This window comes from Pseudarthrobacter sp. C1, from assembly GCF_034720455.1.
Lineage (GTDB): Bacteria > Actinomycetota > Actinomycetes > Actinomycetales > Micrococcaceae > Arthrobacter.
The window spans coordinates 121,655-176,715 of record NZ_JAYESK010000006.1; the positions used below are offsets into that span (position 1 = coordinate 121,655).

Genomic DNA, 55,061 nt, shown 5'->3' on the forward strand with positions numbered 1-55,061 from the left:
GGGCGGCCCTCCGGGGCCGCCCACACTACTTTAAAATCTGCGGCGCCGGGTCAGGGTTTCTTCCACCAGCTCCCGGGCCAGCCCTCGTCGATCGCCCAGAGCGCCAAGAGCAGGGCGTCCGCTGTCATGAGTCCCGCAATTAGGTATGCCCACCCTGTAAACCAACTCATAGCAATCTCCTGACCCGGTAAACCCCCAGCCACTCGATTGCTCATAAGTGTGGCACTTAAAACGCCAGTACGGAACGGCCTCCGTCCGCAGTCCTGAAAAGCGCTTCCAGCCTGTGGTGCGCTTCGGTTTCCAACTTGAGCCGGCGGGTCAGCTTCTCCACCTGCTGGGACATCTCCGCGCCTACCGGAAGCCTGTCCCCCGGCCAGCTCCAGACCTCCCTCGATTCCGCCAGGGCCTCAGCCAGCGCGCTGGCCGCTGCGCGCACCTTCCGCCTGTGAAAGTAGACGCGCAACAAAGCGCGGCCCTTATCCAGGCCCTTGTCCAGGGCCGCGCCGGCGGCCGAACCGACTCCCGCCTGGTCTGTGATCTTGACTTGTCCCATGGCTGCACCTTCTCCGAGCCGTTCAGCCTCCCCGGCGGGTCGTCTTTGACCCTCGTCCGGTGGAAGCTGCTGCCTGTCTTCGAGTGTCCCGCCCGCACCTCAACGTCCGGGCAAGCCGGTCCAAGGATTTCCGCAAGATCGGGCAACACCGCTTCTGTTGTAGTCTCTTGACACCACAGCCCGGCTGCTCTTCAATATTACGTATGCTGAAATAACAGTTCCATGATGCGGAAGCCGCGCGACAGCCAGTTGCCGGCGCCGGGAAGTCCGGCCTCCGCATAGCCGTCACCATGGATGCCAGCAGATTTACCCAAGGAACGAGCCAGCATGAAGCTTGCCGAATTCAACAGCGCGGACCCGGCCCGGGCCGCCCAAACCCTGAGGCCCTGCATCGACGTCAACCGATGGGTGGATGCAGTCACCGCGGGCCGCCCGTTCGCCAGCAAGGATGCCCTGCTGGCCTGGGCGTCGCAGGCTGCCAGCCCCTTCACCCCCGCCGAGGTGGAGTCCGCCATGGCGCACCATCCGCGCATCGGGGAACGTCCGACGGCGGCCACCACCGAAGCGTCCATGTCCCGTTCCGAGCAGGCCGGGGTGGATCCTGCGGACTCGGCCCTCGCGGAAGCCCTGGCCCGCGGCAACAGGGACTACGAGGAGAAGTTCGGGAGGGTCTTCCTGATCCGCGCCGCCGGCCGAACCGCCCCGCAAATCCTGCAGGCCCTGAACGAACGGCTCACAAACTCCCATGCTGAAGAAGACACCATCGTGGCCCAGCAGCTGCGCGAAATCGCCGTACTCCGGCTTGAAGGACTGATCACCGAATGAGCGTCTCCCACATCACTACGCACATCCTGGACACGGGTGCCGGACGCCCGGCGGCGGGAGTCGCCGTCGTCCTTTACCGGAACGACGGCGGCACCTGGCGCCACGTGGCAGATTCCATCACCGACGCCGACGGCCGCGCCAAGGACCTCGGTCCGGAGCGCCTGGAGGCCGGGCACTACAAGCTCAACTTCGCCACCGGCGACTACTACGCGGGCCTGCAGACTGCCACGTTCTTCCCTGAAGTGGACCTGGTGTTCGAGGTGACCGGCCCGGAGCACTACCACGTCCCGCTCCTCCTGAGCCCGTTCGCCTACTCCACCTACCGCGGCAGCTGAAGCCCTCGAAAAATGTAGGCTTGATGCATGCCTACTGAACAACCCCCTGCCGAGCGGCGCGAAGTTACCGTCCGCCGCGCGCCCAAGTATGTGCCGTTCCTCATCCTCGGCGCACTGGTGGGCATCGCGGCGGCAGCGGTGGCGGCGTATGCAGTTCCTGAGAACCCCAGCTTCGACGCCGGCGCCGTCTTTGGGTTCTTCATGGTGCTGTTCGCGGGCGGCGGCGCCATCCTCGGGGCCGTGCTGGCGCTGATCCTGGACCGCCGCAGTGTCAGGCGGCAGCAGCGGGCCGTGGTGGAAGCCGTGCCGGACTCCGAGCCGGACACGGATCCCCAGCCGTAGGCCCGCTGCAGCCGGCCCGGGTCACAAACGGGCGGCCGGAAAAGTCCTACCCCATGTCGTGAGATAATCGACCAGTGGCACGCGGCGATGGAAAACTTTCCCATGATCTTCTCCCTGGCGAAAAAGGCCCGCAGGACGCTTGTGGCGTCTTCGGAGTCTGGGCACCAGGTGAAGAAGTAGCAAAACTTACCTATTACGGGCTGTATGCACTGCAGCACCGCGGTCAGGAGTCGGCTGGTATTGCCACCAGCGACGGCAAGCGGATCAACGTCTACAAGGACATGGGACTCGTCTCCCAGGTCTTCGACGAGACCACGCTGAACACCCTGACCGGGCACCTGGCGGTGGGACACTGCCGCTACTCCACCACCGGCGCAAGCCACTGGGCCAACGCGCAGCCCACCCTCGGCGCCACCAGCACCGGCACCGTCGCCCTGGCACACAACGGCAACCTGACCAACACCGCCGAGCTCAACGCCATGATCCAGGAACGGAACGGCGGCCAGCTCACCGGCGAAATGAAGCAGGGCAACACCTCTGACACTGCCCTGGTCACCGCCCTGCTGGAAGGCGAGCCGGGCAAGAGCCTCGAGGAAACCGCCACTGAGCTGCTGCCCAAGATCAAGGGCGGCTTCTGTTTCGTGTTCATGGACGAAGGCACCCTCTACGCGGCGCGCGACACCTACGGCATCCGCCCGCTGGTGCTGGGCCGCCTGGAGCGCGGCTGGGTGGTGGCGTCCGAGCAGTCCGCCCTCGCCACCGTGGGCGCCAGCTTCATCCGCGAGATCGAGCCCGGCGAGTTCATCGCCATTGACGAGCAGGGCGTGCGTTCCCAGCGTTTCGCGGAGCCGACGCCGGCCGGTTGCGTTTTCGAGTACGTCTACCTGGCGCGTCCGGACGCCGCCATTGCCGGCCGCTCCGTCTATGAATCCCGCGTGGAGATGGGCCGCCAGCTGGCCCGCGAGAACACGCAGGTGGCGGACATCGTCATCCCGGTCCCCGAGTCCGGCACGCCGGCCGCCGTGGGCTACGCCGAGGAATCCGGCATTCCCTTTGCACACGGCTTCGTCAAGAACTCCTACGTGGGCCGTACGTTCATCCAGCCGTCGCAGACCCTCCGCCAGCTGGGCATCCGGCTCAAGCTCAACGCCCTCGAGTCCGTGATCCGCGGCAAGCGCGTTGTGGTGGTGGACGATTCCATCGTCCGCGGCAACACCCAGCGGGCCATCGTCCGCATGCTCCGCGAGGCCGGGGCAGCCGCGGTCCACGTCAAGATTTCCTCCCCGCCCGTGCAGTGGCCGTGCTTCTACGGCATCGACTTCGCCTCCCGGGCCGAGCTGATTGCCAACGGCGCCACCATCGACGAGATCTCGCAGGCCATCGGGGCGGACTCGCTGGCCTACATCTCCGAAGACGGGATGATCGGCGCCACCCGGCAGCCGCGGGAGCGGCTCTGCACTGCCTGCTTCACCGGCAAGTACCCCATCGAACTTCCGGGTGCGGACAAGCTGGGCAAGAACCTGCTGGAGCGGACGGACCTCGGCGGGCTCAAGCCCTCGCCGTCGGCCCTTCCGGGCGCAACAGCGGCCCTCTCTGTTGATTCCCAGGAAGATCCCGCGGAGAAGTCCGGCGCCACCGGTTGCGATCCCGGACCGGACTCCGAGTTTGAAAACCTGCTCACCGACGCCGACCTCGTGCCGGAGATTCATCACGCGGTCACCACCCCCGACGCTGACAAGAAAGAGTCCGTATGACTTCCGCTGCCCCCGCCCCTGGCAACACCCCCGCTAACGCAGCCGGCATCACCTACGCCTCCGCCGGCGTTGACGTTGAAGCCGGGGACCGCGCCGTCGAGCTGATGAAGGACGCCGTCAAGGCCACCCACAACTCCTCGGTGATCGGCGGGGTGGGCGGTTTCGCCGGACTCTACGACGTCTCCAGGCTCCTGACTTTCAAGAAGCCGCTGCTGGCCACGTCCACCGACGGCGTGGGCACCAAGGTGGCCATCGCCCAGGCCATGGACATCCACGACACCATCGGGTTCGACCTCGTCGGCATGGTGGTGGACGACATCGTCGTGGTTGGCGCTGAGCCGCTGTACATGACCGACTACATCGCCTGCGGCAAAGTGGTACCGGAGCGCATCGCCGACATTGTCCGCGGCATCGCAGCAGCCTGCTCGGTCGCTGGCACGGCACTGGTGGGCGGCGAAACCGCCGAACACCCCGGCCTGCTGGGCGAGCACGAGTACGACGTCGCAGGCGCGGCCACCGGCGTGGTTGAAGCCGACCAACTCCTGGGGCCGGACCGCGTGCGCGCCGGTGACGTGGTAATCGGCATGGCCTCCTCCGGCCTGCACTCCAACGGTTATTCCCTGGTCCGCCGCGTGATCAACCACGCCGACTGGGCACTGGACCGCCAGGTCTCCGAACTGGGCCGCACCCTTGGCGAGGAACTCCTTGAGCCCACCCGCGTCTACGCCGCGGACTGCCTGGACCTGGCCCGCGCCTTCCCCGTCACCGGCACGGCCGCCGTGCACGGCTTCAGCCACGTCACCGGCGGCGGCCTCGCCGCCAACCTGGCCCGCGTGCTCCCCCAGGGCCTCGTGGCCACCGTGGACCGCAGCACCTGGGAACTGCCCGCCATCTTCAAGCTGGTGTCCGAACTGGGCAACGTGCCGCTGGCGGACCTGGAACGCACCCTGAACCTGGGTGTGGGCATGGTGGCCATCGTGTCCCCCGAAGCCGCGGACGATGCAGTGACCCGCCTCAACGACCGCGGCCTGCCGTCCTGGGTCATGGGCACCGTCACCGAGGATTCGGACGCAATCCTCAAGTCCGGTCCGGACTACGTGCAGGGCGCCAAGGGCGTGGACGGCGGCGCGGTTCGCTTGGTCAACGCCTACGCCTAATAACCCCATCGAGTGCTCCGTACCGGCCCTTTTGACCCGTCAAAACGGCAGGTACGGAGCACTCGATTGCTTTAACCAGCGCCGGGAAAGGCCGCAGGAACCGGAAATCTGAAGTAAAACACTCACTTCCCTTGACTGCTAAGCATACTTAGCTTTAGGCTTGTAAGTGGAAGTGCAGCACAGAAAGGTCAACGCGGGGTTTTCCGAGAGCGTCATGCCCGCCCCGCACGAGTCCGGCGACAATTGTCCGCTCGGTTTGACCGCCTTCCCCCGCCGATCCGGCGGATACCAAAAGAAGCAACCACAAAGACGTCCGGTACCTGCGCCGTGCAGCAGCACGGCATCAGGCAGTCCACACGCCCAATTGCGGACTGCCCGACAGGGGCACCAGGGCAGTTATCAAGGGAGCGAAAATCATGTCAGTTCTGAAAAAAGCCACCGCCGCAGCCGCTGGAAGCCTGTTTTTGCTGGGCGCCGTTGCCGGACCTTCGCAGGCAGCGGACAACAACACGTTGAATGACGGCCTTGTAAACGTCACGGTCGGTGACATCACCGTAGAAGATGCCGTTGACATCAACGTGGCAGCCAGTGTCGCAGCAAACCTTTGCGACGTCGCCGATATCGGATCGGTAGCAGTTCTTGGCGAAGCAGTAGACGCCACCGGCACCGAGCAGACGGTCTGCGATAGCGCCACCGGACCGGTCCGCATCGTCAATAACTAACAGCGCAGCGATGACTAGCAGCGCAGCGACCGGATAAGAGGGCAAGCCTCAGCGCCTTCAGCGCACCGTCCTCTTCCGGGTTTTCACTCGAGGAGCCCCAGCCATCGGCTGGGGCTCCTTTTGTGTGCCCAGCCAGTCCCCGAACTACTCACATGACGTTAAATGCGAATGATTCTTGATAGCATGTGGCTTAACCCTTTGAAAGTCCTGCCATGAAATGACCATACATGCCTGCACCAGCCCTGTCCGTGACAGATCTTGCCCTCTCGCTCGGCACGCGGAGATTGGTGCATCCCCTGACCTTTTCAGTAGAGACCGGTGAATGCGTCGCCCTGCTGGGAGCCTCGGGATCGGGCAAGTCCCTCACGGCATCGGCGCTGGCCGGCTTGCTTCCGGACGGGATCACCGCCACCGGGACGATCACTTTTGCGCCGGGGACGCCAGGGCCAACCAGGGCAGCCTTCATCAGCCAGGACCCGGCGACGGCCCTCAACCCCCTCGTTCCGGTCGGCAGGCAGCTCGCCATTCCGCTGCTCGCCGCAGGGTCCAGCCGGGCAGAAGCAAGGACGGAAGCGGCCCGCCTGTTGTCACAGGCAGGCATAGGGGAACCCGCCCGGATCCTTCCGTGCTATACCGGCCAGCTCTCCGGCGGACAACTGCAGCGCGTCTGCATCGCCCTCGCCCTGGCCTGCGGCAGTCCCGTCCTGGTGGCGGACGAACCCACCACCGCCCTCGACGCCGTCACGCAACTGAAAGTACTTGAAACCCTTCGCGGCTGGGGAGCCGACGGCCGCAGCCTGCTCTTCATTACCCACGACCTCACCGCGGCCGCCGCGCTCTGCACGCGCGCCATCGTGATGGAAGCCGGCCGCATCGTGGAGCAGGCACCCATGTCCGAGTTGCTCCAAGACCCGCAACACCCCTACACGCGCCGCCTGGTAACGGCGGCCGCAGCATGATGGGGCCGCTCACTGCCGACAACATTTCCTTCACCTACCCCAGGCCCGGCTTCCGCAAGAAAAGGCCGGCAGGGACACTCCACAACATCAGCCTGCACCTTTCACCGGGCACCAGCACGGCCCTGGTGGGGAGCTCCGGTTCCGGGAAATCCACCCTGGTGCGGATCCTGCTGGCCCTGGCAAAGCCCGACGCCGGCACGGTCACCCTCGGTGCCCGTGCGGTAAGGCCCGGACCTGTCCGGTCCCTGCGCTGGTACCGGCAGACGGTGCAGTACATCCCGCAGAACCCGGCCGGTAGCCTCGACCCCCGGATGTCTGTTGCGCAGCTGCTGCGGGAACCACTAAGGCAGCTAAGGGTGGAAGGGAACCACCGGAGCCTCGTGGCCGACGCACTGGAACGGGTCGAGCTGCCTGCCGGCCTGATGGAGAGCCGCCCCGGCGAGTTGTCCGGCGGCCAGAACCAGAGGGTGGCCATTGCCCGGGCCATGGCAGTGCGGCCGGCCTACCTGCTGGCCGATGAACCCGTCAGCGGCCTGGATCTCCCCCTGCGGGATAACGTCCTGTCGCTGTTGGGCCGGCTGGTCCGCGAGGAAGGCCTGGGCCTGCTCCTGGTCACCCATGACCTCGGCACTGCTGCCAGGTTGTGCGCCACCACCGCCGTCCTTTCGCAGGGCCGCATCGTGGAGCACGCTCCCACGCACCAGGTGCTGGAAAACCCAGGCAGCCCCGAAGCCGCTGCACTGGTGCGCGCTTCATCAGCCCTGCAGTTCCCCTGCCATGCCCCGGCCGGTGTCCTGTGACGGCACTTGGGACTGCGGTGCCGACGGACACAGCGCCTCGCCCGTCCCCCGGCCTGCTCCTGGCAAGCCAGCTTGTTTTCAATATCGGCTTCTACGCCGTGGTGCCGTTCCTGGCCCTGGTTTTGACCCGGGACTTCGGCATGACCGCCACGGCCGTGGGAGTGGTCCTCGGCGCCAGGGTCTTCTGCCAGCAGGGGCTTTTCCTGGTGGGCGGAATGGTCATGGACAGGTGGGGCCCGCGGCGGGCCATGGTGGCGGGCTGCCTCGTGCGCATTTCCGGCTACCTCACCCTGGCCATGGCCGGCAGCTTTGCGCTGTTCCTCCTGGGGGCAGTCCTCACCGGGATGGGCGGCGCGCTGTTCTCGCCGGCGCTGGAGTCCCTGCTGGGGAAGGCGGAAGAACGACGACGGAACACCGGCGGGAAGGCGGCGGGACTTTTTGCGCTCCTCGCCATCTGCGGAGAAATCGGAGCGGTGGCCGGGCCCCTGCTGGGGGCCCTGCTGCTGGGCATTTCCTTCAGCTGGGCAGCGCTGGCGGGGGCGGCGGTGTTTGCCGTAATGACCATGGTCCTGTGGCGCAGCATGCCCGCTGAAGATTCACGACCGGCGCCGGACATGCTCAGGGCCGCGGTCCCCCTGCGGGAAGCCGTCCCGCGCGCAGATGGAATCACCGGGATGCTGCGGGAGAGGCGCTTTGTGGCTTTCGCGGCCCTGTACAGCGTCAGCCTCCTGGCCTACAACCAGCTGTATTTCGGCCTCCCCGTCGAACTGGCCAGGACCGGGGCGGGAGCCGGCGCGCTGGCCGGCCTGTTCGCCGCCGCCTCGGTCCTGACCATTGCGCTGCAGCTGCCCATCTCCCGGTTGAGCGTCCGGATGGGTCCGGGACGCGCGCTCACCACCGGCTTCACCCTCAAGGGCCTGGCCTTCGCCGGAATGGCCCTGCTGGCCCAGTCCCCTGCCGCCGGCACACTGCAGCTCCTGCCGGCACTGCTGCTGGTGGCGGGGCTCTGCCTTGGGCACATGTGCGCCGGTCCGGTGGCCATGCCGCTGGTCCTCGACTTCGCCCGCGGCCGCCGCTCCGGCATCTATTACGGATTCCTGGCGAGCATGGGCGGGTGCGCTGTCCTGCTGGGCAACCTCGTCCTGGGGCCGCTCTACTCAGCGGCCACCCACCCGGGCGCCGCCGCCTTGCCATGGGCGGTAATGGCGGCACTCATGGTGATTCCCGCCGTCGGACTTCCCGGGCTCCTGCCACCCACACGCTCAACCCCTGGCACCTAACACGGGCCCAGCCCCGGCCAGTTCCCTCCACCACTCATCGAAACAGGTATCAACGTGCCCATAATGCGACTGGAAACCCACCTCATGACGCTTACCGCCGTCCTCCTCACGGTCAGCCTCACCGGATGCTTCGCCGGCGGCGGGCATGCAGCAGGCAGCGGAAACGGCGAGCGCCGCATCAAACTGGCGATGCTCCAGCCGCCGCGTTCGGGACTGTCGCCCCTCAGCGATGACGCCTTCAAGCTTTCACGCTGGAAGACAGCGGAGACCCTGGTGGAACTGGACAGGCTGGGCGAGGCGCAACCTGCCCTGGCAACGGAGTGGCTGCAGGCGGACCGGACCTCCTGGCGTTTTGTCCTGCGGGACAGCGTGGAGTTCCACGATGGAACCGCCATGACCCCGGTGGAAGTCGCTGCCTCGCTGACTGCCGCGGCGCAGGGCAGCCCCAAGCCCAGGATCCTGGACGGCGTGGAACTCACCGCCCGGGCGGAGGGCTCAAACGCGGTCATCATTACGACGGCAGCACCGGATCCGCTCCTGCCCCAGCGGCTCTCAAGCCCGCAACTGGCCATCCTCGCGGCCTCGGCATATAAGGACGGCGGTGTGGTCAGTCCCGTGAACGCGGGCACCGGGCCCTACCGGCTGGTTTCGGTGGAGGGCACATCCTCGGCCCGGCTGGACCGCTTCGACGCGTACTGGGGCGCGCAGGCGGAGGCCGACGGCGTGGACGTCCAGTTCGTCCCGGACGGCACCGCCCGGGCAGCAGCCCTCCGGACCGGCGACGCGGATGTTGTGGAAGCCATCCCTGTGGGCCAGGTGGCCCGGATCGAACCCGGGCTGGTGCACGAGGTGCCCATGCCGCGGACCAACACGCTGTACCTCAACACGGCGTCGGGCCCCTTCGCGGACCCGGCCGTCCGCGCCGCAGCCCGCGCCGCAATTGACGCCGGCACCATCGTGGACCGGGTCTATGAAGGGCGGGCAGACAAAGCCGCCGGGTTGCTGGGCCCGGCACTCCCGTGGGCAGCCGGGCAGCGGGAAAGCGATGAGTACGCAGCAGCCCTGGCCACCCGGGCGGCCGCCACCGCGGTCAGGGGGACCGCCATCCGGCTCGGCACCTTCACGGACCGCGCCGAGCTGCCCGAGGTCGCCGTCCAGCTTGAGCAGCAGCTGGAGGCCGCAGGATTTTCCGTGGAGCAGGATGTCCGGGAGTACCAGCACATCGAGGCTGACGCGCTGGCAGGGAAGTTCGATGCCTTCATCCTCTCGCGTGCCACAGTGCTGGATTCGGGCGACCCGGTTGCCTACCTTTACAGCGATTTCTCCTGCACCGGATCCTTCAACATCTCCCAGTTCTGCGACCCCCGGGTAGACGCAGCCCTGGCCACGGCCGCGGGCATGCCTGCCGGTCCGGACCGCCGCGCCGCCATTGCCGCCGCCGAAAGCCTCATCCTTGCCCGGGACGCCGCCATCCCGCTGCTCCACGAACGCGTCATCCAGGGTGAATCGGCACGGGTGGCCGGGGTGGAGCGGGATCCGCGGGAGCGGGCCCTGATTACCAGCCGGACCGGGATCACGGGCGGCGCGCAGTGAGGTCCGGGATGTCCGCTGCAGTCAAAGTCACCGTGTCCCGGGTCCTCGCCCTGCTTGCCCTGGTGGTGCTGATCGGGATGATGCCCTGGCTCTCGGGCCGCGGCGCCGAATACACCGTCCTGCGGGCCAGGTACGCGGACCGGGAGCCCACGCCCGAGGCACTCGCCGCAATCCGCGCCGAGCTCGGCCTGGAGCAGGGCCCGGCGGCCATGCTCCTGTCCTGGGTACAGGGGATCTTCGCCGGCGACCTGGGCACGTCCTGGATCAGCAGCACACCCGTGGGACCCGGCATCGCGGCGGCGCTGGGCGTCTCGGTGACCCTGATGGCGTTCGCCATCGCGTCCGCGGCACTCGTGGCGCTGCTGGCCTGCACGCCGGCGGTAGTGGACGGGCTGCGGGGGCGGCGCAGGCCGGCGTCGGGTGCCCTGTCCGCTGCGCTGACATCCCTGCCCGAGTTCCTGCTGGCCGCCGTGCTGCTGGTGGCGGGTGCCATCTGGCTGCGGTGGTTTCCGCCCTTCGGCTGGCAGGGCCCGGAGCATGCGGTCCTGCCCGCCCTTTCGCTCGGAATCCCGGCCGGCGGTCTGATCGGGCTGCTGGTCTCCGACGCCGTACGGGCAGCGTTTGCCGAACAGTGGGTGGCCACGTGGCGGATGGCCGGGGGCGGGCCTGCGCTGCTGGCCGCAGCGGTGCTCCGCCGGGCGCTTCCCGCCGTGCTCCCGCAGGCCGGCCTGGTCCTGGTGGGGCTGACCGGCGGTGCAGTGGCAGTGGAAAAGGTATTCGCCATTCCAGGGCTCGGCCGGGCGCTGCTGGGCGCGGCCAGCGCGCAGGACGTCCCCACCCTGCAGGCCGGCATGCTGGCACTGATGGGGTTCGCCCTGCTGGTGGGAACGCTGACGACGGCGGTGCGGCACCTGCTGATCGGGCCCGCGGTCCGCTTCGGAACGCTTCCGCTTCCCGAGCCCCCGCGGTCAGCGAACCGCCGGCATCTGGCCGCGCCGGCAGTGGCCGGCCTGGCCCTGCTCCTGGTTGCCGGGGCCGGGCTGCTGCGCGACCCCCTCGCCTCGGGGCACGCCAGGCTGGCGCCGCCCGCCTGGACACTCCCGTTCGGCGCCGACGCCAGCGGCCGGGACCTGTTGGCGCGGGTGGGGCACGGGGCCGTGGGAACGCTGGGGACAGCGCTGGCAGTGGTGCTGGCCTGCCTGGCCGTGGGAATCGCCGTCGGACTCTTTCCTCTTGCCGCCACGGGACCCCTGGAGGTAACGAACGCGGCCCCGCCCATCCTGGCCGGCCTTGTTGTTGCTGCGCTCACCGGCCCTTCGGCACACGGCGCGGCCCTCGCCGTGGCCGCCGTGAGCTGGGCGCCCCTGGCGGCGCACACTGCGGCTTTGGCCCAGGAAGCAAGGGCGCAGCCGTATGTGCGCATCCTTCCCGTCCTCGGGGTGGGCAAGGCACGCATCATGCTCCGCTACATCCTCCCGGCGGTGGCCGCCCCGCTCCTGCGCCATGCGATGCTCCGGCTGCCCGGAACGGCACTCGCGCTGGCGGCTCTCGGGTTCCTGGGGCTGGGCCCGCAGCAGCCCTCGCCGGAGTGGGGACTCATCCTGGCCGAGGGCATGGGCTATGTTGAGCGTGCCCCGTGGGCAGTCCTGGCACCCGCCTCCGCACTGGTCCTGGCGTCCGTAGTGGCAGTGGGACTGGCTGGCGGAGGGCGGCAGAAAGCCCGCCGCCTGCACCATTGAGGTGCGGGCAGCGGGCCCAATAACTGAAGTCGGCACCTTGGGACAGCAGGTTCCAAAGGGCCGAAAAAGAAGCGCCGCACTGGTCCTGGGACCAGGATCCATAGCTGATCCGTTAGTGCTGCGGCGTCACAGGGCTGCCGGTAACGGCAACAGCACCTTGCGACAACTAGCCGATCCGACGGGTGTCTACCTCGTCGTCGTCTTCTTCCAAATCATCCGCGTACTTATCCACATAAGCCGAATAGTCCGGTTCAACCGGCTCATTCGCGTAATGGCTCGTGGCACGACTGCTTGGGCCCGTCAGCTCACGCTGAAGTGCCGAGTAGTCAGTGTTCGGGGAGTAGTACTTGATATCCCGAGCCTGCTTGGTAGCTTTTGCCTTTTGACGGCCGCGCCCCATGGCGTGACCCCCTTTTGTACTTGGACCGGAGGTGGTCACCTTGGCTATCGGTGAGGCCCCGGAATGTTTGGTCAATTTGTCGTACACCTAGATTACATGCTTTCGACTGCCCCCGCTTGCCACGAACGGCCCCCGCAGGTGGTTTGCGTTACCATTCACGGCCCCGAGCCGCAGGTTTCCGGCTTTTTTCTTCGGTAGAGTCACTTGGACAACTGCTGATACAGGCCGCAGACCGGCTGCCCGCCGCGGAGAGAACGCAGGAGGATCCATCCCCGTGAACCACCAGGACGTCCCGCCGAAGCCCTCCTCGCCGCCCACGGCCGGGCTGCCCCGCGTGCCTGCCCCTGCTGCACGGCCGGTCCTGCACCCGCACATGCAACCGGAGGACGGTGCGGCGCCGAGGTCCAGGCGGGTGAGGCCGCGGACCCTATGGATAGCGTTCTTTGTGGCCGTCCTGCTGGCCGTCATCGGCTCACTGGTGTGGCTTGCCCTGTGGCTGAACTCCAACCCGGACAGCAGCACTTCCCGGGGCCAGGTTCCCGGGGTGCTGGAAACCACGGTCACGCCACCCGCAACGCCGCCGCCTCTGCCCCGCGAGGGGGTCCAGCCGGCCGACTATGCGCTGGGCGACTGCTTCAAGGACTTCGACCCCGAGTCGCTGTCCTCCACCGTGGTGCCCTGCGATGCCGGGCACTCAGCCCAGCTCGTGGCATTGTTCCGCTACCCGGAGCGCGGCTCCTATCCCGGCGCCGAGGCACTGAAGGCCAAGGCCCTGGAAGCGTGCCAGGCAGCAAGGCTGGGCCCGGCCGCCAACGACTACGACCTGAACTTCGAGCGCAGCTTCCCCAGCACCACCAGCTGGGAATCCGGCGACCGCAGGGTCGACTGCTATGTGACTGCCCCGGGCGGCAATGTGATCAACGCAAGCGTGCTGCCCTAGCGGCCAAACCGCCCTGGCAGCACGCCTGCGTTTTGCCCCCGCGGGCCTCAGTCCTTGCGGCGGACGGACAGGCCGCTGCCGCCCAACGGCGCGGACGGGAGGCCCGTTCCGGCCGCAGTGAGTTCCTCAAGGTCCGCCGCCGTGTCCACCAGCACCGTATCGCCGTCGCTGATCTCACCGGCGAGGATGGCTTTCGCCAGCCTGTCGCCGATTTCCCGCTGCACCAGGCGGCGGAGCGGCCGGGCGCCGTAGGCGGGGTCGAACCCGGAGATGGCGAGCCAGGCCCGGGCACCATCAGTGACTTCGAGGGTCAGGCGGCGCTCATGGAGCCGGCGTCCGAGTTCGTCCACATGCAGCTCAACGATGCGCGCCAGCTCCTCCACGGTCAGTGCATCGAACAGCACAACCTCGTCCAGCCGGTTCAGGAACTCGGGCTTGAAGGATGCGTTGACGGTGGCCATGACGGCGTTCCGCTTGGCTTCGGCGTCCAGGGACTGGTCCACCAGGAACTGGCTGCCCAGGTTGGAGGTCAGCACCAGGATCACATTGCGAAAGTCCACCGTGCGGCCCTGCCCGTCGGTGAGGCGGCCGTCGTCGAGCACCTGCAGGAGGATGTCGAACACCTCCGGGTGCGCCTTCTCCACTTCGTCCAGCAGCACCACTGAGTAGGGACGACGGCGGACGGCCTCGGTCAGCTGCCCGCCTTCCTCGTAGCCCACGTATCCCGGAGGCGCCCCCACCAGGCGGGCCACGGAATGCTTCTCGCCGTACTCGGACATGTCGATCCGCACCATGGCGCGTTCGTCGTCGAACAGGAAATCAGCCAGCGCCTTGGCCAGCTCGGTCTTGCCCACGCCGGTGGGTCCCAGGAAAAGGAACGAACCCGTGGGGCGGTTGGGATCGCTGATCCCGGCACGCGCGCGCCGGACGGCGTCGGAGACCGCCGCGACGGCCTTCGACTGGCCGATGAGCCGCTTCCCGAGCTCCGCCTCCATGTGCAGCAGCTTCTGGCTCTCGCCCTGCAGCATGCGGCCGGCGGGAATGCCGGTCCAGGCGGAGATGACCTCCGCGATGTCCTCAGCTGTCACTTCCTCGGCCACCATCTGGGCGGGTTTGTCCACCACGGCGGCTTCCGCTTCCGCAGCAGCGTTCAGCTCGCGTTCGAGCGCCGGGATTTCCCCATAGAGAATCCGTGAAGCAGTCTCCAGGTCACCCTCGCGCTGGGCCTTGTCCGCGGCCGAGCGCAGTTCGTCGAGCTTGGCTTTAAGGTCGCCCACCCGGTTGAGTCCCGCCTTCTCGGCCTCCCACCGGGCGTTGAGCGCGGAGAGTTCCTCTTCCTTGTCAGCCTTGTCGGCGCGGAGCGCCGCCAGCCGCTCCACCGAGGCCGGGTCCGATTCCCCGATCAGGGCGAGCTCCTCCATGGTGAGCCGGTCCACCTGGCGCCGCAGCTGGTCTATTTCCTCAGGCGCCGAGTCGATCTCCATCCGGAGGCGGGACGCGGCCTCGTCCACCAGGTCGATGGCTTTGTCCGGCAGCTGGCGCCCCGAAATGTAGCGGTTCGACAGCGTGGCTGCCGCCACGAGGGCGGAGTCGGCGATGGACACCTTGTGGTGGGCCTCGTAGCGCTCCTTGAGGCCGCGGAGGATGCCGATGGTGTCCTCCACGCTGGGTTCGCCGACGTACACCTGCTGGAAGCGGCGCTCAAGGGCGGCGTCCTTCTCGATGTTTTCGCGGTACTCGTCCAGGGTGGTCGCGCCGATCAGCCGCAGCTCGCCGCGGGCCAGCATGGGCTTGAGCATGTTGCCGGCATCCATCGAGGAATCACCAGTGGCCCCCGCCCCCACGACCGTGTGGATTTCATCGATGAAGGTCACGACCTGGCCCTCGGAGCCCTTGATCTCTTCAAGGACCGCCTTCAGCCGCTCCTCGAACTCCCCGCGGTACTTGGCGCCCGCCACCATGGAGCCCAGGTCCAGGGAGATGAGGGTCTTGCCGCGCAGGCTTTCGGGCACGTCGCCCGCCACCATCCGCTGCGCCAGCCCTTCCACCACGGCGGTCTTGCCCACTCCCGGTTCGCCGATGAGCACCGGATTGTTCTTGGTCCGCCGGGACAGGACCTGGATGACCCGCCGAATTTCGGAATCCCGGCCAATCACAGGGTCCAGCTTGCCGGCCCGGGCCATTCCGGTAAGGTCCGTGCCGTACTTCTCAAGCGCCTGGAAGGTGTTTTCCGGGTCCGGGCTGTCCACCTTGCGGTCGCCGCGGACACCCGGCAGGGCGGCGAGCAGCGCCTCATGGGAGGCGCCGGCGTCGCGCAGCAGGCGGGCCGCGGCATCATTGCCCGCGGAGAGCCCGAGCAGGAGCACCTCGGTGGAGACGAACGTATCGCCCAGCCGGTCGGCTTCGTTCTTGGCGTTCTGGATGGCCTGCAGGGCGGGCCGGGAGAGCTGGGCCTGCTGGCTGGAGCCGCCGGAGGTGGCCGGCAGGGCCTTGATGGCGCTGCTTGCCTGGACGCTGACCGAGTCCGGATCGGCGCCGGTGGCGCGCAGCAGCGCCACGGCGACTCCTTCGCGCTGGTCCATCAGGGCCTTGAGCAGGTGCGCGGGCTCCACCTGGGGGTTTCCGGCCGTGGAGGCGTTCATGGCCGCAGCCGACAGAGCCTCCTGGCTCTTGGTGGTGAATTTGACGTCCAAAGAGAGCTCCTTCCGGGGGCAGTTTTCCTAAGTTGAGTGTACTACGCTCAACTTTCCTTTGGGGATTCTTTTCCGGGACTGTTTGCCTACAGCGAAACAGCTCAAGGGCCGCGGCGGAAGGGGCAATCGACCCTATCTGCCTCCATCGCTGCTGTTCACATCCGCCGCCGCGCACTCTACTATCGGCCTGTGGCCGGGGGCAGCGTGCCGCCGGGGCAGTCAAGAGGGGACAATCCGTGAAAAAGTACGTGGTTCTTTACGTCGCACAGCAGTCAGCCCAGGCCCAGATGGCGGAAAGCTCGCCGGAAGCCGCGCAGGAGGGCATGAAAGCCTGGATGGAATGGGCCGGCCGCGCCGGTGACGGCATCGTGGACATGGGGAGTCCGCTGGGTGCCGGAACGGAAATCACCGCAACAGGGGCCGCTGAAGCCCCTGCGGGGGTGGCAGGCTACGGGATCATCCAGGCCGACGATCTTGCCGGTGCCAAGGCGCTGCTGAACGGCCATCCGCACCTGATGATGCCCGGGGCCAGCATCCAGGTCTACGAAACCCTGGACCTGCCCGGCATGTAAGGGCGGCGCACAGTTTCCTCCTACAACGGGTAGACCGAAACCGCTGTCGCCTTCACCACGAAGTGCACCGGCAAGCCGGGAACCAGGCCGAGGTCCGCCGAGGCCGCGGGAGTGATGTCCGCCGCGAGGCTTCCCGCCCTGACCCGGATGAAGTCGCCATGCGGTTCAAGATCGGTGATGGCCACCTCGAAGGAATTCCGCGGGCTTCCGTGGGCATCGGTGAGGAACACCGAAACGGACGACGGCGGGAACACGGCCACAGCTGCCTGTCCCGGGGGGATGGGGTCCTCGCAGTGTCCGGCTATGTGCCGGCCCCGGCTGGTCAGGATGCCGTCACCGGCGAGCGTCCCGGGAACAAAGTTGAGCCCTGCCAGCCCGGCCGCGAAGGCGCTGCGGGGCCGTTGCAGCACCTGCCGCGTGGGGCCCTCCTCTGCGATGCCCCCGTTTTCAAGGATCACCACCCGGTCCGCCAGCATCAGCGCGTCCAGGACATCGTGGGTGATGATGAGGGCCGGCCGGTCCGCGAGGACATGTTTGAGCAGCCGCCGCAGCAGCGGGGCCGAGTGGATGTCCAGCGCGGCCATCGGTTCATCGAGGAGGAGGAGGCCGGGATCCGCGGCGAGCGCCCGGGCCACGGCAACGCGCTGGGCCTGCCCGCCCGAAAGCTCCCCGGGACGGCGTGCCGCAAGGCCTTCAGCCTCCACCTGTGCCAGCCACTGCAACGCCCTGGCCCTGGCCACGGGCCTGGGCGCGCCCGCGCTGCGCGGACCGAAGGCCACGTTGTCCGCGGCGTTGAGATGCGGGAAAAGCAGCGGTTCCTGCGCCAGCAGCGCCGTCCCCCGGCGGTGGGGCGGGGTCCACTGGTTCCGTCCGTCCCCCACATGGAACAGGGTCCGGCCGTTCAGCTCGGCCCGTCCGCTGTCCGGCCGCAGCAGCCCCGCAATGACGGAGAACAGCGTCGACTTGCCGGCACCGTTAGGTCCCATCACCGCCACGGTTTCAGCGGACCCCACGGAGAAGGCGACGTCGAAACCGCGCTCCGCCACGGCTGCCTGGAACGAGAACGTCACGGAACATCCCCGCCCGCCGCGGGAGCCGGCGTCGTCCGCTCTCCGGACAACCGGAGGGCTGGCGGCCTGCCCGTGGGGCGCCGGTAGGCAAGTGCCACCACGGCGACTGCCACGGCCACCAGCACCAGGGAAAGCGCGACGGCGGCGTCGGGGTCCGTCTCCCGCTGCAGGTAGATCTCCAGCGGCAGCGTCCGGGTAACCCCCTGGAGGCTGCCGGCGAACGTGAGGGTGGCACCGAATTCGCCCAGGCTCCTGGCGAAGGCAAGGACCGCGCCGGAGGCCAGGCCGGGCAGGACCAGCGGCAGCGTGACGCGGCGGAAAACGGTCCCGGGCGATGCACCGAGCGTCGCTGCCACCGCCTCGTACCTGTGTCCGCCGGTGCGCAGCGCGCCTTCCAGGCTGACCACCAGGAACGGCAAGGCCACGAAGGTCTGGGCCAGGACCACGGCCGTGGTGGAAAACGCGATCTGCAGCCCCAGCACCTCAATCGCGCCGCCCAGGAGGCCCTGCCGGCCGAAGGTGTACAGGAGGGCGATGCCGCCCACCACGGGCGGCAGGACCAGCGGGAGCAGCACCAGCGCGCGCAGGAGCCCCAGCAGCGGGAGCGCGCCGCGGGCAAGGACCACCGCCAGCGGCACGCCGAGCACGACGCACAGGGCAGTGCTGGCCGCCGAGGTCCGCAGGCTCAGGCCCAGCGCCGCAAGGGCGGACTCGGAGGTGACCAGCGGAAGGAAGTTGGCCCAGTTGACGCGCGCCACGATGGCCGCCAGCGGCAGGACCACCACCGTGGCTGCCAGGACTGCCAGCGCGTACAGCCAGCGGGGGATGCCCGTATACGCCTGATGCCCGCCTCCCCTTTGCCGCCGGTTGGCCTGCTGCCGGCCGGACGGCTGCCGGCTGGACTGCCTGCCGGTCACGTGCTGCCCATCATCTGCTGCCCGCTGCCGGCCCAAACCCGGCGGCTGCGAGGACTTTCCTGCCTTCGGGGCCTGCCACAAGCCCCAGGAACTTTGCGGCAGCGGTCTTGTTGCGGCTGCCGGCAAGCGTTGCGATGGGGTAGGTGTTCACCGCTGCGGCCGACTCGGGAAAGGGAACGCTGTCCACTTTGCCGCCGGCCGCCCGGACGTCGGTGACATAGACGAGTCCGGCGTCAGCCTCTCCCGAGCTGACTTTGCCCAGGACATCGGCCACGGAGTTTTCCTCGCTGACCGGGCTGAGGTCCGTCCCCGTCTGCTGTTCGACGGCGGCCGCGGCGGCCCCGCAGGGCACCTGGCGGGCGCACATCACAAGCTTCGTTCCGCTCCTGGCCAGGTCGGCGAAGGATCCGATTCCTGCCGGGTTCCCTGCCGGGACGGCGATGGCCAGGGTATTGGTGGCAAAGTCCCGCGGTTGGCCGTCCACCAGGCCGGCGTCCTTCAGCCTGGCCATGTTGCCGGTGTCCGCCGAGGCGAACACGTCCGCGGGAGCGCCCTGGCTGATCTGGGTGGACAGGTCCGACGAACCGGCAAAGCTGAGGGTGACGCCGGTTCCGGGGTTCTCCTTTTCGAACCGTGCCGCGAGCTCGGTAAAACTGGCTTTAAGGGAAGCAGCGGCGAAAACGGTCAGTGTTTCCCGGCTGGTTCCCTGGGCGGCGTTGCCGCCGTCGCCGGCAGCGCCGGTGCCGGCACAACCGGCGAGCAGGGCCGCCAGCAGGATTGCCGCCAGCAGGGCTCCGGCCCGCCGAACCGGCGTCACGCGGCTCCCTTTCCCTGCGGGGTTTCGATGATGACCGTGGTGGCTTTGACCACGGCGGTGGCCACGGAGCCAAGTTCCAGTCCCAGTTCCTTGACGGCCTCGCTGCTCATCAGGGACACCACGCGGAAGGGCCCGCACTGCAGCTCCACCTGGGCCATCACACTGTCCGCCTTGATGCCGGTGACGAGGCCCACGAAGCGGTTGCGGGCCGAACTGCCCGTGCGGTGCGGATCGGCCGGAAGCTGCGCCAGCTTCTGTGCGTGCCGCGCCAGTTCCAGGCCGTCCACGGCGAGCCGGCCCGCGTCGTCCTTCCGCGGCGTCAGGCTCCCGTTCTCGGTCCATCGCCGGACGGTATCGTCACTGACGCCCAGGAAACGGGCGGCCTCCGAAACGCGGATAGTAGGCATAGCGCCACTCTAATACGCATTTGCGGATTCGAGAGCCCGTGGGGGCCGCATTTCAGGATTTCGTCCTCCTGGAAGGAGCAACCGGCTCGCGCAGCTGCGCAGCACTAGACTTCCCCCATGGTCCTCTACATCGATCCGCCCCTCTGGCCTGCGCACGGAACGCACTTTTCGCACCTCATTTCCGACGAATCTTTGGCGGAACTGCACGCGTTTGCGGCTGCGGCGGGTGTCCCCGAACGGGCCTTTGACGGGGACCACTACGACGTTCCGGAGCGCCGCTTCGATGACCTCGTGGCGGCCGGCGCCGTTCCCGTGGAAGGGCGGATCCTGGTCCGCAGGCTCATTGCCAGCGGCCTGCGCATTCCTGCCCGGCAACGGAACAAGTCGCTCAAGGTGCCGCTGCTGAACCGCTGGAACTCGATCATGCCCGGCCATGACGCCCTCTTCCTGGACCTCCTGGACCGGTGGAGCGAGGACCACCGCCACTATCACGGCTGCACGCACCTGCTGGCGGTACTCGAAGCCCTCGACCTTCTCACCGATCCCGACGACCCGCCGCGGACAGTCCTGCTGGCGGCCTGGTTCCACGACGCCGTCTACCGCGGCATAGCCGGCCAGGATGAAGAGGAGTCCGCGCGCCTCGCCGAGGAGCGCCTGCACGGTGCCGGCCTTCCGGAAGCGGAGGCTGCCGAGGTGGCACGGCTTGTCCGGCTGACATCCGACCACTGCCCGGAAGAGGGAGACGGCGACGGCGCCCTCCTGTGCGATGCCGACCTGTCCGTCCTGGGCGGGGACCCGGAGGAATACGCCAGGTACGTTGCTGCCGTCCGCAAGGATTACGCGCACATCGGCGACGCCGACTTCGCGGCCGGGCGCGCCGCCGTCGTGCGCCATCTGCTGGAACTGGAGCCGCTGTTCCACAGCGGCAGGGCAAGGGAGCTGTGGCTGGCTGCCGCGCACCGCAATTTGAAGGGCGAACTGGCGTGAACGCACCCACCTCGAATTCCCGCCACACGTTCACTGCAAGTGCCGCGCACCGGCAACTGCCCTACGCGGTCCGGGTGGAGTGGGGGCTCGACGGCGGGAGCACCGTAACGTCCGGCGCGGACCTTGCCGTGGTGGTTGACGTCCTCTCCTTCAGCACCTGCGTAAGCGTCGCCCTGGACCGGGGCGCCGCGGTCCTTCCTTTTCCCTGGAAGGACACCGGCGCGGAGGATTTCGCTGCCCGCCACCGAGCCCTGCTGGCCGGGCCCAGGGACGGGGGCGGGCTCAGCCTCTCCCCCGCAAGCCTTAGGGCTGCCGGTTCCCTGGAGCGGGTGGTCCTGCCGTCCCCCAACGGTTCCGCGCTCTGCCACGAACTGGCGCGCACAGTTCCGTTGCTGGCCACCGTGTGCCTCCGGAATGCCGCAGCCACCGCGGACTGGGTGGCAGCCAACCTCCCGGAAGATGCAGTGATCGCAGTGGTTGCGGCCGGCGAACGCTGGCCGGACGGCACCCTCCGGCCGGCCGTGGAGGACCAGATTGGGGCGGGGGCATTCATCGCGGGCCTGGTGGCCGCCGGCAAGGGCGGCTACGAGGCCGAAGACGGCAGGCACGGATACTCGCCGGAGGCTGTGGCTGCGATGGCCGTCTTTGAAGCCGCCGAGCCCCGGCTCCGGGAGATGCTGCGTGGCTGCTCGAGCGGCCGTGAGCTGACCGGGGCGGGCTACGGTGCCGACGTCGATATCGCCGCGGAACTGGACGACAGCGACGCCGTGGCCATCATGGCGGACGGGGCGTTCAGCCCCCGCTGACGTTGCCTGTGTTCCGCGCCGTTCCGCCCTGGCGTCCTAGCGGTAGGAGGACACGAAGGGCTGGGTGGTGGGCACAATCTGCTTGCCCAGCGGCATCAGGGACACCGGGATGAGCTTCAGGTTTGCGATGGCCAGCGGGATGCCAATGATGGTCACTGCCATCGCAAAGGCCGTGACCACGTGTCCAATGGCGATCCAGATGCCTGCCACCAGCAGCCAGATGACGTTGCCCAGCAGCGAGAACACGCCCGCACCGCCGGGTTTGTCCACCACCGTCCGGCCGAAGGGCCAGAGCGTGTACGCAGCGATCCGGAACGACGCGATGCCCCAGGGAATGGTGATGACCAGCAGGCAGCAGATGACCCCCGCGAAGAAATAACCCAGCGCGAGCCAGAAACCGCCGAAAACCAGCCAGATGATGTTGAGCAGTGCCTTCATCCCTCCATTGTGCCCCGGGGGCCGGGGCAGCGGGATGGGGGCCTGCCCTGACCGGCCCCTGAATCCGCGGCTAGACCGAAGCAGCAGCTCCCTTGGCCGCCTGCACGAAGGCGCTGACCTTGGCCAGGTCCTTGACGCCGCGGGACGACTCAACACCGGAGGAAACATCGACGCCCCAAGCGTGCGCCGCGGCGGCGGCCTGCGCAACATTGGCGGCGTCCAGCCCGCCTGCCAGCAGCCATTTACGTTCCTGCAGCACGGGGATTTCGGCCACGGACGCATAGTCCCAGGCCTCGCCGGAGCCGGGGACGGCGGCGTCGATCAGGAGCAGGTCTTCCCCCCAGTCCTCCAGCTCCTCGGCTGCGGCACCCATGGTGACGGCCCTGACCAGCTTCATGCCGGCGTCGTGCACTGTGGCCACGTCCCCGCGCGAGCGCCGGCCGTGCAGCTGGATCCACTCCAGCCCGGCTGCACGGGCGATGGCGACGGCGTCGGCAACCGGCTCGTCACGGAACACGCCGATGGGCGTAACCCCGGCCGGCACTTCGGCCAGCAGCGCGGAGGCCTGGGAGGGCGAGACCACGCGGGGACTGGCCGTGAGGACGAAACCCACCGCGTCGGCCCCTGCCTCCGCGGCAGCGCGGATGGATTCCGGCGTGCTGAGGCCACACACTTTGACGAACATTCCCGGCTCCTTAGGCTGTTTTCGTGTTGTCCCCCCGCAGGAGAGTAGCAGGGATGGATGGGAGCTGCCGATACCGGCAGGCAGGCCAACTAGGCTGGGCTGATGGAGATCATCCGCTTCGCAGACCGCAAGCCCCAGCCCTGGCGCAACGGCGGCGGGGTCACGCGCCAGATCGCCGGCCATCCCGACGCCGCCTCCCTCCAGGACGCCGGGTGGGACTGGCGGGTCAGCATCGCCGAGGTCACCAAAGCCGGGGACTTCTCGCCGTTCCCTGGCATGGAGCGGGTACTGACGGTGGTCGAGGGCGAACTCCTGCTCCTGACCGTGGACGGCGCTGAGCATCCCCTGGAGAAGTACCGTCCGTTCCGTTTTCCCGGCGGGGCCGCCACCTCCTGCGCCCTTCCCACTGGAGATGTCAGGAACCTCAACGTCATTACCCGGGCCGGCAGCTTCAAGGGTTTCACGTCCATCATTGAGATTTCGAAGAAACGCGCCCACCCGCTGTTTGCCGGCCAGTTGGGGATCCTGTTGCAGGGCCAGGCCACAGCCTCGGACGCAAGCCATGAACCCGAGGCCCTGGGCCGCTACGACGCCGTGGTGGGCTCGGACAGCGCGTCCCCGGAGATCCTGGGCCGCGGCTTCCTTGCCGTCGTGTCCATCGACCAGGTCACTGGCTCAGACTGAACGAGCCCACCTGCACAACAGTGCTGCTCCGGCGGGCCTCCTCTGCGGCGAAAACGGCTGCATGGCTGACCAGGGACTCCTCCAGTCCAGACACCACCGCCGACCAGTCACCGGTGGCCAGCGCAGCCACCCAGGCCTGCACCAGGCCGCGGTCGCCGCCCTCGTGCTTTTCCCCCTGGACCCGCGGCGCGGCAGCGGGGACCGGGTGGACAGTGGTTGTCCCGGTCAGGAAATCGAAGACTGAGATGGCTTCGGCTTCCACGTCGATCTCCCCGTGGCTGCCGAAGATCCGGGTGCGCCGCGGGCCGACGGCGGTGAAGGCCGTGGCCGTGAAGGCGGCAGTTGTGCCGTTTTCGTATTCAATGTTCACCACCTGGTGGTCCACAACGTCGTTGTCCGAAAAATAGACGCAGCGGCCATAGGGGCCGGTTGCCAGGGCGTGCAGCAGCGACTCTGGCGTGCCGCCCGGATCCACCACGTCCGCGAAGTATGCCCTCGCGGGGTCAGCCTTAGCCCCGTTCAAGGGGCGGCCCGCGCCATAGATTTTCAGCGCGGAATAGGGGCAGCGGGGCTCGGCGGGGCAGTCGATGCAGCGGCGGGCCGCACCCTCCGGCGCCCCTTCGGGGCGGAAATGGGCCAGCGTTCCGAAGGACGACACCTTCAGTGGCCTGCTCCCGATGATGAAGGACAGCCAGTCGACGTCGTGCGTGCACTTGGCAAGGAGGAACGGGCTCGAGTCTTCCTCCCGGCGCCAGTTTCCGCGGACGTACGAATGCGCGAAATGCCAGAAGCCCACGGGCTCCAGGTGTTGGACGGAGATGATCCGGCCCACCGCCCCTCCCAACAGCAACTGCCTGAGGAGAGCTGTCAGCGGGGTGTAGCGCAACACGTGGCAGACAGTCGCGGTGGCGCCGCTTTCACGGCCCAGGCGTTCCAGTTCTGCGCAACCGGCGGGGTCGACGGCGACGGGCTTCTCCAGGAGGATGGGGTAGCCGTGGGCTGCGGCCGCCGCGAACGGACCCCCGTGCTCCCGGTCAGGCGTGGCGATGATGATGCCGTCGGCCGGCAGGCGGTTCTTGAGCATTGCCTGCCAGTCCTCGAATACGCCTTCCGCCGGCACTTTCAATTCGGCCGCCAGGCGGTTGCGCAGCAGCGGGCGCGGCTCGGCCAGGCCCGCAATGACGGCCTGTCCCGTGGCAACGGCGAGCCGGGCATAGGCTGCGCCCCTCGCGCCTGCACCTGCGATGAGGAGCCGCACCGGGTGCCCTTGCGCCGGCACGGCGCCCACTGATCAACCGTTCCCGGGATCGGCAAGCCATTCCAGCGCCACGGCGGCTGTCCACGACTGGTCCATGCTGCCCAGCGGTTCGCCGGTGAAGGGTTCGTAGTACTCACCGAAGTGGCCCTCCATCAGCTGGGCGAGGGAGGCCTCCCGCAGCTGGCGGTAGCGCTTCTCGTCGCCGCGCCTCCGCAGGCAGTGGGCCAGGTACCAGTTCATCACGGGCCATACGGGTCCGCGCCAGTACTGGCGGGGCTTCAGCCCTTCGTAGGTGGTGGACGTGGAAGCCGGCAGCGGGAAGGCCAGGCGGGGGTCGCCCGTCCAGTCCGGCCCTTCGAAGACTTCCAGTTGCCGGTCGAGGAGGGCCTGGCCATTGGTGGAAATAAGGGGCGCGAATCCGGCCATGGTGGGAGGTCCGATCCACTCCCCGGTCAGCACGTCCCGGTCGCGGGCGAGTCCGGTCCTGCCATCCACCGTCGCGTCGACGCCGTCGCGGAATTCCCGGGCCCATTCCCGCAACCGGGGCGCCTCCTCCGGCAGTCCGAACTGTTCCGCCAGCACGGCCAGGTCCTCGTTGGCCGCGGCGTAGATCGCGGACATAAAAACGTCCTTGACCTGGAAGGCCATTACCCGGGGCAACTGCGCGTCGTCGAACCGCACGTCTGCCATCTGTTGCACCAGCCAAAGGTAGCGGCTGTACTCCTCGTCGCTGGGGCGCTGGCTATGGTCCTTGACCTTCTGCGTGTCCGTGCGGACGAACGGCTCCATCTCCCCCGGTTTGACCCTGGAATACGGGCCGTCGAAACGGGGGGAGTTGTCCATCCCGGACTCCCAGCCGTGGTAAATGGTCAGCAGGCCCGAGCCGTCCCCGCCGCGGGCGCTCCGCAGCCAGGCGTGCCAGTCGATCCATCCCGGCAGCGTCCGCCGGGTGAATTCATCGGCGAGCCTGGCATCCTCGCCGCCCGCCGCCGTCGCCCTTTCCACGATACGGCGCAGCATGGTGGCATGCACCGGCGGCTGGCAGATGCCGCTGGACTGCACACCCTCCGGCGAGGCCCCGCGGGTCCCCCACCGCTCGACGTCGGGGAAGTAGCCGGGGACGTCCGAGAAGACGATGTGCGGGATCATCCCGCTCTTCCACTGGGCGGCCAGCAGGTAGTCGAGCTCCCGGAGGGCCCGTTCGACGCTCACGGTCGAAAGTCCGGCGGCGACGAACGCGGCGTCCCAGCTCCACATGTGCGGATACAGGTTCGGTGCAGCCGTCACCATGGTGCCGAGGTCGTTGGCTGCCAGGACGTCCCTGGCACGGCGCCCGAGCTCCTCGAGGTCCCTGATCGGATACGTGTCCGGGCTCATGCCGTGAGCCCGAGCTGGGTTTCCGTGTCGAAGAACCGGATAGTTGCCTGGTCGAACCTCAGGCCAACCTTCTCCCCCGGGGAAACCCGTACGGTGGAGGCAACCTGGACCTTGATGGTCTGTCCGCCCAGGTCCACGGTCAGCAGCGTTGCGTGGCCAAGCGGTTCCACCACTTCCACGGTCGCGCCAAGGGTCCCCGGGGCTCCCCGCTGCTCAATGTAGATGTTTTCCGCGCGGATCCCGACCATCACGGGAAGGCCGCCGGACCGGGCCGCAGAGCGGGCCAGGAATTCAGGCGCCTCGGTGCTTTGGCCGGCGACTTCCAGGGCGCCCTGCTGCGTCACGCGGCCCTCGAGGAAGTTCATCGGCGGCGAGCCGATGAATCCCCCGACGAAGCGGTCAGCCGGCTCCTCGTAGACGGTGATGGGATGCCCCAGCTGGGCTATCTGCCCTTTCTTCATCACGGCCACCCGGTCTGAAAGGCTCATCGCTTCCACCTGGTCGTGGGTCACGTAAAGCGTGGTGGAACCCAACTGCTGGACGATCTTTTTCAGTTCCGCCCGGAAGTCGAGCCGCAGGAGGGCGTCCAGGTTGGACAGGGGCTCGTCCATGAGCAGCACGTCCGCGTCCATGACGATGGCCCTGGCGACGGCGACGCGCTGGCGCTGCCCGCCCGAGAGCTGGGCAGGGTAGCGGTCCAGGTAGGGGGTGAGCTGGAGCAGGTCGGCCGCCCAGGCGACCTTCTTCTCGAGTTCATCCCTGGGCACCTTCTTCATCACCAGGCCGAACCCGATGTTGGTGCGGACCTTGCGGTGCGGGAACACGGCGTAGGACTGGAACACCATGGAGAGGTTCCTGTCCTGCGGGGGCAGGTACGTTACATCCCGGCCGCCGATGGAGATGCTCCCCTCATCCGGGAAGTCCAGCCCCGCCACCATGCGCAGCAGGGTGGTCTTCCCGCAGCCGGAGGGCCCGAGAAGCACCATGAACTCACCCTCCGCAACCTCAAGGGACACGTTGTTCGTGGCCAGCTCGGTGCTGCCGGGGTAGGTCTTGTGGAGACCCTTGATGGAGATGTCAGCCATGGGACAGCCTCTCTGGAGAGCACTAGCGGATCGTGGAGCCCCACATGTTTGTGAGGTAGCGGCGCATGAAGAAGATGAAGATCAGTGCCGGAATCACCAGCAGGAAGCCGCCGGCGAACCGGTAGGCCAGCGGCGACTCGGCGAGGGAACTGAGGACCTGGGCCGGCAAGGTGCGCTGGTTCAGGGTGAGGATCGACGCGCCGAGGACTTCGTTCCAGGACATGACGAAGGTAAAGATGGACGCCGCCGCGATGCCGGGGATGGCCATGGGCATGACCACCTTGAGGAAGGCCTGCACGGGGCTGCAGCCGAAGATGCGGGCAGCTTCCTCGACGTCGCGCGGCACGCCCAGGAATACCGAGGACGTGATCAGGATGGTGGTGGGCAGCGCCAGTGCGGTGTGGAGCAGGACGACGGCGAGGGCGCTGTCGTACAGGCCCGTCTGGAGGAACAACTGGGCCAGCGGCACGGACAGCACCACGATGGGCAACGCACGGGTGAAGAGCAGGAAGAGCTGGTAGGGGTCCCGGCCGGGGAAGGCGAAACGTGCCACCGCGTACCCGGCGGGGACTCCGATGATCAGGGAGAGCAGGAGGGTGAAGATGCCCACCTGGACGGAGTTGATGAGCCCGGGCAGGATGCCCGTGGACTGCAGGAACGTCTGCATGGTCTCGAGGGAGAAGTTGTTCGGAATAAAGCTCAGGGGGAACGTCTGCAGGGCCGCCCTGCTGGAGGTGGCGGACAGCGCGATGAGGTAGAGGGGGAGCGCCATGAAGAGCGTGATGACGATGCAGCCCACCTGGAGCAGTACCCGGTTCCTGCGCCGCCGTGCCAGCGGCCTGCGGTCCACTTCCGGCTGCGGCCGCGAGTCCGGAGCCGTTGTCTTGTTGGTGGTGGCGTGGCTCATCGGGCGGCCTCCGATTGGTCTCTCAGGAGCTTGAGGTAACCGACGGCGGTCACCATGGATACCGCCATGACCACCAGGGCCAGGGCCGAGGCCACGTTGGCGTCCTGCAGGCCGGTGTACCACCGGTAGGTTTCACCGACCACCAGCGGAAAGTTCTGGCCGGTGAGGGCAAGCGCCACGGCGAAGGTCTGGAACGCGAGGATGGTCCTCAGGATCAGGGCCGTCTGGAGGCTGGGACGCAGCAGCGGTAGGGTCACGTGCCAGAGCCGGTCCCAGAACCCCGCGCCGAAGACGCCGGCTGCCTCCTCGTAGTCCTTGGGGATGGACTGCAGCCCTGCCACCACGATCACGAACACGAGGGACGTGGCCCGCCAGACCTCGGCGATCAGCACGGCCATGAACATCGAGGCGTAGTTGTCGTAGGCGAGCCAGGAGACCGGTTCAAGGCCTACGGAAGCCAGCACGGAATTGAGGTATCCCCGGTCCGTGAAGACGGTCAACCACACCAGGCCGGCGGCAAGGTCGCTGACGGCCAGGGGTATGGCCCAGATGTAGAAGTACACCGACGAGCCCCGCGGGTTTGCCCGGATCAGCAGGGCCATGGAAAGCGCCAGGACGAACTGGATCGGAATCATCACCACGATAAGGAGCAGCGTGTTGCCCACGGAGGACCAGAAGTAGGGGTCCTGCGCCATCCGGCTGAAGTTCGCGGTCGTAAGCCCTTCGGGGCCGCCGAACGCCTGAAGGATGCCGCTGACCATCGGCCAGCCGAAGAGCAGCGTCATGAAGATGATGGACGGGGCAATCAGCAGCATTGCTGCCGACGTTCCGCTCCTGCGCGGCCGGCCCCGCGGCGCTGCAGGCCGGGGCTTGGCGGCCGCCGGAGCGTCGGGGGCTGCCATCACGCGACCTTACATGGGGTCTGTTTGGGATCGGGCGCCCAGCAGGGGACGTTGAGGCTGTCCATGATCTTCGCGAGTTCCGCACCCTGCCGGTCCAGCGTCGCCTTCACGTCGGCGTTGTTCAGGCAGATTTCCTGGAAGCAGTTCTTGAAGAGCTGGGAAACCTGCGGGTCTTTTTCTCCGAGGCCTACCGGCGGCAGTGCGAGCAGCGCATCGGAGGCCTCCTGCTGGGCCTTGACTGCCTTTGCCTCAAGGGCCACGCCGCCGGGAAGGTCGCCACCGACGTCCGTCTTGACAACGGGGAAGAAGGAATTGGATTTCAGTGTCTCAATCTGCGCCTCGGGCTTGGACAGGGCCTTGATGAGTTCGAAGGCCTTGTCCTTCTCGGGTGAACCTTGGGGCACTGCCATGCCGCCGACGATCAGCAGGTAGCCCTTGCCCTTCGGACCGGACGGCGCCGGCACCATCAGCCACTCGTCGGGCTTGTCCTTGACCGCGGTGATAAGGCGGGCCACATGGTCCCAGGCCACCAGGACCTCGCCGTTGCCGAGCGGTTCCTGCATGAAGTCGTAATTCGCGGAGGCCGGGTTCATGTTGGCCCAAAGCTCCCGCATATAGGTCCAGGCCGTGACGGCATCCGGGTTGCGGAAGGTGGTGATTTGTCCGCCAGTGAAGCTGGGGAGGAGGAAACCCTGGTAGAAGCGGTGGTGGAGGCCCTTGGGCCCGGCCGGAATGCCGAAAACCGGCCGGCCGTTGGCCGCCTTGGCGCCCTGCGCCCATGCCAGGTATTGATCGTAGGTGAGTTTGTTGACGTCGGCTCCCGACGGCAGCCACTCAAGCGCCTTCTTGTTGATCGCCAGCACATATGTCGCCTGGATCCACGGAATGTACCGGGGAACGTCCGTGCCCAGCTTGGACAGCTCCTTCAGGTCGTCTGAGTATCCTGCCGAGGACAGGTCCTTCATCAGGGAACTCAGGTCCTCCAGCTGTGAGGCGAAGGGAACGAGGTCGCCGTGCAGGCCTCCTGCGATTCCGACCTCCACCTTCCCTGCGGCAAGCTGGGACTTCAGGGTGGTGTTGAAGATGCCGGTGTCAACGGGGTTGTAGGCCACCTTGATATCCCCGGCGAACTTCTTGAGCGTGGCTTCGTACTTCTGGCGCTCCTCCACCGGGGAGAACTGGGTGGAGAGGAAGTTGACCGAGCCAGCCCCTCCGCTTCCGCTGGTATTCACGCCGCAGGCCGCGAGCAGGGGGCCTGTGGCCAGGGCCAGCAGGCCTCCTTTCAACAAGGTCCGCCGGCTGACGTCGAAGTGAGCGAGATCGGACATGGGAGCCTCCTGCTTAAAGGGCAGATAGTATTTTTGTCTGATGATCGATCATAATTGTGTGATCCAGACCACGTCAACGCCCCGGCTGCAGGACAGCCTGGTCCACTTCAGAGGGAGCGAGCAGCATGACCCAGCAGAGGACGCTCGTCGGGGGCTCTGGCCAGCCTCCGGTGGGGCTGGCCACCAGCGCCGGCCATGTTCTCCAGCTGCTGCGCTCGAACGCGGCAGGTTACAGCCGCGCGGAACTCCTGGACATCACGGGCATGGCGCGGTCCACCCTCTATGAACGGCTCGACGCGCTTTTCGCCGCGGGCCTGGTTTACGAATCCACCCCAATCCATGCGCAGCGCGGCAGGCCGCCGCGCGCCCTTCGCTTCGATGACCGCAACAAGCTGGTCCTCGGCATCGAGATCGGCCACACCCATGCGGGGATCCACCTCCTGTCCCTGAGCCGCGAAATCGTGGGCTCCGCCCGGCTGCCCATCGACATCACGCGGTCCCAGGAGGACGTGGCCGGCCAGGTCATCAAGGAATCCCTCCGGCTGCTCGACGGGCGGCAGCCCGTGGGGGCGGGAGTGGGACTGCCCGCTCCCGTGGACCCGCTCCACCGGCTGGGGCTGGAGCGGACTGTCCTTGCCCACTGGGACCTCCTGCGCCTGCAGGAGGTGATGGAGTCAAGGCTGGACTGCCCGGTCCTGCTGGAAAATGACGCCCGCTCGATGGCCGTCGGGGAGGTCCGGGAGCCGCTGGAATCCCTCGTGGCTGTCAAAGTCAGCACCGGCGTCGGCTCCGGCATCATCGTCGGCGGCGCCCTGGTGCGTGGCGCCCACGGCGCCGCCGGGGACATCGGGCACGTCCGCGTTCCCGAGGCCGCGGGCCGGCGCTGCCGCTGCGGCAGGGACGGCTGCCTCGCCGCGGTGGCCTCGGGGCGGGCGCTGCTCGCCGATCCGAAGCTCTCCAGCTATGGGACGCTGCGGCAGCTTGTGGACGCCTGTGACAGCAATCCCGCCGTTCGCTCCGCCGTCGCGGAAGCCGGAAGGGTGCTGGGACGTGCGCTCGCCGCGACCGTGGGCACGCTGAACCCGGGGCGCATCGCCATTGGCGGGCTCGTCGGAGTGCTCCCGGACTTCCTGGGCGCCTGCCGCCGGCAGATCCTGGACGACGCCTTCGAACCCTCCTTGGTGGACCTGGAGATTGTGCCGGCGGACAGCAGGACCGCCACGGCCATTGGACTGTGCAGATTGGTGGAGGAGAGCCTCTACGCGCCGGAGCGTGTTGAACAGTTGCTGGTGCAGCGGGCCGGCTGAGAAGTGAAGCCTTCCCACACTGGCCACGCCCCTCGGCCGTCCCTAGACTCGGGCTATGACCACTTCAAACTTCAATGCCCTCCTGTCCACCCAGATCGGCAATGAGTTCACTGCCTCGCAGCAGTACATTGCCGTGGCCACCTGGTTCGCCAACCAGGACCTCCCCCAACTGGCCAGGTACTTCTACCGCCAGTCCGTGGAGGAGCGGAACCACGCCATGATGATGGTCCAGTACATGCTGGACCGGGACATCACCTTCACCATCCCCGGCGTTCCGGCCGTCCGCAACGACTTCGCCTCCGTCACCGAGCCGCTGGCCCTGGCCCTGCAGCAGGAGAAGGAAGTGACCAAGAACATCGAGGACCTGTTCCGGGCGGCCCGTGGCGAAAATGACGCTTTGGGCGAGCAGTTCATGCTCTGGTTCCTCAAGGAACAGGTGGAGGAAGTCTCCTCGATGACCACGCTCCTGAACATCGCCGAGCGCGCGGACAACCTGTTCGACATCGAGAACTTCATCGCCCGGGAGACCATCGGCGACGGCGGCCGCGATGCTTCCGCTCCCGAAGCGGCGGGCGGCGCGCTCTAACCCCCGCCCGGCCCAACTAAGTAGCGCTAAGTGTCGTTTTGGAGGCTCATAACGACACTTAGCGCTACCTAGTTGGGGTGGGGGGGGAGTCGGTGGTGAGGTTCGGCACCACCGGTGGCCCGCCGCCGTCGTGCGTTGCTACGCTGGAAACCAAGGCTCTGCACCCGAGCCTCCGGACGACGGTTCAGTACCCGGCACACGACAAGACTGGCCAAAGGATCCCGTATGTCGTGGCTGATACTCATTCTTTCCGGCGCCCTTGAAGCCGTCTGGGCGGCAGCCTTGCACCGCGCCTTCCAGGCATCCGGACGCCGCCGCGTCGCTCCGGCTGCACTCTTCCTGGTGTCCGCCGCGGCAAGCACCGGCGGCCTGGCCCTGGCCATGCAGTCCATCCCCACCGGCACGGCCTACGCCGTGTGGGTAGGCGTGGGCGTGGTGCTGACTTCCGCCTACGCGATCGCCACCAGGGTGGAGCGCCCGACGGCGGCGCGCCTCCTCCTGCTGTCCGGCATCGCCGTGTGCGTGGCGGGCTTGAAGGTGGTGGCGTGATGCTGCAAGGCAGGGTTCCCTGGGTGGTCCTGCTGGCCTCGGCGGCCCTGGAAGCCGTGTGGGCCACGGCCCTTGGCCTGTCCTACGGCTTCAGCAAGCCGCTCCCCACCATAGTTTTCGCCGTTACGGCAACGTTCAGCATGCTGGGACTGGGCTGGGCCATCCGGCACATCCCCCTGGGCACCGCCTACGCCGTGTGGGTGGGGGTTGGCGCCGCCCTGACCGTCGGCTGGGCAATGGCCACCGGCGCGGAAGCCTTCAGCGTGCTCAAAGTGGTCTTTATTGCGGGGATCGTTGGCTGCGTTGCCGGCCTGAAGGCTTTGCCGCAGGACCGGTAGAACCGCGCAGCACCAGGTCGGATGCCAGGACCACCGGCGAGTGCGTGGACTGTTCACCGGCAAGCTCGGCAGCGAGGGCATGGACCGCAGCGTGGGCAATCGCGGCGGCAGGCTGCCGGAGCGTTGTCAGCGGCGGATCGGTGAGGGCCATCAACGTCGAGTCGTCGAAACCGACGATGGATACGTCTTCGGGCACGCGCAGGCCCCTTGCCCGGGCAGCACGGATGGCTCCAAGGGCCATGACATCGGAAGCACACACAATCGCCGTATGGCCAGAGTCGAGGAGTTCGTTGGCCGCGCTCTGGCCGCCTTCCACGGTGAACATGCTCGTGGCCGTGTGGGCCTCGGGGTTGTCCACGCCCAGGAATTCGGCGAGCGCCGAGCGGAAGCCGGCGAGTTTCTGCCGGCTGGGGATGAAGCGGTGGGGACCAATGGCCAATCCCACTTTGCGGTGTCCCAGGCTGGCAAGGTGCTGGACAGCGGTGCTGATCGCGGCTGCATCGTCATTGGACACCGAAGCCGCTCCGAGTTCCGGGCGGGGGCCGTTGACCAGCACGAAGGGGATTCCCCGGCCGCGAAGGCGGTGGTAGCGCTCGAGGCTCGCCTGCCCGTCAGCGTGGGCACTGCAGATGAAGATGATGCCGGCGGCACCCTGCGCCACGAGCATCTCGATGTATTCGTCCTCGGAACGCCCTCCGCCGGGCAGGGCGCAAATGACGGGAAGGAAGTCCTCCTGGGAGAGCAGGGAGACCACGGCCTGGGCTATGGCGGGAAAGATCGGGTTGGCCAGGTCCGGGACGATGATGCCCACCTGGCCCTTTACGTCACTGCGGGCCCGGTCGGGACGTTCATAGCCGAGGTCGTCCATGGCGGCCAGCACTGCCTGCCGGACTTCCCGTGAAACGCCCTTGCGCCCGTTGACCACCCGGGACACCGTGGCGATGCTGACGCCGACCTTCCGCGCCAGGTCTTCCAATTTTGGACGTTCGGTTGCGGCGGGTGCCGCCCCGCCCCCGGTCATGCTCATGTGGCTCCTTCACCGGAACAGGAGTCCGGACGTCATGGTGCTTTCAAGTGTACGGACAATTGGCTGCCCGGATCATGAAAACGAGACGTGAAATTTTCAGCAAAAACATTGACGCTATGTGAAAGGAAACTTAGGCTCGTGGATACCCCCGCTCCTCACCGCTGACGGCCGGGGCGTCTTCAAGGAAGGTCTTCCATGACTCATCACTCCACAAAATCCGGGCCGCCCGCTGCCCTCAACAGGAAACTCACCGCAGCCCTGGCCGCGGCCTGTGCCACGCCTCTGGCCCTGGGGAGCTTCGCCCTCCCGGCATCCGCGGACCACACGGCCGCACCCCAGGCGGTGGCACTCGTTGGCTCGCTGCAATCGGAAATCGGCTGCCCCGGGGACTGGCAGCCGGACTGCGCGGCCAGCCGGCTCCAGCCCGTTGAGGGCTCGGCAACGCTCTACCGCGCCACCTTCGATATCCCCGCCGGCACCTACGGCATGAAGGTTGCCCTCAACAATTCGTGGGACGAAAACTACGGTGCAGGCGGAGCAGCCGGCGGCGGCGACCTTGTCCTCAACGCCCCCGGCGGCCCTGTCACATTCACCTACGACCACGCCAGCCACACCATAAGCGACGACGTCCCCGAGGCACTCGGCGCCGAAGCCGGCGCGCACTGGCTGTCAGCGGACACCATCGCCTGGCAGGCCCCCGCAGCCGAGGGGACAACCTACCGCCTCTACAGCGCGCCCGACGGCGGCCTGGCGGTGGCGGACGGGCAGGTCACCGGCGGCAGCTACACAGCACTGGAAAAAACGGCCGGCGCACTGGAGGCAGGGCTGGCGGCCAGGTACCCCCACTTGGCCGGCTTTGCCTCGCTGCGGATGGCGGAAGGTGACGCGCCCCGCGCCGGCGAACTGCTCAAGGGCCAGCTGCTCGTCGCTGCCGTCGGTGCCGACGGGAAGGTCACGGCAGCCACCGGAGTCCAGGTTCCCGGCATTCTGGACACCCTGTACCGCGGCGCGGCGGAACGGGAACTCGGGCTGGCGTGGAAGGGCAACCGCCCGGAGCTGTCACTGTGGGCGCCGACTGCCCGCAGCGTCACCGTCCACACCTACGCCTCGGGCTCCGGCGGCGGGCCCGTCTCCAGCCGCCCCATGGAACCGTCCCGGGACGGTGTCTGGTCCGTGACCGGAGACAAGGACTGGAAGGGCGCCTACTACCTGTACGAGGTGGAGGTCTTTGTGCCGGAAACCGGCAAGGTTGAGCGGAACCTGGTTACCGATCCCTACAGCGTGGGCCTCTCAGCCAACTCTGAGCGCAGCCTCTTTGTTGACGTGGAGGACAGGTCCCTTGCCCCTGACGGCTGGAAGAAGCTGCAGAAGCCGGCACTCAACAAGCCGGAGGACCTCTCCCTCTACGAGCTGCACGTCCGCGACTTCTCGATCACGGATTCCTCCGTCCCGGAAACACACCGCGGAACATACAAGGCCTTCGCAGACCCGGACAGCGACGGCATGCGGCGCATCCGGGAGCTGACCGCTGCCGGCATGAACGCCGTCCACCTGTTGCCCGTCAACGACATCGGCACCATCGAGGAGCAGCGCAGCGAACAGCTCGAACCAGGATGCGACCTCGCGGCCCTCCCCGCGGATTCGGAGGAACAGCAGGCATGCATCGCGGAAACGGCGGCCAGGGACGGGTTCAACTGGGGCTACGATCCCCTGCACTACACAACCCCTGAAGGCTCCTACGCCACCAGCCCGGACGGAACCGCCCGGATCACCGAGTTCCGCGAAATGGTGGCCGGCCTCAACGCTGCCGGTGCGCGCGTCATCCAGGATGTGGTCTACAACCACACCTCGAGCGCCGGCCAGTCCGGCTCCAACAACCTGGACCGGATTGTCCCCGGCTACTACCACCGCCTGAACGCCGCCACCGGATCCCTTGAGACCTCCACCTGCTGCGCCAACACGGCCACCGAAAACACGATGATGGGCAAGCTCATGATCGATTCCCTGGTGACGCTTGCCAAAACCTACAAACTGGACGGCTTCCGCTTCGACCTCATGGGCCACCATTCGAAGCAGAACATGCTGGACGTCCGGGCAGCGCTGGATGAGCTGACCCTCGCCAAGGACGGCGTGGACGGCAAGAACGTCACCCTCTACGGCGAAGGCTGGAACTTCGGCGAGGTGGCCAACAACGCCAGGTTCGTCCAGGCCACCCAGGAGAACATGGCCGGAACGGGCATCGGCACCTTCAACGACCGGCTGCGTGACGCCGTCCGCGGCGGCGGGCCCTTTGATCCCGACCCCCGGGTCCAGGGCTTCGCGTCCGGCCTGTTCACCGACCCCAACAGCTCCCCGGCCAACGGCACGCCGGAGCAGCAGAAGGCAAGGCTCCTCCTTGCCCAGGACCTGATCAAGGTGGGACTGACCGGCAACCTGAAGGACTACTCCTTCGTTGACCGCACCGGAGCCACCGTCAGGGGCTCCGATGTGCCCTACAACGGGGCACCGGCGGGCTACACCAGCGATCCGCAGGAGGCGGTCACCTATGTGGAGGCGCACGACAACGAGACACTGTTCGATGCCCTCGCCCTGAAGCTGCCGCAGGACACTCCCATGGCGGAACGGACACGGATGCAGACCCTTGCACTCAGCACCACGGCGTTCAGCCAGGGGATCTCCTTCTGGCACGCGGGCGGGGAATCCCTCCGCAGCAAGTCCCTGGACCGCAACAGCTACGACTCGGGCGACTGGTTCAACATCCTTGACCACACGGACGGCACCAACGGCTTCGGCCGCGGGCTCCCGCCCAAGGCCGACAACGAGGACAAGTACCAGTACCTGCGCCCGCCGCTGGCGGACCCGGCACTGAAGCCTGCATCCGCCGCGATCTCTGAAGCGCGCGGCCGGGCGGCTGAGCTGCTGCAGATCCGCAAGAGCACGCCCCTGTTCCACCTGGGTGATGCCGGCCTGGTGCAGCAGAAGGTCTCCTTCCCTGCCGCAGGGCCGGACCAGGCTCCAGGCGTCGTGGTCATGCACATCAACGATTCCGTGGGTCCGGACGTGGACAAGGACCTGAGCGGGCTGGTGGTGGTGTTCAACGCCGCCGATGAGGCTGTGACCCAGGCAGTTGCCGGAACAACCGGTACCGCCTACAGCCTGCACCCGGTCCAGGCATCGGGCATCGATCCGGTGGTCAGGACGGCCACCCACAATCCGGCCACCGGGACCTTCACCGTCCCGGCCCGCACCGTAGCGGTGTTCCAGGCCGGCTAGCCCACCCCAAGCAAGCCCGGCTGAAGAGCCCGCTGCTGAGCCTCCCCGCCTTCAAGGACGGACGACGGCGTGTCCCGGCGAAACGCCGTCGAACGTTGCCGTCCCCGAAGCCCAAGGCGGGGAGGCTCAGCGCTTGTCCGGGCCCCGGGCAGTCTAGGCTTTTGGCATGGACTCCCCCGAGATCGCCCAGGCCATGGACGCCCTCCGGCGCCGGCTGGTTCCCGGGACGCGCGTCATCCTGGGCATCGCCGGAGCGCCCGGCTCGGGCAAGTCCACCTTCGCGGCATGGATCCGGCAGCAGTTCGGGCCCGGGCAGGCCGTGGTGGTCCCCATGGACGGCTTCCACCTGGGCAACGCCATCATTGACGGCACGCCGCTCCGGCAGCGCAAGGGGGCCATGGACACGTTCGACGCCGGCGGGTACCTTTCGCTGCTGGACCGCCTGGCCCGCCGCGACGAGCCGGTGGTTTACGCGCCGGAGTTCCGGCGCACCCTGGATGAACCCGTGGCAGCCTCCATTGCGGTGCCGGCGGAGGTGCCGCTGGTCATCACGGAGGGCAACTACCTGCTGATGGAGCAGGGACCCTGGAAAGACATCCGCGCCCGGCTGGACGAGGTGTGGTTCGTGGACACGCCGCCGGCGCTGCGGCTGGGCCGGCTCGTGGAAAGGCATGTCTCGTTCGGGATGGACCGGCAGGCGGCGGAAGCGTGGGCAGCCGGTCCCGACGAAGCCAATGCCGTGCTGATCCAGGCCACCCGGCAGGCGGCGGACCGGGTGATCCCCTGGGATTAGGCCGTGCCGCGATTGTGAATATTTGAACCTGAACAAGAGCAAACGAACAGGAGAACCCATGGCTTCCACAGTTGGACTGGGCGACGGCCTCAACGTCAGCCCCCTCGGCTTCGGCGGAATGGCGCTCACGCCGGTCTACGGGGAGGTGGACCCGGAGGATGCGCTCCGGACGCTGCATCACGCCGTCGACTCCGGTGTCAGCTTCATTGACACCGCGGACATCTATGGCGGGGGCAGCAACGAGGAACTGATCGCCCGGCTGCTGAAGGAGCGGCGGGACGAGGTCCAGCTGGCCACCAAATTCGGGTTGGTGGGTACGCCGGCGGACGGCTACACGGACATCCGCGGCGACGCCGGCTACATCCGCCAGGCCGTAGACCGCAGCCTGCAACGGCTGGGAACCGACCGGATTGACCTCTACTACATGCACCGCCGTGACCTCCGCGTTCCGATTGTGGAAACCGTGGAGGCCATGGCGGAGCTTGTGCAGCAGGGCAAGGTCAAGCACCTGGGGCTGTCTGAAGTGACGGCCCAGGAGTTGGAGGACGCCTCCGCCGTCCACCCCATTGCGGCGGTCCAGAGTGAATGGTCCATCTGGAGCCGCGACGTGGAACGCAACGTTGTTCCTGCCGCGGCCGCCCTGGGAGTGGGTTTTGTACCGTATTCGCCGCTGGGCCGGGGATTCCTCACCGGCACCGTGGACGCCTCGAGCCTGGGCGAGAAGGACTTCCGACGCCGGATCCCCCGTTTCGCCCTGGATGCTGCAAGTGCCAACCAGGCAGTGGTGGACACCGTCCGGTCCGTGGCAGGCCAGCTGGGCGCAACGCCCGCGCAGGTGGCACTCGCCTGGCTGTTCGCCCAAGGCAGGCGGCTGGGCCTGCCGGTGGTCCCCATCCCCGGCACCCGCAAGCGGCACCGGATCGACGAAAACCTGGGCGCCCTGGCCCTGGACCTCGCCCCGGCCCAACTGGACGCTTTGGACCAGGCCTCGGCCGCCGTCGTCGGTTCCCGCTCAGCGGACCCCAACTGGGTGTCCGAGGGCCGTGAATAGACTCAGGCCCATGGACTCACTTCTGTATGACCTGCCCGCCCTGACCATCCGCCGCATTTCAGTCAGCGAAATGGACAACAACGTGTACCTGCTGACAGCCAAAGGCAGCGGGCAGGTGCTGATCGACGCCGCGGACGACCTTCCCGCCATCCAGCAGCTGCTGCAGGACGGCGCCGCTGACACGTCCGCACCAGCCCGGCTGGCCGTAGTCGCCACCACGCACCAGCACTGGGACCATGTCCGGGCGCTGAAGGAGCTGGTGGCCGCCACCGGGGCTTCGACCGTTGCGGGAACGGACGACGCCGGTGCGTTGCCTGTCGCAGTGGACCGGCCCCTTGGGCACGGGGACACCGTTGCCGTGGACGGCTTTTCGCTCACGGCCGTCCACCTGCGCGGGCACACGCCGGGCTCGACTGCCTTTGTGTATGAAGACCCCGAGGGGCCAACGCACATCTTCTCCGGCGACTCGCTGTTCCCCGGCGGCGTAGGCAACACCCAGAAGGATCCGGAGCGCTTCAGCCAGCTGCTGTCCGACGTCACCGAGCGGCTGTTCGGCGCCTACCCGGACTCCGCCGTCGTCCACCCGGGCCACGGCAAGCCGACGACCCTGGGCGCCGAGCGGCCGCACCTCGAGGCGTGGCGCGCCCGCGGCTGGTGAGAACCCCGCCGCTTTCCGCTACCGAATCGGACGGCCGCTCCCGGGATCCCGGGAGCGGCCGTCCGATTCGGTAGCGGAAAGCGGCGGGGTTCTCACCAGCCGCGGGCGCGCCACGCCNCCCGAAACGGACGGCCGCTCCCGGGATCCCGGGAGCGGCCGTCCGTTTCGGGCGCGAAAGTCCGAAAGGTTAGCGGCTGCGGCGCTCGTTCGACGCCGGAGCCGACGCGCGGCGGGGACCGCTGCGGGCGGGACGGCCGGAGCCGCCGCCGTTGCTTGAGCCGTAGGACCCGCCGGAGGTGCCGCCGGTGTTGGAGGACCAGACGGCTTTGTTGCCGCCGGTGGCCGCACCTGCACCAGCGGAGCGTGAACCGCCACCGCGGGTACCTGCACCGGCACCTGCTGCGGCCCGCTGGCCGGTTGCCGGGCGACCACTGCGCTGGCCACCCGAGGTAGCCGGGCGCCCGGTGCCGCCGCGCGGGGCGTCGCTGCGGGTGACGCGTGATTCTGCACGGCCGTCCGAACCGCGGCCGGCCGATGCACGGCCACCTGCTGCGGGGACGTCGTTGCGGTGCGTGGAAGCGGTGACGCGGCCACGATTGTTGCGCCGTGCCGCTGCCGCCGCAATGGCGCGGTCCTCGTTCTGCTCAGCCACCCGGTCGAATGCCGCGCGGGCTTCGGTGCGGCCCTCGAAGGCCACGGCCCGGCGCTCGGCGCGGGGAACATCGGTGCGGACGGGCTCGGCCGAAACCTTGCCCCGTCCGCCGCGTCCGCCACGGCCGCCCGTGGTGGGTGCGGCCTGCCGGCGGGCGCGCTTGCGCTCGGCGTTGGCACCGGTGGAGGTGCCGCCGCCCTGCTGCGCGGCTTTCTTGGCCAGCAGTGCTGCGCGGGTGCGCGGATCAATCTTGTCGGCCATCTCGCCCACGAGTTCTGCAACCAGCGGTGAGTTGGCGGTGACGCGCTCGAAGTTGACCTCGACGCCGGCGGCCTTCATCAGCTTCTTCACGTCGGACTGCTGCTCCGGGAGGGTCAGCGTGACCACGGTGCCGTCGGAGCCGGCACGGGCGGTGCGGCCGGAACGGTGCAGGTATGCCTTGTGCTCGGTGGGCGGATCAACGTGGATGACCAGTTCGACGTCGTCCACGTGAACACCGCGGGCGGCGACGTCGGTGGCCACCAGGACGCGGACGTCACCGTTGGAGAACTCGGCGAGGTTACGGTCACGGGCGTTCTGCGACAGGTTGCCGTGCAGGTCGACGGCGGGGATGCCGGCGTCGGTCAAGGTCTTGGCCAGCTTGCGGGCGTGGTGCTTGGTCCGCATGAAGAGGACGCGCCGGCCGGCGCCGGAGGCAAGCTCCACGATCAGCTGCTTCTTGACGGTCTGGTCGTTGACCACCAGGACGTGGTGCTCCATGGTGGTCACCGCGGCCTGCGGGTCATCCACGGAATGGGTCAGCGGGTTGGACAGGTAGCGCTGGACGATCTTGTCCACACCGTTGTCCAGCGTGGCGGAGAAGAGCAGGCGCTGGCCCTGGCTGGGGGTCATGTCCATGAGCTTCTTCACCACGGGCAGGAAGCCGAGGTCGGCCATGTGGTCAGCCTCGTCCAGCACGGTGATTTCCACGGCCTCAAGGGTGAGGATGCGCTGGCGGATCAGGTCCTCCAGGCGGCCGGGGCAGGCGATGACAATGTCGACGCCGGCACGCAGGGCCTTTTCCTGCCTGGCCTGGGAGATGCCGCCGTAGATCACGGTGGTGTTCAGGCCGGCGGCCTTGGCCAGCGGCTCGATGGTGGCGTTGATCTGGGTGGCCAGTTCGCGGGTGGGTGCAAGGACCAGGCCCATGGGGCGGCCGGGCTTGCGGAAGTACGGGGCTTCGCGCTCGGCGAGCCGGGCCACCAGCGGGATGGCGAAAGCGATGGTCTTGCCGGAGCCGGTACGGCCGCGGCCCAGGACGTCGCGTCCTGCAAGGGTGTCAGGGAGGGTCTTCACCTGGATGGGGAACGGGGTTTCGATTCCCTGGGCGGTGAGGGTGTCAGCAAGGGCTTTGGGCGTGCCGAGGGCAGCAAATGTAGTCAAAGTCAAAGGTCTTTCAGGCGGTATCCGTGCGGATATCGGCCCCCGATGCCGGTTGGCTCAAGGGTTCGCCGAAGAAAATTCAGGTGATCAACCAGCCTGCTGCCGCTTATGCAAAGCGGCGGCCGGGACCAAATGGAACGCGTTCATCGACGCAGGATGTGCCTCTCACATGAAAAAAGCCCAGTCCATGGATGAAGGAGGACCTTCACACCGGAAAACCTGGGCATCACTGCACATCAAGTTCCACCAGTCTAGCATCCCGGGACCGCTCCCCGTTTCCGCCCCTCCCAACTAGGTAGCGCCAAGTGTCGTTTTGACCCCTGAAAACGACACTTAGCGCTACCTAGTTGGGCGTTGCCTTGGGCCCGGGGCCGGGGCAGGCTTGAGGCATGAGTGAACACGCGGCCCACCGGAATGAAGCGCAGCATCCTGCACCGCAGCAGAAGATGCACGACGCCGGCCCCTCCGGCGGCACGTTCGCCGAGGGCGTGGCAGTACACACCGGAGCCGATGCCGCGGCCATCTGGGACGACCGCTACCGCAGCAAACCCCGGCTGTGGAGCGGCAAGCCCAACCCCCAGCTGGTGCGGGAAGCCGGCGGCCTCCGTCCCGGGAAAGCGCTGGACCTCGGCTGCGGCGAAGGAGCTGATGCCATCTGGCTTGCCCGGCAGGGGTGGACAGTCACCGCCGTCGACGTCTCCGCGGTGGCCCTGGACCGGGCACGTTCCCATGAAAAGGCCGAGCTGGCCCGCGAAAGCGTCCATGCCGCGGAGGGCGCCATCGGAAGCCGGATCACCTGGCAGCAGGCTGACCTTGACCAGTGGGATCCCGGGGACTCCTTCGACCTGGTGACATCGCAGTTCCTGCACTCGCAGGAGCTCACCTGGCAGGGCCCGCTCCGCACCGCCGCGGCGGCAGTCAAGCGCGGCGGCACGCTGCTGGTGGTGGGCCACCACCCGGACAGGCTGCCGCCGTGGGGCGGCGGGCACGACCACAGGGGGATGTTCTACACCGGTGACGAGCTCGTCCGGGAGCTGGGACTGGACAGCCCCGAATGGCAGCTGGAGGTCCAGACCAGCCGGGAGCGGCCGGTAACGGGGCCTGACGGCCAGCACGCAACGATCGCCGACGTCGTCCTGCGGGCCACCCGGTTGCCCTGACCCCGCGCCAGGAATCAGGCCAGCCACAGGAATCAGGCCTGCCCGGGAGCTCCGTCGGGCGCGCTACGTGCGCGGGCGGCCGGTAACCCGGGGCGCGACGGCGGCCGCGGCTACGGCGAGCACGGCGGCAAGGCCAAAGACCCCGGCGAAGGATTCCGTCGTCGTCGTAAACGCTGCGAAGACGATGCCCGTCGCAGCGAGGGCCAGCGCCCCGCCCAGCGAGTCCGCGATGGACATGGCGGAGCTGTTGAAGCCCTCGTTCTCCTTGCTGGACAGGGCCAGGGTCATGACACTGAGCCGCGGATACAGCAGCCCCATGCCGCCGCCGGCGAAAATCCAGCCGGCAATCGCGACGGCGGCAGGCCAGTGGAGCGCGGTGGTGGCCAGGGCGAGGATCACCGCCCCGAGGACCATCAGCGCGCCGATGCCCGCCGCACGGCGATGGGACAGCCTGGTTCCCAGGCGGCCCTGCACTGCCGCCGCTCCTGCCCAGGCCAGCGCCCCGCCGGTAAGCGTAAGGCCGGCGAAGGTGGGCGAAAAGGCGTACTGCTCGATCAGCAGGTACGGCAGGTAAACCTCGGCCCCAAAGAACGCGGCCGAGGCGAGCCCGCGCACCAGGATCACGCTGGGCAAGCCGCGGCGGGCGGTGAGCGTGCCCCGCGGCACCAGCGGGCGGACGGCCAGCAGGGCAATCACGACGGCGGCGGCCGCCAGGAGTGCCGGAACGCCGGGGATCCGGATCTCCCGTGACAGGTTGAGCCCCAGCACGGCGAGCGCCGCCAGGGTTGCCCAGGCCAACCGGCCCAGCGCCCAGGGTGGCGGCGGATGCGACTCCCCGGCCTGTCCGGGAGGGGGTTCCAGTCCCCGGAGCACAGGCGCGATCATCAGCAGGGCGGGGATGACCAGCCCCACGACGCCCAGGAAAACCCAGTGCCAGCTGAAAACCTGCGCAACGATCCCGGCCGCAAAGGGCCCCACCAGGGACGGGACCACCCACGCCGCGGAGAACGCGGCAAAGATCTTGGGGTGCAGGGCCCCGGGATAGATGCGCGCCACCAGCACATACAGCGCCACTGTCAGGGCTCCCCCGCCCAGGCCCTGCACCAGGCGGCCTGCAACCAGCACGGGCATGGACACCGCGGTTCCGGCAATCAGCAGGCCCAGCACAAACAAGGCCGCGGAGGCGTAGAGCGGGGCTGTGGGGCCGCGCCGGTCGGACCAGTTTCCGGCGGCAACCATGCCGATCACCCCTGTTGCCAGCGGGCCGGCAAACGCGAGCGCGTAGAGTCCTGCGCCGTCGAGTTCGCGGCTGACCAGGGGCATGATGGTGGTGACGGCCAGGGATTCGAACGCCGCCAGGAACACCAGGGCGCACGTGCCCACGGTCACCCAGAGGTACGGCCCCCGGAGGATGCCCGCGGCGGGACGGGTGGCTGGAACAACGGAATCCTGCACGGCAGCCTGGCCCCTTAACTGACGAACCGGTTGCGGCCGGCGCGGTATCCGAAGATCCCCGCCAGCAGGCCCACCACCAGGAACAGGACACCCGCGGCGTTGAAGGACCCTGTGGCCTGGTGCAGCTGGCCCACCATCAGCGTGCCGGTGGAGCCCAGCCCGTAGCCCACGCCCTGCATCATTCCGGACAGGTGTGCGGCGGTGTGCCCGTCGCGGGTCCGCAGCATGATCATGGTCAGCGCCACGGCGGTCAGGCTCCCCTGGCCCAGCCCCAGCAGGCCCGCCCACACCCAGACCAGGTCCAGGGGGCCGAAGATGCTGAGCGCGAAACCTGCCCCGGTCAGGAGGGCCACGGCGGTGTTGATGGCACGCTGGTCCTTCAACCTGGCGGCAAGTGCGGGCGCGAACAACGAGCCGAGCATCTGCAGCACGATGGACATCGAGACGATCAGCCCCGCCGTTGCCCCGTCCACACCCCGTTCCCGGAGGATCGGCGCCAGCCAGGCGAAGACGCTGAAGGACATCATGGCCTGCAGCACCATAAAGATGGTCACCTGCCATGCCACCGGGGAGCGCCACACGTTCACGCCGTCCCGGACGGCCTGGTGCCGGATGCGCGGCTGGCGGAGGGCCACCGGGAGGAACAACAGAAGGACGACGGCGGCAGGCACCGCCCAGGACCACAGCGCCAGGGTCCACTCGCCCGTTGCCGTGTAGACCGGGTAGGTGAAGCCGGCCCCCAACGCCGCCGAGGCGCAGATGGCCGTGGTGTAGAGCCCGCCCATCAGGCCCAGCCGGTGCGGGAAGTCGCGCTTGACCAGCCCGGGCAGCAGCACGTTGCACAGGGCGATGGCCGCCCCGCAGGCCGCTGTCCCGGCCAGGAGCGCGGGCAGGTGGCCGGCGGCCTGCCCGGTTCCCGGCAGGCCGAGTTCAGCGGGACGCAGCAACAGCCCTGCCGTAAGCACCGCCATGGCGCCGAGGAGCACGCGCTCGGCACCAAACCGCCTGGCCAGTACGGGGGCCAGGGGTGCGAACACGCCCAGCAGCGTGACGGGCACGGTGGTCAGCACCACCACGGCCCAGCCGGGCAGGGCTGCCTGGGCCGTTACCTCGGGGAAGACTGCGGAGAAGCTGGAAAAGACTGTCCGCAGGTTCAGTCCAATCAGGACCAGGCACAGCCCCAGGTATACGAGCTGCCGGCGGCTGCCAACCTGGGTGGGCCCGGGCGCGGGCGTCTCGTCAACCTCTGCGTCCACCAGCGTCCCTGACTGCCCCTTCACCGCAGGGTCATTTGCCCGGCGGTTCCTTGCCTCGGCGTTGGTCGCTTCCCTCATCCGCCCATTCTTGCAGGATGGGTCGGCTGCCTGGTTATCCACATATGGACCCCGGCACCTTCCGGCGGTTCCGCCCCGGCGCCTACGTTGGAACCCGCAGCAGCAGTCCGCGGCAGCCGCAGGTTGCACAGTGATCACGCAAACGACAGGAGGGTGATGGGCATTCAGCCACCGAATGAGCCACGTGGGCACGGGATGTCGCAGGCTGGGGGAACCCCGGCGGAGAGTAGGGCACCCCAAGTCCACGGCAACGTCCGCAAAGCAAACGCCAGCCTGATATTGGCCGGCCTTGCCCTTGCCAGCATGACGATTACTGCGCCGCTGGCCATGTTTGCCATGCTTGCCACGTATCCGTCCAACGGCCCCTCAGAGACGCCCTGGCTGGTGCCTTTAGTGTTCTTCAGCCTGCCCCTCCTCTTTTCGCTGCCGTCCCTGGCACTGTCCGTCCCCATCGTGTACGGCCAACCGCAGTCATCGCCCGGGCGGCGGCGGGCTGCTGGTGCACTGTGCATCGGCGGCTTAGTGGTTGCCCTGGCCGCGGGGCCTGCGCTGGACCAGTTGGGGAAACTGTGAGCAGCGCATTGGCCGTGCGCCGCTATTCTGGAAGTGATGAGCGAATCCCCAGAAAACCCCCAGCAGCCGCATGTCCCGAGGCCCGTCACGCCGGGGACGCAGGCTTCCTTCGGCACGTACGGCGGCCGGCCGGTCAGCTTCGTCCGCCGCGGCACGCGCCTGCAGGGCCGCCGGCAGGCAGCCTGGGAGGAGCATGCGGAACGGTGGGCAGTGGACGTCCCCCGCCACATTGCGAACACCTCGGTCCACCCCGACTACACGTTCGACGCCGAAGCCGAGTTCGGCCGCAAGGCTCCCCTCATAGTGGAGATCGGCTCGGGCCTGGGCGACGCCGTGTGCCACGCCGCCGAGCAGAACCCGGACACCGACTTCCTGGCAGTCGAGGTCTACACCCCGGGCCTGGCCAACACCATCATCAAGATCAACAGCCGCGGCCTCAGCAATGTCCGGGTGGTGGAGGCTAACGCCCCCGAGGTCCTGGCCACGATGCTCCCGACGGGCTCCGTCAGCGAACTCTGGGTCTTTTTTCCCGATCCGTGGCACAAGTCCCGGCACCACAAGCGCCGCCTCATCCAGCCGGAGTTTGCGGACCTCGCGGCCCGTGCCCTGAAGCCGGGCGGCCTGTGGCGGATCGCCACCGACTGGTCCAACTACGCCGTCCACGTCCGGGATGTCCTGGCAGGTTCCAAGGACTTTGAAAACCTGCACACCGGCGAGCGCCGCGGGCCCGAAAGCCCCCTCACGCAGGTGTGGCAGTCGGGCGTCGAGTCCGTCGTTGGCGGAGCACCGGTCCGGGAGGGCCGCGCCCCCGTCAGCACCGAGCACACCGGACCCAACGAAGGAATCGACGAAACCGGAGGCTGGGCGCCCCGGTTCGAAGGAAGGATCCGGACCAGCTTCGAGGCCAAGGCCCACGAGGCCGGGCGTCTGATCTTCGATCTCTGCTACCGCCGGCTGTAGGACCTTCCTGCAGGGCCGCAGCCGGCGTCAGGCCACGCTGCTGCCGCCACTCCCGCCGGCCGCCGGGGCCCGGCCACTGTTCCGCACCGCCTTCGCGTGGCACGATTGCCCTGTGTGCAGGGGGCGCACGCCAGCTCAGCGGATGCACAAAGGAACAGCCATCAAAAAGGAAATGAAGCAGGCCGTCGACGCGGCGGAGAACGTGACCAACTCCCGGACGCTGGAACTGCTGGCGAGGGCAGGGTTCGCGGCGAGCGGCATCCTGCACCTGCTGGTCGGCGCAATCGCCATCCGGTTGGCGTTTGGAGGTACGGGGAACGCTGATTTCAGCGGCGCGGTGGCCGAGCTCGCCACCCAGCCCGCGGGACCATTCCTCCTGTGGGCAAGCTTCGCGGCCTGCGCGGGGCTGGCACTGTGGCAAACCAGCGATGCGATCTTTGACTACAACCGCCTGCCCACCAAGGAAAAAGCCGGAAAGAAGGCCAAGGCGGGCGCCCAGGCGCTCGTCTTCACCGGACTCGCGTTGACGCTCATGTCCTTCGCCCTGGGAACAGGGTCCGGCGCGGACAACCAAAAGTCCGCCACCGACCTCACCCTCACCCTGATGAAGGCTCCCGGCGGTGTGGCCCTGCTGGTCCTGCTGGGCGCCGCCATCGCCGTCACCGGAGTCATCTACGGCATCCGCGGCCTCAGGAAATCCTTCGAAAAGCACCTGGTCATGCCGGCTGCCCCGCCAGCCCGGACTGCCGTTACAGTGCTTGGCGTCGCGGGGTACGTGGCCAAGGGCACGGTGCTGCTGCTGACGGGACTGCTGATCATGGTCGCCACCCTCCAGGCCCATCCGGAGGACTCCACGGGGCTCGACGGCGGGCTCCGCGCCCTCCGTGACCAGCCCTTCGGCGTCTACCTCCTGGCCGCGGTGGGGGCAGGCCTGATCTGTTACGGCGTATTCATGATGGTGCGCGCCAAGCTGGGCAAATTGAACCACTAGCCTGTTTTGGCGGTTCCACGGGGCTGGCGCTACCCCAAGGGTGGCGCTTCCCCACGGGGCGGCACCTCAGGGCACGGTGATCACGGCCACGGCGCGTTCGGTGGCATCGCGCAGTTCAACGCTTGAGATGCTCCCCAACTGAAGCGGCGTGGCCCCGGTGACCTTGACCCTGCCGCTGGGAGTCGCCGTCCAGGCGCACGCCCGGTCCTCACCGCCATCACGGTCCCGTACCCACAGCGACAGCGTCCCCTCGGCCGGGAGGCTGCTGCCGTTCACGGCAAGCTCCGTTCCCCAGGTCTTCCGGGCGAGGTCGACCCTGAACTGGAGGCCGCCGCCGGACTGTACCGAGTAGGTGGCGTCCGGCTGCGGGGGCCGGGCCAGGAGGGGACCGCCCGCCAGGCCCAGGGCAAGGCAGGCGGCGGCTGCGGCGGCTGCCAGCGCCGTCCACCGCCGTCGTAATGTCCGACGGCGGTGCGCCAGTTTGCGCAGCAGCGGCGCCGGATCGGGGGACGGCACCGGATCCGGCAGCCTCCCGGGCACAGCCGTGAGCGCCACTGCGTCCGGCACGGGGAGGGCGTCGAGCAGCACGGGAATCTTCTCCAGGCCGGCAAGTTCGTCGCGGCACTTCCCGCACTCCTGCAGGTGGGCCTCGAACGTTTCGAGGTCCTTGGCGTCGAGGCCGCCCAGGAGGTAAGCGCCCAGCAGCTGGTGCGGTTCCGCGGTGTTCACCGTTCCACGCCCATCTCGTCCAGGATGGTGCGCAGCGCCCGCACGGCGTAATAGGCGCGGGACTTGACCGTTCCGCTGGGGATGTTGAGCTGGACGGCGGCCTCGTTCACGGTGAAGCGCCGGTAGTGCAGGGCCACCAGGACGTCCCGGTGTTCCTTGCTCAGCCGGACCAGGGCCTCCTCGACCAGCACGCGGTTGAGGAGCTCGTCCACTCTTTCCATGACGACGGCGGGCTCGGTAACGTCGCCTTCCAGCATCTCGGCGGGGCGGCGCTGCGCCCTGCGGTAGTTGTCGATAATGATGTTCCGGGCCGTCCGGTACAGGTAGCTGCGGAGGCTCCCGGTGATTTCAGGCGTTTGCTGCCAGACGCGCAACACGGTTTCCTGGACCACGTCCTCCGCGAGCTGCGGGTCGCGGGAAATGCCCAGCACAAAGCGGCGCAGGGCAGCGCCGTGGTCGCGGTAGATGGACTTCACCACGTCCTCGTCAAGCGGCATGCCGTCCCTCCTGCCGGGTTCTTCGCACAGTTCTTTATACGCCCGTAAAGACGCCATGGGACGGCGGAAGGTTCAATGCGCAGGCGGGGTGAACCAAAGCCCGTCCCGGTGCGTCGTAGGGGTTAGCGTCCGGTGATCCGACGCCGGGCCCAGCCAAGGAGCAAACCATGAAACACACCTTAGCCGCAGGCCTCGCCGCGCTGGCCCTTTCCGCGGCGCTGGCTGCCTGCGGCGGCAGCACCGGCACAGCACCGGCCACCACCAGTCCGGCGGCCAGTCCCGCGGCCACTGCGGGATCACCCGCAGCCACTGCAACCGCCAGCACCGCCGCCGACCTCAAGACGGCCTCTTCAACCGCCGGGACCATCGTTGTGGACGCCAAGGGCATGAGCGTCTACTTCTTCACGAAGGATTCAAAGGATTCCGGCACCAGCGCCTGCACGGACGCCTGCCTTGCAGCGTGGCCGCCGGTCACCACTACCTCGGAACGGCCGTCCGCGGACGGCGTCAGCGGGACGCTGGGCACCATCGCGACGCCGGACGGGAAGAAGCAGGTAACCCTGGAGGGACTGCCGCTGTACTACTTCGCCAAGGACGCCAAGCCCGGCGACATCCTGGGCCAGGGCGTCAACAATGTCTGGTATCTGGCCAGCCCGTCAGGCGCCATGATCAAGGCAGGTGGTGCAGCGTATTGAGAGCCGTGCTTTAGGGCACCGGGACGGTGGGCAGTGTCCGGGGCAGCGGGATGTCCGACGGCCCGGGGACGGGGACCGGCGGGCGGCTGAGGCCGTCCGCGAGGTCCTCCGGAACGGCGGTGGGCAGCGTGCCGGCTGCCGGTACGTCGGCGGGCTTGCCCGGCACGGCCTGGCCGGGAGCGGTTGCCGGGGCTGTGGGCTCTTCGGAAGGCACAGCCGGGACTCCGCCGGCCGGCACGGAATCCGGGGCGGGGGCTGGTACGGCCGGGGCTGTTGCCGGGCCGGCTGGAGTCGCCGGGAGGGGCGCAGCGGGTTCCTCGGCCCGGTTGCCGGCAGGTGCTCCCCCGGAACCGGTCACGAATGACGTGATGCTGTGGCCCAAGTGGGTAAAAGACTCGCGGATCCCCTGGTCCGACGCCGCGGCAACAGCGCCGCCGGCACTCAGCGAAACTGCCACGGACAGCGCGGTGAGCGCGAGGCGCCGCTTGGCCCTGCGGCGCGCCGCCAGCTCATCCGCACGAGGGACATCCTCCACGGTTGCGGTCTGGTGAAGGGCCGCTGCCCCGGCCGGCGCCATCAGCGCAGCGACCGCGGCGGAGGGCTCGGGCGCGGCGTCAGCGAGCTCACGGAGCTCCAGCAGCGCGGGGCGGAGCCGGGCGTCGTCGTCCATGCCTGCCTCCAGGAGCAGCTGGTTTACGAACGCGTCGCTGCGGGATGCTGCGGTGTCACTCATGATTCGCCTGGTTTCTTTGAAGCGTCTGTGCCTTGAGGTTGTGCAGGGCCCTGCGCTGGAGCTGTTTGACGGCTCCGGTGCTTTTGCCCATGATGTCCGCTACCTGTTCTATGGACAGGTCGGCCACTACGCGGAGGGCCAGTACTTCCTGGTGTTCCTCGCTGAGTCCGTCCAGCATTGCAGCGGCGCCGCCTTGAAGTTCAACGGCGTGTTCTTCTGCCGACGGCGTGGTCCTGGCGTCCTGCGCGGGATCGTAGGGGCTCAGCTGGGGCCTGCGCTCCAGCCGGCGGTAATAATCAACCATCCGCGCGTGTGCAATGGAAAAGAGCAGAGACTTGGCGCCTTGGAGCCCGCCGGTGAGAGCGCCGATTTTCGGGTAGAAGGCAAGGAACACGTCCTGCGTCACCGCCTCCGGATCATCCACCCCGCGCGCCCGGAGGTACCCCTGGACGGGGCCGGCGAAGGACCTGTAGGCAGCACCGAACAGCACCGCCGGATCTGTTCCGGCCGTACTCTCGAGTATGTCGGTCTCTTCTTGGGCCAAAGTGCTTAGCACCAGCGGCTCCTCCATCCCGGGGCGCGGCTCACGCCTGTCCCGGTCTCCGGTTCGGACTGCCAGTCTCCATGGTGTTGCGTGCCGTCATTCGGCATCTGGTCCGGGGCACGTTGCGGCACGTGCGGCTGGCGTTCGTGCAGTCCCGGACTGCCGTACTGCGGGAACGGAGCCACTGCCGTTCCCGCAGTACAGACTACCGACTGGCGGCTAGCGGACCGAAACGGCGGGGGTGTCCACTACGCTGCCGGCCTCGGCGGGGACAGCCGGAACGGCGGGAACGGCAGGTTCGCCGTCGACACCGGGAACGGCGGGAACTGCCGGAACAGCAGGCGCCTCGGGAAGTTCAACATCAACAGCTGCAGACCCTGTGGCGGCGGCGCCGGCTTCAGCGGCGGCGTCAGCCTCGGCAACGACGTCGGCGCAGAAGCTTTCGATGTTTGCCTCGCCTTCAGCGGCGATCACCAGCGAGGAGAAGCCCTCGGAGGAAGCGTTCAGGCCGCCGTTGGTGAAGGCGGTGCACAGGCCGAAGGCTGCGGCACCGGCTGCATCAACGGCCGTGTTGGCACCAGCGGAGGCAGAGGCCTTGGCGGAGACGTTTTCGTCGGTGACGGTGGCGCCGCCTTCGGCCGCAGCGTCGGCGTCTGCATCTGCGGAAGCGTCGGCGTCAGCAGCAGCGTCAGCGGCCGCCTCGGCAGTTGCCTGCGCGTCGCCTGCTGCTTCTGCTGCCAGCTTCGGGGCCGGGGCGCCGAAAAGGTCGTGGGCGGTCTGCTGCGCCTCGGCGGGGAGGACACCGGAAACGGCGGCGGCGCCGGTTCCGCCGACGGCAATGGTGCCTGCTGCCAGGACTCCGGCGGCTACTTTGCTGGTGGCAAGAACGGTGAACAACGACATAAGAGACTCCAGAAACTAGACAACACGTTTGGTTCGGGCCCGGCGGGCGGACCCATCACCTCCTACATCGCAGGGGAAGGCGGAAAGGTTACGGAGGGCCAAAAGTTTTTTTCACGCCCTGCTGCAGGGAGGCCGCACCGGCTGCCGGACGGCCGGGACCGGCGGCGCTACGATCGACCCATGCCTACGGATCCGGAACCCACAAAGAAGGCCAGCACCTGGCAAACAATGGTGGACAACAATAAGGCGCTGCTTCTGCGGAAGACAGGCAAAGACACCGCGCACTGGGCAGGTCAGGCCCGCGCGGCCGGCATCAAGGACGACGACGGGCTCCGCACCTGGATGCGGGACGGCTTCGGGGTGACGGGTTACGCCCGGTATGCGGTGTCATGGGAAATGTTCGGCTACCCGGAGTTCATGCTCCGGGACGCCGATGAGCTGCTCGACGACCAGTACGCCGGCCACCCCCGGCTGCGGCCCATCGCGGACGCCATCCTGGGCTGGGCGTCCGCCACCGAAGGCGTGCAGATCCAGATGCGGAAGGGCTACGTTTCACTGCACAGCCCGCGGCGCAAGTTTGCCCAGGTTACCCGCACCACCAATACGGCAGTGGATGTGACCCTCCGGCTCGACGGCCCTGCTGAAGGCAGGATCGAGGCAGCCAGGACCCGGGCGGACGACCCCTTCACCCGGAAGGTGCGCCTGACATCCGTGGACCAGGTGGATGAGGATCTGCTGGACATCCTCGTGACCGCCCTGCAGCAGAACCGCTGACAGGCCAAGGGCACGGGACCCGGGCGCGCCTGGAGTACGGCGGCCCGGGCCGTCAATGCCCGGCCGCTAACGCTCCTAGGCGTTGGCCATCTCGGTGTCGGCCTCTTCGAACTCCACCGCGGCCACGATCTCCCGGGTTTCCGGGTTGATCATGTAGGCCTCGTCCTCTTCCTCGACCATGAGGAAGTCGCCGTGATCGGTGGAGAAGTGCCACGCCAGGACGCGCTCGCCGTCGTGGACGTAGTTGGGGTCGCCCATGGTGATCTTGAGGAGCTCATACCCCGCAACGCTGCAGAGCTCGCGGATGATGAGCTCAAAGTCGGGAGCCTCCTCCAGCGCTTCGGCTTCGGCCTGGGCCTTGCGCTCGGGCAGGTCGGTGATCATTGACGCCAGGCGCTCAATGTACGCGCCGACCTCTTCGTCGTCGAGCACCAGCAGTTCCGCCTGGCCGCGCAGCCAGGCAGCGTTAAGCGCGGTGATGTTTTCGCTCTCCAGCAGCTCCTCGAACTCGCCGTCGAGCTCCTCCATCCGGAGGACGCCCTCGGGAGTGTCCTGTGTGTCATCCAGGCCGCCGTCGAGGTAGTTCTCCTCGTCTTCTTCGGAAAGGTCGTCGAACGCCTCAACTGCCCTGTTGAAGAGGTCAAGGTGGGCGGCGGCGCCCATGCCCGCCATGCCTTCGCGGATCAGCGTGTCAGTTTCGGACCTGTCGACGGCGGTGAACACGTACTGCGCGAAACCGCCCTCCAGCGCCTGGGTGAGGTAGAAGTCCACGTAGTAGCTGCGGACGGCCACGGGTGACATCTCTTCGGTCCGGAGCAGGGCGGTGTGCATGGCATCCACGATGCTCACGTTGGCCTCTACGACGTCCTCGTCGCTTGAGTCGATGCTGCTGCTGGTCAGGACGACGGGCTGCTGGCTGGTGATCATGGAAATCCTCACTGCTGTTGACGGGTGGTGCAGGGTACGTTTTCACGCTACGTCGGGCGGGCCGACGTGTTGCTGAGGAAGAAATGAACGTCGGGCGAAGTTTCCGGGTCGGCGAAGTTTCCGGCGCCGGGACAGCCGGCGAAGGGCGGGAGCCGCGGGAACGGCGGCACGCCACGCCCGGCCGGCGAACTAAGATGGATCAGATAACCACCCACCGGCCGCGGCCCGCCGCGGCCTGCTGAAAGTAGCGCGCACCATTCCATCCCAACCGGACGAAAGTACGGCACTGGCAATACAAACCCCCGCCATCAACGACCGTTCCCTGGCGGCCGGGCTGGCGTATGCCATGGGCAGCCGCGTCTCGGGCATTTCGTTCGATGCCGCCACCGGGCTCATGCTGGGCAAGGTCCGCGGCGGGGCGGACGTGCCCTACTCCACCACTGCCAAGCTGGTCCGCAAGGCAGGCGGCTGGAGCTGCACCGTGGGCGTGTGCAGCTGCCCGGTCCGCAAGGACTGCAAGCACGTGGCCGCGCTGCTCTTCGCCGCCGAGGACAACCCCGCCATCCGCGTGCAGCTGCTGGCGCCGTCAACGTCCACACAGCTGTCCCGCAGCCCGTCCGCTCCCGCCCTGTCCGACTGGGAGCAGGCGCTCAGCCCGCTGATCTCGCAGGGAACCGCACCTCCCAGCACGGGTGTTCCGCTGGCGCTGCAATTCGAGATCGAAGAACCCGCCCCGCACTTCTCCTACACAGGCCGGCGGGACCCGCTCCGCAGCGTGCGCCAGCTCAAGGCCCGGCC

Annotated in this window: 56 protein-coding genes and 1 riboswitch (1 of these 57 cut by a window edge); of the genes, 31 read left to right on the forward strand and 25 right to left on the reverse strand. The window is 68.0% G+C overall.

Annotated elements, in window-relative coordinates; all coding sequences use genetic code 11:
- Positions 1 to 226: 226 nt before the first annotated feature.
- Positions 227 to 553, reverse strand: a complete 327-nt coding sequence (locus U7114_RS12105) for a hypothetical protein (RefSeq protein ID WP_231754849.1) — start codon at positions 551 to 553, stop codon at positions 227 to 229.
- 327 nt (positions 554 to 880) lie between these two features.
- On the opposite strand from U7114_RS12105, the gene uraD reads away from it, so the two are divergent.
- From uraD to U7114_RS12160, 11 genes are all read left to right on the forward strand, one after another.
- Entirely contained in the window at positions 881 to 1,378 is a 498-nt protein-coding gene (gene uraD, locus U7114_RS12110; RefSeq protein WP_323057492.1) for a 2-oxo-4-hydroxy-4-carboxy-5-ureidoimidazoline decarboxylase, read from the forward strand.
- The gene (uraH, locus tag U7114_RS12115) at positions 1,375 to 1,713 is read left to right on the forward strand and encodes a hydroxyisourate hydrolase (RefSeq protein WP_321214594.1); all 339 of its coding nucleotides are present in this window, start codon (positions 1,375 to 1,377) and stop codon (positions 1,711 to 1,713) included. Before uraD ends, uraH begins: the two co-directional genes overlap by 4 nt.
- Before the next feature lie 27 nt (positions 1,714 to 1,740).
- Positions 1,741 to 2,055, forward strand: a complete 315-nt coding sequence (locus tag U7114_RS12120) for a hypothetical protein (protein ID WP_157240655.1) — start codon at positions 1,741 to 1,743, stop codon at positions 2,053 to 2,055.
- Between the two features lie 74 nt (positions 2,056 to 2,129).
- Positions 2,130 to 3,809, forward strand: a complete 1,680-nt coding sequence (gene purF, locus U7114_RS12125) for an amidophosphoribosyltransferase (protein WP_321214596.1) — start codon at positions 2,130 to 2,132, stop codon at positions 3,807 to 3,809.
- Entirely contained in the window at positions 3,806 to 4,966 is a 1,161-nt protein-coding gene (gene purM, locus U7114_RS12130; RefSeq protein ID WP_323057493.1) for a phosphoribosylformylglycinamidine cyclo-ligase, read from the forward strand. The genes purF and purM overlap by 4 nt, the downstream gene beginning before the upstream one ends.
- Positions 4,967 to 5,382: 416 nt before the next feature.
- Positions 5,383 to 5,688, forward strand: coding sequence for a hypothetical protein (locus tag U7114_RS12135; protein WP_321214598.1), 306 nt, complete (start codon positions 5,383 to 5,385; stop codon positions 5,686 to 5,688).
- A 227-nt stretch (positions 5,689 to 5,915) separates the two neighbouring features.
- Positions 5,916 to 6,647 carry an ABC transporter ATP-binding protein gene (locus tag U7114_RS12140; RefSeq protein ID WP_321214599.1) on the forward strand — a complete coding sequence of 244 codons (732 nt, stop codon included), beginning with the start codon at positions 5,916 to 5,918 and terminating at the stop codon, positions 6,645 to 6,647.
- Entirely contained in the window at positions 6,644 to 7,447 is an 804-nt protein-coding gene (locus tag U7114_RS12145) for a dipeptide/oligopeptide/nickel ABC transporter ATP-binding protein (protein WP_321214600.1), read from the forward strand. The genes U7114_RS12140 and U7114_RS12145 overlap by 4 nt, the downstream gene beginning before the upstream one ends.
- 17 nt (positions 7,448 to 7,464) lie before the next feature.
- Positions 7,465 to 8,727: an MFS transporter gene (locus U7114_RS12150; RefSeq protein ID WP_321214601.1), complete on the forward strand. Its 1,263-nt coding sequence runs from the start codon at positions 7,465 to 7,467 to the stop codon at positions 8,725 to 8,727.
- A 63-nt stretch (positions 8,728 to 8,790) separates the two neighbouring features.
- Complete coding sequence (locus U7114_RS12155; RefSeq protein WP_157240644.1) at positions 8,791 to 10,320, forward strand: ABC transporter substrate-binding protein; 1,530 nt, start codon at positions 8,791 to 8,793, stop codon at positions 10,318 to 10,320.
- Between the two features lie 8 nt (positions 10,321 to 10,328).
- A complete protein-coding gene (locus U7114_RS12160) occupies positions 10,329 to 12,059 on the forward strand; it encodes an ABC transporter permease subunit (RefSeq protein WP_321214602.1) in 1,731 nt (576 codons plus the stop codon).
- A gap of 166 nt (positions 12,060 to 12,225) precedes the next feature.
- On the opposite strand, the gene U7114_RS12165 is transcribed toward U7114_RS12160, so the two are convergent.
- Complete coding sequence (locus tag U7114_RS12165) at positions 12,226 to 12,459, reverse strand: DUF3073 domain-containing protein (RefSeq protein ID WP_009359485.1); 234 nt, start codon at positions 12,457 to 12,459, stop codon at positions 12,226 to 12,228.
- Positions 12,460 to 12,733: 274 nt separating this feature from the next.
- Here U7114_RS12165 and U7114_RS12170 point away from each other — a divergent pair, with 274 nt between their 5' ends.
- Positions 12,734 to 13,399: a septum formation family protein gene (locus U7114_RS12170; protein WP_321214603.1), complete on the forward strand. Its 666-nt coding sequence runs from the start codon at positions 12,734 to 12,736 to the stop codon at positions 13,397 to 13,399.
- A 47-nt stretch (positions 13,400 to 13,446) separates the two neighbouring features.
- Here the strand turns inward: U7114_RS12170 and clpB are convergent, their stop codons facing one another.
- Positions 13,447 to 16,092, reverse strand: coding sequence for an ATP-dependent chaperone ClpB (gene clpB / locus U7114_RS12175; protein ID WP_323057494.1), 2,646 nt, complete (start codon positions 16,090 to 16,092; stop codon positions 13,447 to 13,449).
- Between the two features lie 236 nt (positions 16,093 to 16,328).
- Between clpB and U7114_RS12180 the strand changes: the two genes are divergently transcribed.
- Positions 16,329 to 16,664: a hypothetical protein gene (locus U7114_RS12180; protein WP_323057495.1), complete on the forward strand. Its 336-nt coding sequence runs from the start codon at positions 16,329 to 16,331 to the stop codon at positions 16,662 to 16,664.
- Between the two features lie 20 nt (positions 16,665 to 16,684).
- Here the strand turns inward: U7114_RS12180 and U7114_RS12185 are convergent, their stop codons facing one another.
- From U7114_RS12185 to U7114_RS12200, 4 genes are all read right to left on the reverse strand, one after another.
- Positions 16,685 to 17,734 (reverse strand): sulfate/molybdate ABC transporter ATP-binding protein, encoded by a 1,050-nt coding sequence (locus tag U7114_RS12185; RefSeq protein ID WP_323057496.1) that lies wholly within the window; start codon positions 17,732 to 17,734, stop codon positions 16,685 to 16,687.
- Positions 17,731 to 18,561: an ABC transporter permease gene (locus tag U7114_RS12190; protein ID WP_323057568.1), complete on the reverse strand. Its 831-nt coding sequence runs from the start codon at positions 18,559 to 18,561 to the stop codon at positions 17,731 to 17,733. The genes U7114_RS12185 and U7114_RS12190 overlap by 4 nt, the downstream gene beginning before the upstream one ends.
- 100 nt (positions 18,562 to 18,661) lie before the next feature.
- The gene (gene modA / locus U7114_RS12195; protein WP_323057497.1) at positions 18,662 to 19,468 is read right to left on the reverse strand and encodes a molybdate ABC transporter substrate-binding protein; all 807 of its coding nucleotides are present in this window, start codon (positions 19,466 to 19,468) and stop codon (positions 18,662 to 18,664) included.
- Positions 19,465 to 19,875, reverse strand: coding sequence for a TOBE domain-containing protein (locus U7114_RS12200; protein ID WP_157240636.1), 411 nt, complete (start codon positions 19,873 to 19,875; stop codon positions 19,465 to 19,467). Before U7114_RS12200 ends, modA begins: the two co-directional genes overlap by 4 nt.
- A 117-nt stretch (positions 19,876 to 19,992) precedes the next feature.
- Between U7114_RS12200 and U7114_RS12205 the strand changes: the two genes are divergently transcribed.
- Positions 19,993 to 20,862, forward strand: a complete 870-nt coding sequence (locus U7114_RS12205) for a DUF4031 domain-containing protein (RefSeq protein ID WP_323057498.1) — start codon at positions 19,993 to 19,995, stop codon at positions 20,860 to 20,862.
- A complete protein-coding gene (locus U7114_RS12210; protein ID WP_323057499.1) occupies positions 20,859 to 21,668 on the forward strand; it encodes a 2-phosphosulfolactate phosphatase in 810 nt (269 codons plus the stop codon). The genes U7114_RS12205 and U7114_RS12210 overlap by 4 nt, the downstream gene beginning before the upstream one ends.
- Positions 21,669 to 21,704: 36 nt before the next feature.
- On the opposite strand, the gene U7114_RS12215 is transcribed toward U7114_RS12210, so the two are convergent.
- Both U7114_RS12215 and U7114_RS12220 read right to left on the reverse strand, forming a co-directional pair.
- Entirely contained in the window at positions 21,705 to 22,106 is a 402-nt protein-coding gene (locus U7114_RS12215) for a YccF domain-containing protein (RefSeq protein WP_157240631.1), read from the reverse strand.
- A gap of 70 nt (positions 22,107 to 22,176) precedes the next feature.
- Positions 22,177 to 22,791, reverse strand: a complete 615-nt coding sequence (locus U7114_RS12220; protein WP_323057500.1) for a phosphoribosylanthranilate isomerase — start codon at positions 22,789 to 22,791, stop codon at positions 22,177 to 22,179.
- Positions 22,792 to 22,893: 102 nt separating this feature from the next.
- On the opposite strand from U7114_RS12220, the gene U7114_RS12225 reads away from it, so the two are divergent.
- Entirely contained in the window at positions 22,894 to 23,475 is a 582-nt protein-coding gene (locus U7114_RS12225) for a HutD family protein (protein WP_323057501.1), read from the forward strand.
- On the opposite strand, the gene U7114_RS12230 is transcribed toward U7114_RS12225, so the two are convergent.
- From U7114_RS12230 to U7114_RS12255, 6 genes are read right to left on the reverse strand one after another with little or no spacing between them, the layout of a single operon-like run.
- Positions 23,459 to 24,763 (reverse strand): Gfo/Idh/MocA family protein, encoded by a 1,305-nt coding sequence (locus tag U7114_RS12230; protein WP_323057502.1) that lies wholly within the window; start codon positions 24,761 to 24,763, stop codon positions 23,459 to 23,461. The two genes, U7114_RS12225 and U7114_RS12230, sit on opposite strands and share 17 nt — an antisense overlap.
- A gap of 3 nt (positions 24,764 to 24,766) precedes the next feature.
- A complete protein-coding gene (ggh, locus tag U7114_RS12235; RefSeq protein ID WP_323057503.1) occupies positions 24,767 to 26,110 on the reverse strand; it encodes a glucosylglycerate hydrolase in 1,344 nt (447 codons plus the stop codon).
- Positions 26,107 to 27,195 carry an ABC transporter ATP-binding protein gene (locus U7114_RS12240; protein ID WP_157240620.1) on the reverse strand — a complete coding sequence of 363 codons (1,089 nt, stop codon included), beginning with the start codon at positions 27,193 to 27,195 and terminating at the stop codon, positions 26,107 to 26,109. The genes ggh and U7114_RS12240 overlap by 4 nt, the downstream gene beginning before the upstream one ends.
- A gap of 22 nt (positions 27,196 to 27,217) precedes the next feature.
- Positions 27,218 to 28,102, reverse strand: coding sequence for a carbohydrate ABC transporter permease (locus U7114_RS12245; protein WP_323057504.1), 885 nt, complete (start codon positions 28,100 to 28,102; stop codon positions 27,218 to 27,220).
- Positions 28,099 to 29,004: a carbohydrate ABC transporter permease gene (locus U7114_RS12250; protein ID WP_197432452.1), complete on the reverse strand. Its 906-nt coding sequence runs from the start codon at positions 29,002 to 29,004 to the stop codon at positions 28,099 to 28,101. Before U7114_RS12250 ends, U7114_RS12245 begins: the two co-directional genes overlap by 4 nt.
- Entirely contained in the window at positions 29,004 to 30,332 is a 1,329-nt protein-coding gene (locus tag U7114_RS12255) for an ABC transporter substrate-binding protein (RefSeq protein WP_323057505.1), read from the reverse strand. The genes U7114_RS12250 and U7114_RS12255 overlap by 1 nt, the downstream gene beginning before the upstream one ends.
- Positions 30,333 to 30,457: 125 nt before the next feature.
- Here U7114_RS12255 and U7114_RS12260 point away from each other — a divergent pair, with 125 nt between their 5' ends.
- The 4 genes from U7114_RS12260 to U7114_RS12275 all read left to right on the forward strand — a co-directional run bounded on the left by U7114_RS12260 (position 30,458) and on the right by U7114_RS12275 (position 33,112).
- Positions 30,458 to 31,639 (forward strand): ROK family protein, encoded by a 1,182-nt coding sequence (locus U7114_RS12260; protein WP_321214613.1) that lies wholly within the window; start codon positions 30,458 to 30,460, stop codon positions 31,637 to 31,639.
- Between the two features lie 55 nt (positions 31,640 to 31,694).
- Positions 31,695 to 32,225, forward strand: a complete 531-nt coding sequence (locus tag U7114_RS12265) for a ferritin (protein ID WP_157240616.1) — start codon at positions 31,695 to 31,697, stop codon at positions 32,223 to 32,225.
- A 150-nt stretch (positions 32,226 to 32,375) separates the two neighbouring features.
- A riboswitch (guanidine-III (ykkC-III) riboswitch) is annotated at positions 32,376 to 32,441 on the forward strand.
- A gap of 9 nt (positions 32,442 to 32,450) precedes the next feature.
- A complete protein-coding gene (locus U7114_RS12270) occupies positions 32,451 to 32,774 on the forward strand; it encodes a DMT family transporter (RefSeq protein WP_323057506.1) in 324 nt (107 codons plus the stop codon).
- Positions 32,774 to 33,112, forward strand: a complete 339-nt coding sequence (locus tag U7114_RS12275; protein ID WP_323057569.1) for a multidrug efflux SMR transporter — start codon at positions 32,774 to 32,776, stop codon at positions 33,110 to 33,112. Before U7114_RS12270 ends, U7114_RS12275 begins: the two co-directional genes overlap by 1 nt.
- On the opposite strand, the gene U7114_RS12280 is transcribed toward U7114_RS12275, so the two are convergent.
- A complete protein-coding gene (locus U7114_RS12280) occupies positions 33,054 to 34,139 on the reverse strand; it encodes a LacI family DNA-binding transcriptional regulator (RefSeq protein ID WP_157240614.1) in 1,086 nt (361 codons plus the stop codon). The two genes, U7114_RS12275 and U7114_RS12280, sit on opposite strands and share 59 nt — an antisense overlap.
- A 195-nt stretch (positions 34,140 to 34,334) precedes the next feature.
- On the opposite strand from U7114_RS12280, the gene pulA reads away from it, so the two are divergent.
- From pulA to U7114_RS12300, 4 genes are all read left to right on the forward strand, one after another.
- A complete protein-coding gene (gene pulA / locus U7114_RS12285) occupies positions 34,335 to 37,412 on the forward strand; it encodes a pullulanase-type alpha-1,6-glucosidase (RefSeq protein WP_323057507.1) in 3,078 nt (1,025 codons plus the stop codon).
- Positions 37,413 to 37,578: 166 nt separating this feature from the next.
- Positions 37,579 to 38,205: a nucleoside/nucleotide kinase family protein gene (locus U7114_RS12290; protein ID WP_323057508.1), complete on the forward strand. Its 627-nt coding sequence runs from the start codon at positions 37,579 to 37,581 to the stop codon at positions 38,203 to 38,205.
- Between the two features lie 58 nt (positions 38,206 to 38,263).
- Positions 38,264 to 39,256, forward strand: coding sequence for an aldo/keto reductase (locus U7114_RS12295; protein WP_323057509.1), 993 nt, complete (start codon positions 38,264 to 38,266; stop codon positions 39,254 to 39,256).
- A 10-nt stretch (positions 39,257 to 39,266) separates the two neighbouring features.
- Entirely contained in the window at positions 39,267 to 39,914 is a 648-nt protein-coding gene (locus U7114_RS12300) for an MBL fold metallo-hydrolase (RefSeq protein ID WP_323057510.1), read from the forward strand.
- Between the two features lie 187 nt (positions 39,915 to 40,101).
- On the opposite strand, the gene U7114_RS12305 is transcribed toward U7114_RS12300, so the two are convergent.
- Positions 40,102 to 41,988, reverse strand: a complete 1,887-nt coding sequence (locus tag U7114_RS12305) for a DEAD/DEAH box helicase (protein WP_323057511.1) — start codon at positions 41,986 to 41,988, stop codon at positions 40,102 to 40,104.
- Between the two features lie 389 nt (positions 41,989 to 42,377).
- Between U7114_RS12305 and U7114_RS12310 the strand changes: the two genes are divergently transcribed.
- On the forward strand, positions 42,378 to 43,148 hold the full coding sequence (locus U7114_RS12310) for a class I SAM-dependent methyltransferase (RefSeq protein ID WP_323057512.1): 771 nt from the start codon (positions 42,378 to 42,380) through the stop codon (positions 43,146 to 43,148).
- 63 nt (positions 43,149 to 43,211) lie between these two features.
- Here U7114_RS12310 and U7114_RS12315 read toward each other — a convergent pair whose 3' ends face one another.
- Both U7114_RS12315 and U7114_RS12320 read right to left on the reverse strand, forming a co-directional pair.
- Positions 43,212 to 44,603, reverse strand: a complete 1,392-nt coding sequence (locus tag U7114_RS12315; protein ID WP_323057513.1) for an MFS transporter — start codon at positions 44,601 to 44,603, stop codon at positions 43,212 to 43,214.
- A 14-nt stretch (positions 44,604 to 44,617) separates the two neighbouring features.
- The gene (locus tag U7114_RS12320) at positions 44,618 to 45,937 is read right to left on the reverse strand and encodes an MFS transporter (protein WP_323057514.1); all 1,320 of its coding nucleotides are present in this window, start codon (positions 45,935 to 45,937) and stop codon (positions 44,618 to 44,620) included.
- 303 nt (positions 45,938 to 46,240) lie between these two features.
- On the opposite strand from U7114_RS12320, the gene U7114_RS12325 reads away from it, so the two are divergent.
- The 3 genes from U7114_RS12325 (at position 46,241) to U7114_RS12335 (ending at position 48,461) form a co-directional block, all read left to right on the forward strand.
- The gene (locus U7114_RS12325; protein WP_321214624.1) at positions 46,241 to 46,510 is read left to right on the forward strand and encodes a hypothetical protein; all 270 of its coding nucleotides are present in this window, start codon (positions 46,241 to 46,243) and stop codon (positions 46,508 to 46,510) included.
- Between the two features lie 36 nt (positions 46,511 to 46,546).
- A complete protein-coding gene (gene trmB, locus U7114_RS12330) occupies positions 46,547 to 47,470 on the forward strand; it encodes a tRNA (guanosine(46)-N7)-methyltransferase TrmB (protein WP_323057515.1) in 924 nt (307 codons plus the stop codon).
- A gap of 142 nt (positions 47,471 to 47,612) precedes the next feature.
- Positions 47,613 to 48,461, forward strand: a complete 849-nt coding sequence (locus tag U7114_RS12335) for a DUF1206 domain-containing protein (RefSeq protein ID WP_157240597.1) — start codon at positions 47,613 to 47,615, stop codon at positions 48,459 to 48,461.
- 66 nt (positions 48,462 to 48,527) lie between these two features.
- On the opposite strand, the gene U7114_RS12340 is transcribed toward U7114_RS12335, so the two are convergent.
- Both U7114_RS12340 and U7114_RS12345 read right to left on the reverse strand, forming a co-directional pair.
- Positions 48,528 to 49,190, reverse strand: coding sequence for a zf-HC2 domain-containing protein (locus U7114_RS12340; RefSeq protein WP_323057516.1), 663 nt, complete (start codon positions 49,188 to 49,190; stop codon positions 48,528 to 48,530).
- The gene (locus tag U7114_RS12345) at positions 49,187 to 49,687 is read right to left on the reverse strand and encodes a sigma-70 family RNA polymerase sigma factor (RefSeq protein ID WP_157240595.1); all 501 of its coding nucleotides are present in this window, start codon (positions 49,685 to 49,687) and stop codon (positions 49,187 to 49,189) included. The genes U7114_RS12340 and U7114_RS12345 overlap by 4 nt, the downstream gene beginning before the upstream one ends.
- A 167-nt stretch (positions 49,688 to 49,854) precedes the next feature.
- Between U7114_RS12345 and U7114_RS12350 the strand changes: the two genes are divergently transcribed.
- Positions 49,855 to 50,382: a hypothetical protein gene (locus U7114_RS12350; RefSeq protein WP_157240593.1), complete on the forward strand. Its 528-nt coding sequence runs from the start codon at positions 49,855 to 49,857 to the stop codon at positions 50,380 to 50,382.
- A 10-nt stretch (positions 50,383 to 50,392) separates the two neighbouring features.
- Here the strand turns inward: U7114_RS12350 and U7114_RS12355 are convergent, their stop codons facing one another.
- The 3 genes from U7114_RS12355 to U7114_RS12365 all read right to left on the reverse strand — a co-directional run bounded on the left by U7114_RS12355 (position 50,393) and on the right by U7114_RS12365 (position 52,562).
- Positions 50,393 to 51,115 carry a hypothetical protein gene (locus U7114_RS12355; RefSeq protein WP_157240591.1) on the reverse strand — a complete coding sequence of 241 codons (723 nt, stop codon included), beginning with the start codon at positions 51,113 to 51,115 and terminating at the stop codon, positions 50,393 to 50,395.
- Positions 51,108 to 51,686 carry an RNA polymerase sigma factor gene (locus tag U7114_RS12360; RefSeq protein ID WP_157240589.1) on the reverse strand — a complete coding sequence of 193 codons (579 nt, stop codon included), beginning with the start codon at positions 51,684 to 51,686 and terminating at the stop codon, positions 51,108 to 51,110. The genes U7114_RS12355 and U7114_RS12360 overlap by 8 nt, the downstream gene beginning before the upstream one ends.
- Before the next feature lie 192 nt (positions 51,687 to 51,878).
- The gene (locus tag U7114_RS12365) at positions 51,879 to 52,562 is read right to left on the reverse strand and encodes a protein tyrosine phosphatase (protein ID WP_323057517.1); all 684 of its coding nucleotides are present in this window, start codon (positions 52,560 to 52,562) and stop codon (positions 51,879 to 51,881) included.
- A gap of 180 nt (positions 52,563 to 52,742) precedes the next feature.
- On the opposite strand from U7114_RS12365, the gene U7114_RS12370 reads away from it, so the two are divergent.
- Positions 52,743 to 53,336 carry a DUF5655 domain-containing protein gene (locus tag U7114_RS12370; RefSeq protein WP_157240585.1) on the forward strand — a complete coding sequence of 198 codons (594 nt, stop codon included), beginning with the start codon at positions 52,743 to 52,745 and terminating at the stop codon, positions 53,334 to 53,336.
- Positions 53,337 to 53,411: 75 nt separating this feature from the next.
- Here the strand turns inward: U7114_RS12370 and U7114_RS12375 are convergent, their stop codons facing one another.
- Positions 53,412 to 54,263: a hypothetical protein gene (locus tag U7114_RS12375; RefSeq protein WP_157240583.1), complete on the reverse strand. Its 852-nt coding sequence runs from the start codon at positions 54,261 to 54,263 to the stop codon at positions 53,412 to 53,414.
- 256 nt (positions 54,264 to 54,519) lie between these two features.
- On the opposite strand from U7114_RS12375, the gene U7114_RS12380 reads away from it, so the two are divergent.
- A protein-coding gene (locus U7114_RS12380) for a DEAD/DEAH box helicase (RefSeq protein WP_323057570.1) crosses the window boundary here: on the forward strand, positions 54,520 to 55,061 show its 5' portion. It continues 2,962 nt past the right edge of the window; 542 of the gene's 3,504 nt are visible here — the first part of the coding sequence; the start codon lies at positions 54,520 to 54,522; its stop codon lies beyond the right edge, outside the window.

Excerpts from the sequence above, each read along its gene's own strand:
- U7114_RS12105 (WP_231754849.1), bottom strand. The coding sequence starts at position 553 with ATGGGACAAGTCAAGATCACAGACCAGGCGGGAGTCGGTTCGGCCGCC.
- uraD (WP_323057492.1), top strand. The coding sequence starts at position 881 with ATGAAGCTTGCCGAATTCAACAGCGCGGACCCGGCCCGGGCCGCCCAA.
- uraH (WP_321214594.1), top strand. The coding sequence starts at position 1,375 with ATGAGCGTCTCCCACATCACTACGCACATCCTGGACACGGGTGCCGGA.
- U7114_RS12120 (WP_157240655.1), top strand. The coding sequence starts at position 1,741 with ATGCCTACTGAACAACCCCCTGCCGAGCGGCGCGAAGTTACCGTCCGC.
- purM (WP_323057493.1), top strand. The coding sequence starts at position 3,806 with ATGACTTCCGCTGCCCCCGCCCCTGGCAACACCCCCGCTAACGCAGCC.
- U7114_RS12135 (WP_321214598.1), top strand. The coding sequence starts at position 5,383 with ATGTCAGTTCTGAAAAAAGCCACCGCCGCAGCCGCTGGAAGCCTGTTT.
- U7114_RS12140 (WP_321214599.1), top strand. The coding sequence starts at position 5,916 with ATGCCTGCACCAGCCCTGTCCGTGACAGATCTTGCCCTCTCGCTCGGC.
- U7114_RS12145 (WP_321214600.1), top strand. The coding sequence starts at position 6,644 with ATGATGGGGCCGCTCACTGCCGACAACATTTCCTTCACCTACCCCAGG.
- U7114_RS12155 (WP_157240644.1), top strand. The coding sequence starts at position 8,791 with ATGCGACTGGAAACCCACCTCATGACGCTTACCGCCGTCCTCCTCACG.
- U7114_RS12160 (WP_321214602.1), top strand. The coding sequence starts at position 10,329 with ATGTCCGCTGCAGTCAAAGTCACCGTGTCCCGGGTCCTCGCCCTGCTT.
- U7114_RS12165 (WP_009359485.1), bottom strand. The coding sequence starts at position 12,459 with ATGGGGCGCGGCCGTCAAAAGGCAAAAGCTACCAAGCAGGCTCGGGAT.
- U7114_RS12200 (WP_157240636.1), bottom strand. The coding sequence starts at position 19,875 with ATGCCTACTATCCGCGTTTCGGAGGCCGCCCGTTTCCTGGGCGTCAGT.
- U7114_RS12205 (WP_323057498.1), top strand. The coding sequence starts at position 19,993 with ATGGTCCTCTACATCGATCCGCCCCTCTGGCCTGCGCACGGAACGCAC.
- U7114_RS12215 (WP_157240631.1), bottom strand. The coding sequence starts at position 22,106 with ATGAAGGCACTGCTCAACATCATCTGGCTGGTTTTCGGCGGTTTCTGG.
- U7114_RS12220 (WP_323057500.1), bottom strand. The coding sequence starts at position 22,791 with ATGTTCGTCAAAGTGTGTGGCCTCAGCACGCCGGAATCCATCCGCGCT.
- U7114_RS12225 (WP_323057501.1), top strand. The coding sequence starts at position 22,894 with ATGGAGATCATCCGCTTCGCAGACCGCAAGCCCCAGCCCTGGCGCAAC.
- ggh (WP_323057503.1), bottom strand. The coding sequence starts at position 26,110 with ATGAGCCCGGACACGTATCCGATCAGGGACCTCGAGGAGCTCGGGCGC.
- U7114_RS12240 (WP_157240620.1), bottom strand. The coding sequence starts at position 27,195 with ATGGCTGACATCTCCATCAAGGGTCTCCACAAGACCTACCCCGGCAGC.
- U7114_RS12245 (WP_323057504.1), bottom strand. The coding sequence starts at position 28,102 with ATGAGCCACGCCACCACCAACAAGACAACGGCTCCGGACTCGCGGCCG.
- U7114_RS12250 (WP_197432452.1), bottom strand. The coding sequence starts at position 29,004 with ATGGCAGCCCCCGACGCTCCGGCGGCCGCCAAGCCCCGGCCTGCAGCG.
- U7114_RS12255 (WP_323057505.1), bottom strand. The coding sequence starts at position 30,332 with ATGTCCGATCTCGCTCACTTCGACGTCAGCCGGCGGACCTTGTTGAAA.
- U7114_RS12260 (WP_321214613.1), top strand. The coding sequence starts at position 30,458 with ATGACCCAGCAGAGGACGCTCGTCGGGGGCTCTGGCCAGCCTCCGGTG.
- U7114_RS12265 (WP_157240616.1), top strand. The coding sequence starts at position 31,695 with ATGACCACTTCAAACTTCAATGCCCTCCTGTCCACCCAGATCGGCAAT.
- U7114_RS12270 (WP_323057506.1), top strand. The coding sequence starts at position 32,451 with ATGTCGTGGCTGATACTCATTCTTTCCGGCGCCCTTGAAGCCGTCTGG.
- U7114_RS12275 (WP_323057569.1), top strand. The coding sequence starts at position 32,774 with ATGCTGCAAGGCAGGGTTCCCTGGGTGGTCCTGCTGGCCTCGGCGGCC.
- U7114_RS12280 (WP_157240614.1), bottom strand. The coding sequence starts at position 34,139 with ATGAGCATGACCGGGGGCGGGGCGGCACCCGCCGCAACCGAACGTCCA.
- pulA (WP_323057507.1), top strand. The coding sequence starts at position 34,335 with ATGACTCATCACTCCACAAAATCCGGGCCGCCCGCTGCCCTCAACAGG.
- U7114_RS12290 (WP_323057508.1), top strand. The coding sequence starts at position 37,579 with ATGGACTCCCCCGAGATCGCCCAGGCCATGGACGCCCTCCGGCGCCGG.
- U7114_RS12295 (WP_323057509.1), top strand. The coding sequence starts at position 38,264 with ATGGCTTCCACAGTTGGACTGGGCGACGGCCTCAACGTCAGCCCCCTC.
- U7114_RS12300 (WP_323057510.1), top strand. The coding sequence starts at position 39,267 with ATGGACTCACTTCTGTATGACCTGCCCGCCCTGACCATCCGCCGCATT.
- U7114_RS12310 (WP_323057512.1), top strand. The coding sequence starts at position 42,378 with ATGAGTGAACACGCGGCCCACCGGAATGAAGCGCAGCATCCTGCACCG.
- U7114_RS12320 (WP_323057514.1), bottom strand. The coding sequence starts at position 45,937 with ATGAGGGAAGCGACCAACGCCGAGGCAAGGAACCGCCGGGCAAATGAC.
- U7114_RS12325 (WP_321214624.1), top strand. The coding sequence starts at position 46,241 with ATGACGATTACTGCGCCGCTGGCCATGTTTGCCATGCTTGCCACGTAT.
- trmB (WP_323057515.1), top strand. The coding sequence starts at position 46,547 with ATGAGCGAATCCCCAGAAAACCCCCAGCAGCCGCATGTCCCGAGGCCC.
- U7114_RS12335 (WP_157240597.1), top strand. The coding sequence starts at position 47,613 with ATGCACAAAGGAACAGCCATCAAAAAGGAAATGAAGCAGGCCGTCGAC.
- U7114_RS12345 (WP_157240595.1), bottom strand. The coding sequence starts at position 49,687 with ATGCCGCTTGACGAGGACGTGGTGAAGTCCATCTACCGCGACCACGGC.
- U7114_RS12350 (WP_157240593.1), top strand. The coding sequence starts at position 49,855 with ATGAAACACACCTTAGCCGCAGGCCTCGCCGCGCTGGCCCTTTCCGCG.
- U7114_RS12355 (WP_157240591.1), bottom strand. The coding sequence starts at position 51,115 with ATGAGTGACACCGCAGCATCCCGCAGCGACGCGTTCGTAAACCAGCTG.
- U7114_RS12360 (WP_157240589.1), bottom strand. The coding sequence starts at position 51,686 with ATGGAGGAGCCGCTGGTGCTAAGCACTTTGGCCCAAGAAGAGACCGAC.
- U7114_RS12365 (WP_323057517.1), bottom strand. The coding sequence starts at position 52,562 with ATGTCGTTGTTCACCGTTCTTGCCACCAGCAAAGTAGCCGCCGGAGTC.
- U7114_RS12370 (WP_157240585.1), top strand. The coding sequence starts at position 52,743 with ATGCCTACGGATCCGGAACCCACAAAGAAGGCCAGCACCTGGCAAACA.
- U7114_RS12375 (WP_157240583.1), bottom strand. The coding sequence starts at position 54,263 with ATGATCACCAGCCAGCAGCCCGTCGTCCTGACCAGCAGCAGCATCGAC.